The sequence below is a fragment of the Millisia brevis NBRC 105863 genome, from assembly GCF_001552615.1.
Classification (GTDB): Bacteria; Actinomycetota; Actinomycetes; order Mycobacteriales; family Mycobacteriaceae; genus Millisia; species Millisia brevis.
This window is the reverse complement of record NZ_BCRN01000006.1, coordinates 286,831-344,501: the sequence shown is the minus strand read 5'-3', so window position 1 is coordinate 344,501 and position 57,671 is coordinate 286,831. Positions and strand designations below refer to the sequence as shown.

Below are 57,671 nucleotides of genomic sequence, written 5' to 3'. Positions count from 1 at the left end.
CCGATTCGGTGCTGATCCCGATGGAGTGCGAGTACTTCAGCCTGCGCGGGCTGGCGCTGCTCACCGATACCGTGGACAAGGTGCGCAATCGCCTCAACCCGCGGCTGTCGTTGTCCGGGATCCTGGTGACGATGTTCGACGCGCGCACCCTGCATTCGCGCGAGGTGATGGCCCGGGTGGTCGAGGTCTTCGGTGACCTGGTCTTCGACACGGTGATCACCCGGACCGTGCGCTTCCCGGAGACCTCGGTCGCGGGGGAGCCGATCACCACCTGGGCCCCGCGCTCCGGTGGCGCCGACGCCTATCGGGCGCTCGCGCGGGAGGTGCTGTACCGGGATTCGCCCCAGCGGAACTCGACGCTGTGACGGTTCTCGACACCGACCGGGGGGCGCCCGGATTCGACGCCGACGGTCCCGATCCGGGTTCCGACCTGGCCGCCGCCGAGTTGACGGTCGCCCCCGACGATGTCGGGTTCCGGGTGCGACTCGACAACTTCGAGGGGCCCTTCGATCTGCTGCTGACCCTGATCGGCAAGCACCGACTCGACGTCACCGAGGTCGCGCTGCACATCGTCACCGACGAATTCATCGTCTACACACGGGAATTGGGCGACCGTGCCGACCTCGACCACACCACCGAATTCCTGGTGGTCGCCGCGACGCTCCTCGACCTGAAGGCCGCGCGGCTACTGCCGTCCGGCGAGGTGGAGGACGCCGAGGACCTCGCGATGCTCGAGGCGCGGGATCTGCTGTTCGCGCGGCTGCTGCAGTATCGCGCCTACAAGCAGGCCGCCGAGATCTTCTCCGCCCTCGAAGGCGCTGCGCTGCAACGTTATCCACGGGCGGTTTCGCTCGAGGATCGGTACGTCTCGCTGCTGCCGGAGGTCACCCTCGGGGTCGATCCGTTACGGTTCGCCGAGATCGCGGCGGCCGCCTTCCGGCCGAAGCCGATACCGGCCGTCGGGCTGGGGCATCTGCACGTGTCGCCGGTGTCGGTACCGGAGCAGGCGATCGTGATCCTCGACCGGCTGCGCGATGGCGGTGTCGGGACGTGGATGTCGTTCGCCGATCTGGTGGCCGACTGCACCGTGCCGGTGATGATCGTCGCGCGCTTCCTGGCGCTGCTCGAGCTGTTCCGGGAGCAGGTGATCGCCTTCGAGCAGCCCGAGCCGCTCGGCGACCTGCAGGTCAGTTGGACCGGCACGGAGGCCTCCGCCACCCTCGCCCGATCGGACGACTACGGATGACCGACGAGAGCCCGGTCCCCGGGGAGTCTCCGATCCCGGGGCGGGGTGACGGTGCGTCGCCGGCCGCCGACGCGACCGCGAGCGTGGACGGTGAGCCGGTCGACGCGTCCGCCGATCCGGCGGATTTCGACGATGTGGCCGAGTCGGACGATCCGGCCGAGGTCGACGATCCGGCCGAGGTGGACGACGTCGAACTCAAGGCGGCGCTCGAGGCGATCCTGCTGGTGGTCGACACCCCCGCCACGGTGCAGCAGCTGGCCGACGCCGTCGTCGTCGAACCGGCGCGCGTCGAGGCGATGCTGATCGCGATGGCCGCCGACCTGGCCGAACGGGCCTCCGGGATCGACCTGCGCAGCTCCGGCGAGGGGTGGCGGTTCTACACGCGCTCCGCCTACGCGCCCTACGTGGAGCGGGTCCTGCTCGACGGCGCCCGTTCGAAGCTGACCCGCGCGGCGCTCGAGACCCTCGCCGTCATCGCCTATCGCCAACCGGTCACCCGCGCCCGGGTCAGCGCCGTGCGCGGCGTCAACGTCGACGGTGTGATCCGCACCCTATTGGCCCGCGGGCTGATCACCGAGTCCGGCACCGATCCGGACACCACCGCGACGCGGTACGCGACCACCGAGCTGTTCCTCGAACGACTCGGTCTGACCTCGCTGAACGACCTACCGCCGATCGCGCCCCTGCTGCCGGACGTCGACGTCATCGACGACATCAGCGACGACATCCACGCCGACCCCCGTTTCACGGCCCGACCGACGCGCGGGGCCGAGCCGAACACCGGCGTCGGCGACGTCGACGATCAGGACGCGTAGCCTGGACGGAATGCCGGGCGCGATGCCCCGCAGTCACCACAGAAACGAAATAGAGAACATGACACCCTCCGCTCGCCGTGATGGCACACCGGACCGCCAGCCCAACCGACGCACCGACTCGACCCGCTCCTCCCGCGGGCGCTCGGATGCCACCCGCTCCGACCGGGCACGTTCGGATTCCTCCCACTCGGACCGCAACCGCTCGGATCGCGGCCGTTCCGAGCGCACCTACTCCGATGGGCCCCGTTCCGACCGGGGACGTTCCGACGGAACTCGCTCCGACCGGGGACGCTCCGACGCTCCGCGTTCCCACCGCGGCCGCACCGACGGGCCGCACGGGCGCACCGACGGGCCCCGTTCGGATCGCACCCGGTCCGAAGGATCGCGCACGGACCGCGGACGCTACGACGGCCCGCGTTCCGATCGCCCGCGTGCCGACGGCTCGCGCTCGGATCGCGCCCGTACCGATGGGCCGCGTTCGGATCGTGGGCGGTACGACGGCCCGCGCTCGGATCGCGCCCGTACCGATGGGCCGCGTTCGGATCGTGGGCGTTACGACGGCCCGCGCCCGGATCGCAGCCGTACCGACGGCCCGCGGCCGGATCGTGCCCGTTCCGAGGCCGATCGGGCCGACCGGGGACATGCCGACGCGCCTCGCCCGCCTCGTCCCCGCACCGACGGACCTCGTCCGACCACCGGGATCCGGACCTCGGCCACCGCGCGTCCGACCCGCAAGCCGCGCCCCGCGCGCCGCTCGGACGTGCCGACCATCAGCAACGCCAAGCCCGCCCGCCGGCAGCACGTCGAGTCGCAGGACCGCCCGGAACCCGCCGGTGAGGGCGTGCGGCTGCAGAAGGTGCTCGCCGCCGCCGGTGTCGCATCCCGCCGCGCCGCCGAGGAGATGATCTCCGACGGCCGCGTCGAGGTCGACGGCACGATCGTGCGGGAAATGGGTCGCCGGATCGACCCCGATGTCGCTGTCGTCCGCGTCGACGGCGTGCGCGTCGTGGTCGCCAAGGACACCGTCTACCTCGCGATGAACAAGCCGCGCGGATGGCAGTCGACCATGTCGGACGACCTGGGCCGGCCCTGCGTCGGCGACATCGTGCGCGATCGGGTCGCCGCCGGACAGCGCCTCTTCCACGTCGGACGTCTCGACGCCGACACCGAGGGCCTGCTGCTGTTCACCAACGACGGCGAATTGGCACACCGGCTGATGCACCCGTCGTACGAGGTGCGAAAGACGTACCTGGCCACCGTGACCGGCGTCGTCCCGAAGAGCCTCGGCCGAACCCTCAAGGACGGCATCGAACTCGACGACGGCACCGCCAAGGCCGACGAGTTCACCGTGCTGGAGATCTCCGAGGGACGTTCACTGGTACGGGTGGTCCTGCACGAGGGGCGCAAGCACATCGTGCGCCGCCTGCTCGCGGCGGCCGGTTTCCCGGTGGAACAGTTGGTGCGCACCCACATCGGTGTGGTGGCGGTCGGGTCGCAGCGACCGGGCAGCCTGCGCGCCCTCAGCCGCGACGAGGTCGGCGCGCTCTACAAGGCCGTGGGCCTGTGATTCGTGAAATCGGCCGTCGGGGGGCGGCCGCCGTGACGGGGGAAGGGACACAACGATGATCGTGGCGATGGACGGTCCATCCGGGACCGGAAAATCCACCGTGTCGCGACGGCTCGCGATCCGGCTCGGCGCCGGCTACCTCGATACCGGTGCGATGTACCGTGCGGCCACCGTGTGGGTGCTCGACTCGGGTATCGACCCGGAGAACGCTGCCGCGGTCGCGGCGATCGCCGACGCGATCCCGCTCGAGATCGGTACCGATCCGGCGATCGAATCGGTGCGGCTCAACGGACTGGACGTCGGCGAGCGCATCCGCACCCGGGAGGTGACCGCCGCCGTCTCCGCGGTGTCGGCCGTCCCGCGGATCCGGGTGATCCTGGTCGAGCAGCAGCGGCGTGCCGCCGCCGCGCACGACCACATCGTCGTCGAGGGCCGCGATATCGGCACCGTGGTCTTCCCGCGCGCCGAGATCAAGATCTACCTGACCGCGTCGGCCGAGGTACGGGCCCGGCGACGGGTCGGACAGAGCGGTGGCGACTACGCGACCACCCTCGCCGACATCGAACGTCGCGATCTGCGCGACAGCACCCGCCCGAATTCCCCGCTGCGCAAGGCCGACGATGCGATCGAGGTCGACACCAGCGACCTCGGCCGCGACGAAGTGATCGATCGGCTGGTCGGAATCGTCGAGGAGCGCATGGGGGCCACCGAAACTCGAAGGACACACGAATGAGTGAGGACACGCTCCCCGGCGACGGAACCTGGAGCGACGAGTCCGACTGGGACCTGCTCGACGCCGACGACACCACCGAGGAGGCCGGTGCGCCGATGCCGACGCTGGCGATCGTCGGTCGCCCGAACGTCGGCAAATCGACACTGGTCAACCGGATCCTGGGCCGACGGGTCGCCGTCGTCGAGGACATCCCGGGCGTCACCCGCGACCGGGTGTCCTACGAGGCATCGTGGGCCGGCCGCCGATTCCTGGTGCAGGACACCGGCGGATGGGAACCGGACGCCAAGGGTCTGCAGCAGGCGGTCGCCCGTCAGGCGGAGTTCGCGATGAACACCGCCGACGCGATCCTGGTGGTGGTCGACGCCACCGTCGGCGCCACCTCGACCGACGAAGCGGTCGCCCGGGTGCTGCGGCGCTCCAAGACCCCGGTGATCCTGGTGGCCAACAAGGTCGACGACGAGCGCCTCGAATCCGAGGCCGCGTCGCTGTGGTCGCTCGGCCTGGGCGAACCGCATTCGATCAGCGCCACCCACGGCCGCGGCACGGGCGATCTGCTCGACGACGTCCTGAAAGTGCTGCCGGATACCCCGCGCGAGGGCAGCGGCGGGCAGGGGCCGCGCCGTGTCGCGCTGGTCGGCAAGCCGAACGTCGGAAAGTCGTCGCTGCTGAACCGGCTGGCCGGCGACGAGCGATCGGTGGTCCACGATATGGCGGGCACCACGGTCGACCCGGTCGACTCGCTCGTCGAACTCGGCGGCAAGACATGGCAATTCGTCGACACCGCCGGTCTGCGGCGTCGGGTGAACCAGTCCGGCGGCACGGAGTACTACGCCTCGCTGCGCACCCGCGCGGCGATCGAGGCCGCCGAGGTCGTGGTGGTCCTGATCGACGGCTCCCAGCCGATCACCGAGCAGGACCAGCGGGTGATCACCATGGTCGCCGACGCCGGCCGGGCGCTGATCCTGGCGTTCAACAAGTGGGACCTCGTCGACGAGGATCGTCGCTTCGTGCTCGAGAAGGAGATCGACCGGGAGCTCTCGCGCGTGTCGTGGGCGCTGCGGGTCAACGTCTCCGCGCTGACCGGGCGCGCGACCCAGAAGCTCGCCCCCGCGTTGGAGACCGCGCTCGAGTCGTGGGACAAGCGCGTCCCGACCGGACAGCTCAACACCTGGTTGCAGGCCCTGGTGGCGGCCACCCCGCCGCCGATCCGCGGCGGTCGGCTGCCGCGGGTGCTGTTCGCGACGCAGGCCGCGTCGCGGCCGCCGACGTTCGTGCTGTTCACCACCGGCTTCCTCGAGGCCGGCTACCGCCGATTCATCGAACGGCGTCTGCGGGAGGACTTCGGTTTCCCCGGTTCGCCGGTTCGGGTGAACGTGCGCGTGCGGGAGAAGCGCAAGCGCCCCTGACCCGAGCGACACAGCGTTGTGGGGAGTTCTGCAGCCACCCTATGGATGCAGAACTCCCCACACGCATGTTCGAGGTGACCGGCGAAATGTGGATGCGCGGGCCGGCGCGACGTGATGAGGTGTGGACACCATGACATCGCCCTGGAGCGTCCGCGCCGAATCGCCGGACGATATCGCCGCCGTCCACGCCATCCACGCCGCCGCCTTCCCCACCGAGGAGGAGGCGGACCTGGTAGACGCCCTGCGCGCCGACCCGGCGTGGATCCCGGAGCTCTCGCGGGTGGCGGTCGACGCGGACGGGCGGATCGTCGCCCACTGTCTGCTGACCCGCTGTCACATCGACGACGTTCCGGCGCTGTGCCTCGCTCCGGTGGCCACCGCACCGGAGCAGCAACGCACCGGCGCCGGATCGGCGGCCATCGAATCGTGCCTGGCGGAGGCGGCGAAGCTGGGGGAGCGGTACGTGGTCGTTCTCGGCCACCACGACTACTACCCGCGATTCGGCTTCCAGCGGGCCGCCGACCACGGCGTTCGCATCTCGATCGACGTCCCCGCGGAGGCATTGATGGTGCTCGCCCTGCCGGATGCCGGACCGATCCCGGCGGGGTTGATCCACTACGCACCGCCCTTCGGTATCTGACGGCACGGTGTCGGGTCGGTACAACAGGTGGGTGATGCCGGCCACCGCGAGGCGATTTCGTCGCGACCCCCGCCCCGGGGTACCCTCATCGAGCGCGTGAGCGCAGCGGGCTGTGGCGCAGCTTGGTAGCGCACCTGACTGGGGGTCAGGTGGTCGCAGGTTCAAATCCTGTCAGCCCGACAGATAAGCTCCGGCGAGCAATTTCTCGCCGGGGCTTCTTCACGTCCGAGGACCGTTTCGTTGGTCGCCCGCCGGTACCCGCATCCGTCCGATCCGGCTGCAGGTGGATGAGGACCTGGTGCTTTCCTGGCTGCCCCCGGGTAATCTGATGGTCCCCGGCAGAAGGCCGCACCGGGACGGCAGGGTTCTGCGGTGCGCGGTGCGACTGCCCTGCACGCCTTCGAGAAGGCCACCGGCACACTCGGGGTCGAGCAGCTCGACCTGTTGATCCTGCACCAGCCGGCGGTGGGCGTCTTCGATCGCACGATCGCCGCCTACAAGAGTGTGGAGAAGCTCTACGCCGACGGTCTGGTGCGCGCGATCGGAGTGAGCAACTTCACCCCGGTCTCCCTGCGCCAGCTGCTGGACGTGGTGGACGTGATTCCCGCCGTGAACCAGATCGAGCTGCACCCCTATTTCGTGCAGAAGGATTCCCAACAGATGAACGCCGAGCACAGCATTCCGACCCGGGCGTGGTCACCGATCGGGGGGATCACCTTCTATGGCGGACAGTTCGGCGGCTCCGGTCGCGCCACCGTGACCGATCCCGTCCTGGTGGAGATCGCCGCCGCGCACGGCAGGACGACCGCACAGGTCATGTTGCGCTGGCACATTCAGCAGGGACGCCAGGTCATCCCGAAATCGATCAACCCGGCGCGCATCGCGGAGAACTTCGACGTCTTCGACTTCGAGCTGACCGGCGAGGAACTCGGACGGATCGACGCGCTCGACACCGACCTGCGCGGCGGGCCCGACCTCGACCGGCCGCAGCCTCAGTTCCTCGAATTCCGGATCCCGGAAGCCTGACCGATGAGCGCGTGACACCGTTGTGCGCGTCCCCGGATCGACGGTCCCGATGCGGCCGATATTGGCGCTATGATTTCCGACAGTTCCGCAGGCCGGACGGGGACGCCCACCGATGTCGCCAACCTTCCGGTTCCTGATGGACGGACCCGGCTCGTCGATCACCGGCTCCGACTTCCTCACGACGGCGACGTCACCGCGGCCCACCGGGTCGGACTGCTCCCGCAGTTCGGCTGCGGGGCAAGGTATGTCGGCGTTGGAGTCGGCCGGTAGGCGAGCGGGCGAGTTGCGGCTGCCTCATCCCGACGTGTGCGTACCACCGAACCGGGATAAGGTCCGATTCTCTACGTACTCGGGAAGGGGAGCGGTAGTCATCGCGCTTCGGATTTGGCTCAGCAGTGCGGGTGCGGCAACCGTCCAGGTCATGCGGTTGTTGCGGGAAAACCCGGACGGGGTCGACGTCATCATCTACGCCGGCAATGTCGATCCGGACGCGCCGGCGCTCTCGGCGTGCGACGTCCCGGTGGTCGAGCCGCGCTATGTCGGCAACGAGGAGTACGCGCAGTTCGCGCTGGACTTCTGCCGGGTCCACAGGATCGATGTCCTCATCCCGCCCAGGCGCCTCGATGCGCTCGCCGGCCGGGTGGAGGACTTCGCCGCTATCGGGACACACCTGATGTGTTCACCCGCGGCCGCCGTCGCGACGCTGACGAACAAGGCGCTCACCTACAAGATCGCGAGCCGAGAGGGCACCCCGGTGCCGCCGTGGCGTGAAGTGACCGATGCCGACCAATTCGAGGACGCGGTCGACGAACTGTCCCGCACCGGAGAAACCCTGTGCTTCAAGCCGAGTGGGGAATACTCCGCCTTCGGCTTCCGGATCCTCGACGACCGCCCGTTGACGATGGCGAGCCTGAAGGCCGCACCCGAGCCGGTCGTATCGGTCGAGGCGGTCGCCGCGGCGATGCGTCGCGCCGATATGGAGGGCGAGGCGGTACCGCCTCTGCTCGTGATGCCTTTCCTCGACGATCCGGAGATCAGCATCGACTGCCTCTCTGCTCCGGGAGGTGAACTGCTGGTGGGTATTCCGCGCGCCAAGCAGGGACGATTCCGCACGATGCTCGACGATCCGGCGCTGGTGGACATCGCCCGGCAGCTGGTGCGAAACTTCGAACTGTCATACCTCACGAATGTGCAATTGCGTTACCGCAGTGGTCATCCGGTGCTGCTGGAGATCAACCCGCGACCGTCGGCGGGGCTCTTTCACACCGCCTTCGCCGGTGTGAACCTGCCGTGGGCCGCCGTGCGGCTGCTGCTCAAGCGCGACGCCGGCTTGCGGCTGCCGCCGCGCTTGCCGGTCCGCATCGCCGTCGCCGAGGCGGTCATGGAGGTCGCGCCCGCCGGCGAGGGTCAGCTGATCGACGACCTGGGGTTGCGCGAAGCGGGTTAGGCCCGACACCCGGGAATGCCCGATCGCGTACCTCTACGCGAAACGTCCGGCAACGCATATCACCTCACACGCATGTGGCGGCTTCACCCGGATGATCGGGTGAAGCCGCCTGCGGCGTTTCCGAACCCGCAGGCCGCGGATTTCTACAATCCGGACCTTCGGGACACGCCGAAGGGGGTACTGGCGGTACCCGGAAGAAGAGGTACTCCCGCCGCACGCCGGAATGGCGTTTGCTCGATGACATGAAAGCCACCTACATGTACGGCGCGGGCGATGTCCGCGTGGATTCCGCTCCCGATCCGATCATCGAGCAGCCCACCGATGCGATCGTGCGCGTGGTCCGGGCCTGCATCTGTGGTTCCGACCTGCACCCGTACCACTCGCGGTCCGCATCGGACCCCGCCGTGCGGATGGGACACGAACTGATCGGTGTCGTCGAGGAGACCGGCAGCGCGGTGACGTCGGTCGCCCGCGGTGACTTCGTGATCGCACCGTTCGCGTTCCAGGACAACACCTGCGTCTTCTGTCGCGAGGGCTTCCAGACCTCCTGCCTGCACGGCGGGTTCTACGCGACCCCGCAGGTGCCGGGACTGCAAGCCCAGTTCGCCCGCATCCCGCTCGCCGACGGCTCCCTCGTCACCGTTCCCGGGGTCGACCCGGCCACCGCGGACGAGAGCCTGCTGGCATCGCTGCTGACGTTGTCCGACGTGTACCTGACCGGCTACCACGCCGCTCACATGGGCGAGGTGGCGCCGGGGAAGACCGTCACGGTGATCGGTGACGGCGCCGTCGGCCTGTCGGCGGTGCTCGCCGCGAAGTCGCTGGGCGCGGAGCGGATCATTCTGATGGGCCGGCACAAGGACCGCACCGAACTCGGCGTCGAATGGGGTGCGACCGACGTGGTCGCCGAGCGTGGCAGCGAAGGGATCGACAGGGTTCTCGACCTCACCGACGGCGAGGGCTCGCATATCGTGCTCGAGGCCGTCGGCCTGATGCCGGCCTACGAGCAGGCCTACGGGATCGTCCGCCCCGGCGGAATCATCTCCCGCGTCGGCGTCCCGCAGTACGAGCAGGCGCCGATCGGCTTCGGGTCCCTGTTCGGCAAGAACGCCCGTCTGGCCGGTGGACCCGCCCCGGTCCGCGCCTACCTCGAGGGTGCGATCCCGCAGGTGCTCGACGGCGCGATCGACCCCGGCCGCGTCTTCGATTCGACCATCGCCCTCGACGACATCGCCTCCGGCTACGCCGCGATGGACCGCCGCGAGGCCCTCAAGGTGATGGTCACCCCCTGACCGGGTCGATTGGCTCGGGTCGACCGCATCATCCCTCCATCAAAGAGCACACATCATGGAATACACCCGCCTCGGCACGTCCGGACTGACCATCAGCCGCATCGGCCTGGGTTGTATGAGCTTCGCCTCCGGCGGCACGCAGGGCGCCTGGACCCTCGACGCCGACGCCGCCGAACCGATCTTCCGGCAGGCCGTCGAGCTGGGCATCACCTTCTGGGATACCGCCAACGTCTACGGCCACGGCACCAGCGAGGAGATCACCGGCAAGGCGATCAGCACGTACACCAACCGGGACGAGGTCGTGCTGGCCACCAAGCTGTTCGCACCGATGGGCACCGGCCCCGGTGGCCGCGGCCTGTCGCGCCGCGCGGTCTTCGAGCAGGTTGACGCCTCCCTGCGCCGCCTGGGCACCGACTGGATCGACATCTATCAGATCCACCGTTTCGACCCGCACACCCCGGTCGAGGAGACGATGGAAGCACTGCACGACGTCGTGCGGGCCGGCAAGGCGCGCTATATCGGCGCGTCGTCGATGTGGGCCTGGCAGCTGTCGAAGATGCAGTACACCGCCGACCTGCACGGCTGGACGCGCTTCATCTCGATGCAGTCCCAGTACAGCCTGATCGCCCGCGAAGAGGAACGTGAGATGTTCCCGCTGCTCGCCGACCAGGGCGTCGGTGCGATCCCGTGGTCGCCGCTCGCCGGCGGCCTGGTCACCCGGCCGTGGGGGGAGGCCTCGACCACGCGCGGCCGAAGCAACCCGACCGTGGACTCGTCGGGCACCCGCCTGTGGCAGGACACCGACCGCGGCACCGTCGACGCCGTCCAGAAGATCGCCGCCGAGCGGGGCGTGTCGATGGCGCAGGTCGCGCTCGCCTGGGTGCTGCACAACCCGGCCGTCTCCGCCCCGATCGTCGGCGCGACCAAACCGCACCACCTGGCCGACGCCGCCGCGGCGGTCGACCTGCACCTCACCGACGAGGAGATCGTCGCGCTCGAGGAGAACTACACACCCCGCAAGCCCACCTACTACGGCTCGACCAGCGGCTACTGAGCGCTGTCGGGCAGGAGGGAACGACATCATGCACACCAGGAAGCTCGGACCGGATCTCGAGGTCTCGGCGATCGGACTCGGCGCCATGGGCATGTCGATGTCCTACGGCCCCAACCCGGGTGATCGCGACGACATGATCGGCGTGCTGCGATACGCGGTCGACCACGGCATCACCTTCATCGACACCGCCGAGGTCTACGGGCCGTACGTCAACGAGGAGTTGGTCGGCGAGGCGATCGCCCCGATCCGGGATCGGGTGGTGGTGGCCACCAAGTTCGGGTGGAACATCGTCGACGGCCGCATGCAGGGCACCGACTCGCGACCCGAACAGATCCGCCGGGTCGCCGACGCATCGTTGAAGCGCCTCGGGGTGGACGCGATCGACCTGTTCTACCAGCACCGCGTCGACCCGAACGTCCCGATCGAGGACGTCGCGGGCACCGTCGGTGAACTGGTCGCGGAGGGCAAGGTCAAGCATTTCGGCCTGTCCGAGGCCGGCGCCGGGACCATCCGGCGGGCGCACGCGGTCTTTCCGGTGACGGCCGTGCAGAGCGAATACTCGCTGTGGACGCGCGATCCCGAGGCCGAGGTGCTGCCGACCCTCGAGGAACTCGGCATCGGATTCGTGCCGTTCAGCCCGCTCGGCAAGGGGTTCTTCACCGGCACCGTGACACCGGGCCGGCCGTTCGCGCCGGGGGAGGTCCGCGCGACCGTCCCGCGCTTCGAACCCGAGAACCTGGCCGCCAACCAGGCGCTGCTCGACCGGGTGACCGCGGTGGCGACCGAGCGCGGCGCCTCCTCGGCGCAGGTGGCGCTGGCCTGGCTGCTCGGCCGCGCACCGTTCATCGTGCCGATCCCGGGGACCCGGCGTCGGGAACGCATCGACGAGAACACCGCCGCAACCACCGTCGCGCTGTCCGCGGACGACATGGCCGACCTCGACGCCCTGGTCGACACGGTCGGCGTCGCCGGCAACCGCTACGGGGAGGCCGGCATGAAGATGGTGGGTCTCTGATGTCCGCCACCCGGGGGTCTTCCGCACACGAAAGGAACCCGATGATCGGAAACAACCTGGTACTCGCAGGGCCTCCCCGCGCCGCGCAACCGGGCATACGGTGAACAGATGGCTGACGTACGGGCCGAGGTCCGCGAATTCCTGAGCTCGCGCCGTGCACGGTTGACTCCCGAGCAGGTGGGGTTGCCGTCCTTCGGGGGTAACCGGCGGGTGCCGGGCCTGCGTCGGGAGGAGGTGGCAATGCTCTCCGGTGTCTCGGTCGACTACTACGTGCGGCTCGAACGCGGCGATATCGGCGGCGTCTCCGAGAGTGTTCTCGACGCCCTGGCCACCACGCTTCGCCTCGACGAGGCCGAACGTGAATACCTCTTCGACCTGGCCCGGGCGGCCGGTCCGGCGCGCACCAAGCGGCGGGCCCGACCGGCCGGGCCCGTGCGGCCGGCGGTCCAGCAGGTCCTCGACGCGATCAGCGACGCCCCGGCCTGGGTGCGCAACGGCCGGCACGACATCCTCGCCGCCAATACCCTCGGCCGGGCGCTGTATTCGCCGGTGTTCGAGGATCCGCGGCGGCCGGTCAACACCACCCGCTTCACCTTCCTCAACCCGGCCGCCCACCAGTTCTGGCGCGACTACGACCGAATCGCCCACGACGGCGCGTCGATGTTGCGGTTGGAGGCCGGCCGTAACCCGCACGACCCGGATCTGATCAACCTGGTCGGCGAACTGTCCACGCAGAGTGAGCTTTTCCGCCGGCACTGGGCGTCGCAGGACGTGATGTTCCACCGCAGCGGGACCAAGCGTCTGCACCACCCCGTCGTCGGGGACCTCGACCTGCACTTCGAGTCGATGGACCTGCCGAGCGAACCGGGCCTGGTGCTCAATGTCTACACCGCCCCCGCCGGATCGCCGACCGCCGACGCGCTGGCCATGCTGGCCTCGTGGGCGGCGTCGGGTGCGGTCGACGAGACGACCGTCGGTGTCGGTGGGGTGGATCCGGACGGGAGCGGTAGCGAGAAGCCCACGACCCCGTAATCGATCACCGCCGGCCGGGCCGGCGGTCGCGCACGGTTCGGACCGCGCCCGCTGCACGATTCGGGTACCGGGGAGCATCGGCGACCTCGCGGCGCAGCCATGTGACACGATGCGCGGCATGTCGACAATGCTCCGAGTCGTGGCCGCTGCGGTGGCGGCCGCATGCCTGGCCGGATGCTCCGCGTCGACCCCGGCCGACACCGTCGGCGGCAGCGTGCCCGACGCGACATCCGCCGCCTCGACGGCGGCGCCGTCGACACCGCTGGAGGTGTGTTCGGCCATCCTCGACGACCGTGACGCGGCCACCTTCACGGCGGGACGCGACGCCGCTACCGACGTCGTGCTGGCGACGATCGGGTCGGATACCCCGCCCACCTCCGCCGATCGCGCCGAATGGCACGCCCGATTGATCTCGGCTCGCACGGAATTGTCGGTCGAACGCGATCGGCTGGAGCAGGCCGACACCGGGCAACCCGCCTGGGCGGCGATCATCGCCGGGTTCGATGCGACGATCGACGTGCTCGCGGCGCGGGCGGCGGCCGTCGAGGCACCCGGCGACCCCATGCCCGACGCGCTGGGAATCGGCGAACCCTACGGCTTCGACGCCGCCCCCGGCGAGCTGGATCCGAGCTACGCCGGGCGCGACTGCGAGATGCTGCTGTCCTACCCCGGACCGGACGCCGCGGCCCGCGACTTCCAGGTTGCCGCCGCACGGACCTGTACCGCCATCGTCGAACGGCGCGCATCCACCGACTACGCGGCCAACGTCGCGCAGAATCTGGAGATCGTCGCCGGCCTGATCGGCGGCGAAACGCCCGAGCCCACCGCCGCCCACCTCGACGCGGTACGCGGCCTGCACGACGAATGGGAGCAAACGCTCGCGGACCTGGAGTCCGTACCCACCGCACACGTCCCGGACGCCGCGGCCTGGGAAGCCACCCTCGCCCTGCCGCGACAGCGGACGGAGATGTTCGCCGACCGAGCCGCAGCGCTCGAATCGGGAGACGCGGCCGCGATCGAGGCCGCCTACGACCGGGAACGGATGCGTTCGACACCCGGCTGGGAGGGCTGGGAGACCGTCGGACTGGCCGGCCGCGATTGCCGCTCCATCGAGGCCTGAGCACCGCCGCCACCGACAGCGCCACTTCGGAGCCCGCGCCGAGCGGAGATGCGGGACCGCGTTCGGCCTGTCGTTATCGAGATGATCTCCGAAATCGGGGCGGACGAAGCTCCCCTCGGTCGACCGGCGCTCATCGTGATCGATGTCCAGCGCGGCTTCGGCGACGCGGAGTTCCGGGGACCCCGCGACAATCCGGCCTGCGAGTCCAATATTGGATGGCGGACAACACCCACCATCGCATGGCCGCCCTGCTCGCCCGCCGGGCGACGATCATGGCCGACAACCTGCTGCTGCTCGCGGCCCGGTATTCGCGTTCGCGCACAACGCCCACCTGCAGCGGCGACCGAGCAGCATGACCACGAACGCCCGGATCGGTGACGTAGCAGCCGATCGTGCCGCCTCGGGCGGCGGCCTCGCCGACCAATTCGGCATTGGTGGCGTAGAGGAATCCGGAAACCGTCATCGTGGACCGACCCCTCGCCGCTGAGTTCGCCTGCAACCGAAGCGTTTATGCGGCCCAGTCGCCGAGCGCCCCCTCGAGCGCGCCGAGGGCCGCCTCGACCAGCGGCCCGCGATCGTCGTCCGGGCACCCCTTCTCCACCCACCGCAGACAGGCGGTGTCGACGAAGCCCAGGTACCCCCAGAGCGCGTATTCGCGTCGGGCGCCGGCGTTGTCGGAGAGCAGCGTTGTCAGATGGCCGACATAGGCGCTCCGGGCGTCCGCGCGCAGGGCGGCGGCGGCCGGGGGTTCGCCGCCCGGTTGGCGCATCGGCATCGCCCAGGCATCCGGATGGTCGGCGATGTGGTCGAGGTAGACGATCGTCGCCGCGCGGACCCGGTCGCGCACCGGAACCCCCACGTGGAGCTGCGCGAGCGCGGCGGCCTGCCCGGCGAGGAGCTCGGCGATCGCCAGTCGCACCACCGCGGTGTAGAGCTCCTCCTTGTTGGCGAAGTAGCGGTACAGCAACGCATTCGACGCTCCCGCGTCCGCCGCGATCGACGAGATCGACACCTGCCCGTAGGGGCGGGACGCAAACGCGTCGGCGGCCGCCTCGAGGATGTCCGCTCGCCGGGAATCCGGGTCGAGTCTGCGACGGGGTTTGCGGTCGGTGCGCACCATGGTTCCCATCCTAGGCGCTAGTGAACTACGATCACTAGCGTTAGTGAATTGGATTCAGTAGGAGGCTCGCATGGACTGGGTATCCCGGGCGATCTGGTGGCAGGTCTATCCGCTCGGATTCTGCGGCGCGCCGATCCGCGACGCCGATCCCGAGCCGTCAGCCCGGCTGGACAGACTGATCAACTGGCTGGACTACGCCATCGAACTCGGTGTCTCCGGGCTGATCCTCGGCCCGATCTTCGCCTCGCAGACGCACGGCTACGACACCACCGACCAGTTCCGGATCGATCCGCGGCTGGGCGGCGACGACGCCTTCGACGCTCTGGTCGAGGCCTGTCGGCGGCGCGGCCTGCGGCTGGTGCTCGACGGCGTGTTCAGCCACGTCGGAGCCGGTCACCCCGATGTCGCTCGCGCCCTCGCCGAAGGGCCGGGGAGCCCCGCGGCGGCCCTGTTCGACATCGATTGGAACGCACCCGGCGGACCGTCGCCCCGGGTCTTCGAAGGGCACGGCTCACTGGTCCGGCTCGACCACCGCGCCGACGCGGCGGTGGAGTACACCGCTCGGGTCATGCGGCACTGGCTGGCACGCGGGATCGACGGATGGCGGCTCGATGCCGCCTACTCGGTGCGCCCGCAGTTCTGGGCTCGCGTGCTGCCCGACGTGCGCGCCGCGTATCCGGAGGCCTGGTTCCTCGGCGAGGTCATCCATGGCGACTACGCGCGGGTGGTGGCCGACTCGGGAATCGACTCGACGACGCAGTACGAGCTGTGGAAGGCGATCCGGTCGAGCATCCGGGACCGCAACCTGTTCGAACTGGACTGGGCGTTGAAGCGGCACAACGACTTCCTTGCCCACTTCGTCCCGAACACCTTCGTCGGCAATCACGACGTCACCCGGATCGCCAGTGCGGTCGGCGCGGACGGCGCGGTCACCGCCGCGGCGATCCTGCTCACCGTCGGTGGCATCCCGTCGATCTACTACGGCGACGAGCAGGGCTTCACCGGCGTCAAGCAGGAGCGCCACGGGGGGGACGATGCGGTGCGTCCGGCGTTTCCGGACGAGCCGTCCGGGCTCGCGCCCTGGGGGTTGCCGGTCCTGCGCGCGCACCGGGACCTCATCGGGCTGCGGCGCCGACATCCGTGGCTGGTCACGGCGACCACCACGTCGATCCACCTCGACAACACCCGCTATACGTACCGGACCACATCCTCGGACGGCGCCGCACATCTCGATGTGGAGGTAGACCTCGCCGGGAGTCCCGCCGTCACGATCCGCGACGCGGCGGGCGGGGTGCTCTGGGAGCAGCGTCGCTAGCGGGCGGTGTGGGTTTCACGCGGTCGCCTCGGGCGCCGCTCGCCTGGTCGGGCCCAGCTTCGGAACGATCAGTGGGGTATGCGACTCCGGGTCGTCGATGATCGTGCAATCGACACCGAAGACCTCGGCGACCAGAGCGGGGGTCAGCAGGTCCGCCGGCGAGCCGACACCACGGATCGTTCCGTCGGACATCGCCACCAGGTGATCGGCGTATCGTGCCGCCTGGTTGAGGTCGTGCAGGACGGCGACGACGGTGCGCCCGGTCTCCCGATTCAGTCGCAGGAACAATTCCAGTAGGTCGATCTGGTGGGCGATGTCGAGGAAGGTGGTCGGCTCGTCGAGGAGCAGCAGGTCGGTCTCCTGTGCGAGCACCATCGCCACCCAGACCCGCTGACGCTGTCCGCCGGACAGCTCGTCGACGGGACGAATGGCGAGGTCGGTCACTCCGGTTGCCGCCATTGCCGCCCGCACGGCCGACTCGTCGGCGGCCGACCACTGGCGCAGCAGGGTCTGGTGCGGGTAGCGGCCGCGGGCCACCAGATCGGAGACGGTGATCCCGTCCGGGGCGGTCGACGACTGCGCCAGCAACCCGAGCGTCCGCGCCACCTCCTTGGCCGGCCGATGTTGAATATCGTGGCCGTCGAGCAGGACCGTGCCCTCCTGCGGCCGCAATAGTCGTGACAATGCCCGCAGCAGAGTGGATTTCCCGCAGGCATTGGGTCCGACGATCGCGGTGATCCGCCCGTCGGGGATGTCGACCGACAGATCGCGGGAAATGGTGCGCTGGTCGTAGGCGGTGGTGATGCCCTCGGCGCGCAGGCGAACGGATGTCACGATCGAGCCTCCCGGAAGAGCAGCCACACCAGATACACGCCACCGAGCGACACGGTGACCACCCCGACCGGCAGTTGGATCGGAGCGAACAGTCGTCCGGCGATCAGATCGCCGATCACCAGCAGCGCCGCGCCCATGAACGCGGACGTCGCCAGGGGGATGGAAGCCGAACCGACCAGCCGGCGCGCCAATTGCGGGGCAGCGAGGGCGACGAAGGCGATCGGACCCGTCACCGCCGTGACCGCGGCCGTCAGGGCGACGGCGAGCACCAACAGGACCAGCCGGGTGCGCTCGAGCGTCAGACCGACCGCCGCCGCGGCGTCGTCGCCCAGATCGAGAATGCGCAGCCGCGGGGTCAGCAACAGGACGGCGACCAGAACCGGTAGCACGATGGCGATCGCCGGCCCGGCCTGGTCCCAGCGGAGCCCGTTGAGGGTGCCGGCGCCCCAGATCGCGGCGGAGATCGCGACATCGATATCGGCCCGCAGGATCAGCCACTGGTTGATCGCCGTCAGGGTCGCGCTCACACCGATCCCGACGATGATCAACCGCAACCCGCGGCTGCCCGACCGGTACGACAGCAGATAGACCACCAGCCCCGTGGCGACCCCACCGACCAGAGCGCCGAGAGCGACGCCGCCGAATCCCGACCCGAGCACCAGCAGCACGATCAGCGCCCCGGTATAGGCGCCGGTGCTCAGGCCGATCACATCGGGACTGCCCAGCGGATTGCGCGTCAACGTCTGGAAGACCGCACCGCTCACCGCCAGCGCCGCGCCGAAGATCGCCGCCGCCACGACCCGCGGTAGGCGCCAATTCACAACGATCGTGCGGTCGAGACCGCCGGACTCGCCGACGAGGTAGCGCAGCACGTCACCCGCCGGGATGTCGACCTCACCGGACATCAAGGTGCGGACCCCGACCGCGACGATCACCGCGGTCAATCCGACGCAGACGGCGACCGACCGCACCGTCACCCGCCCGCTGACCGCGCCACCGAGGCGCACCACCACCGTCGGGCGGGCGAACAGCCGAGCGCTGCGGTCGACGGACGCGGGCCGGGCGGCGCGGCCGGTCGCCGCATCGCCGGTCCCGGTCACAGGTGGGCCACCCGACGGCGGCGGGCCAGCATGATCAGCACCGGCGCGCCCACCAGGGCGGTGACGACGCCGACCGGCATCTCGCCGGGCACGATCACCCGCCCGAGAACGTCGGCATAGAGCATGAGGATCGGTCCCATCAGCGCGGACAGGGCGATGATCCAGCGTTGGTCGGGACCACAGATCCAGCGGGCCGCGTGCGGGATCATCAGCCCGACGAAGGCGATCGAGCCGGCGGCCGCCGTAGCGGAACCGGCGAGCAGCGTGATCGCGGCGACGCAGGCGATCCGCGTGCGCGTGACGTTCACGCCCAGCGAGGCGGCCTGGTCGTCGCCGAGCGCGATCGCGTTGAGCCGCGGGCCCGCGCCCAGAGCGAGCACCAATCCGACCGCGACGAACGGCAGGATCCACAGGGTCGGATCGAGGCTGCGAATGTCGACACTGCCGATCATCCAGACCCGCATGCGATCGAAGGCCCGGGGGCGCAGCAACGCGAGGCCCTCACCGATACCGGTCAGCACCGCGCCGAGGGCGACGCCGGCGAGTGTCAACCGCACCGGGTCGACGTTGGCGCGGCCGCCGGTACCGACGTAGTAGACCATCAGCGCCACCACCAGGGCGCCGGCGAACGAGAACCAGATGTACTGCGGGGGAGCGGTCCAGCCCAGGAAGCCCACCGCGACCACCACGGCAAATGCGGCGCCCGCGTTGACGCCCAGGACCCCGGGGTCGGCCAGCGGGTTGCGGGTGATCGCCTGCATGAGCGCGCCCGCCACGGCCAGGGCGATACCGGCCACCACCGCAAGGGCGGTGCGCGGGATGCGTCCATCCCACACGGTGGCGTGATCGGCGGACGGCCCCCGCGCGAACACCGCCTCGAGGACCGTTTCGATCGGAATCGACTTCGCCCCGATCGCCAGGCTCAGCACGATCCCGCAGATCACCAGGGCCAACAGTGCCACGATGGCCGCCGGGCGCCGACGGCCGGCATGTGTCGGGCGCCGACGGTCGATATGTGTCGGGCGCCGACGGCCGGCATGTGTTCCGACGGCTACCGAAGCGGGCGAACCGCCGTTGCGGGTGGGATTCGGGCTCACGGTCCGTCCTCGTCGAAGGAACTTGGCGAGAGGTCAGCTTAGGCTATCCTCCCGCCATGAGGACGAATGTTCTGAAGCGATTGAGCATCATCGCGATGGCATCGGTGGTCTCCGCCGCCCTGGTGGCCTGCGGCGACGGGTCCGGTGCCGGCTCGAGCGATGTCGGGAACACCGACGTGGCCACCGGCGGCGAACGGTTCTCCACCGCGGACGAGGAGACCGCGCAACTCGGCAGCGACGCCGAACCGGGGGTCTTTCCCCGGTCGGTCGTCCACGCCCTCGGCACCACCGAGATCCCGGCCAAGCCGGAACGCGTTGTCGTCCTCGACACCGGCGAGATCGACGCCGTTCTGGCCCTCGGGATCACCCCGATCGGCATTCCCAGCACCGAGGGCGCCAATTCGGTGCCGTCGTATCTGGCCGATGAGGTCGCCGAGGCCACGGCGGTCGGCACGATCCAGGAACCGAACCTGGAGGCGATCGCCGCTCTGCAACCGGACTTGATCCTCGGCAGCGAACTGCGTGCCGACAAGCTCTATCCGCAGCTGTCCGAGATCGCTCCGACCGTGTTCTCCATCCGGCCGGGCTATCCGTGGAAGGAGAACTTCCTGCTGGCGGGTGACGCTCTCGGTGAGGAGGAGCAGGCGATCGAGGTGTTGAACTCCTACCAGGATTCGGCGACCGCACTGCGTGAAAAGGTGCAGGGCGATCCGACGATCTCGCTCGTCCGCTTCATGCCGAATCGGCTGCGCCTCTACGGGAACCTGTCGCTGATCGGCGTGATCCTGCAGGATGCCGGCCTGAGCAGGCCCGCCGACCAGGACGTCGAGGACCTCGCCGTGGAGATCTCGCCCGAGGAGATCGACAAGGCCGACGGCGACTACATCTTCTACACCAGCTACGGCACCCCCGACGCCACGGGCGAGACATCGGTCATCGACGGTGCCGGATGGGCGGCGCTGCCGGCCGTCGCGGAGGGGCGGGCGTTCCGGGTGGACGACGACGTGTGGTTCCTCGGACTCGGCCCGATCGGTGCCCAGCACATCGTTGCCGACCTCGACAAGTTCCTGACGGCCTGACTCCTCCGGTCCGCAAACGGGTCCGGCCGGCATCGCGAGGGATCGCGATGCCGGCCGGCTTGTCCCGGGGGTGTTGTCAGGTGCGGGAGAGCTCCGCGACCTTGGTGAAGATCGGTGCCCAGTGATCGCGCAGCACGGATCGTCCCATGAACAGGCCGAGGTGGCCCGCGTCGACGATCTCGGTGGTGACCGCATCGTCGGGGGTGCTGGCGTACGTGGCCAGGGCGAACTGCTGTGGAGCCGGGGTGATGTGGTCCCGCGATCCCGCCAACAGGAACAACGGGCATTCGATCGCGGCGAGGTCCACCACGGTCCCGTCGACGATCAGCTTGCGCTGGACCAGCTCGTTGTTGACGAACAGGTGCTCGACGATCCACAGGTAGAACGCACCCGGGACGTCCTGACCCCACTCGAACCAGTTGGTGAAGTCGATGTGGCGCTGCACATAGTTCGGATCGGCGATGTTCGCCCAGAGCGCGCTGAGCCGCTTGATCTCCTCGGCCGGCTCGAGCAACTTGAACCCGTTGATCTGGCTCAGGCCCAGGTGATTGCCGCCGCCCAGGGAAACCAGGGCGCGGTAGATGAGCATCTCGTCGCCGAGCTTCTTCATCTGCTGCATCGAGTCGAGGATCGCCGAATTGCCGGCGTGGTAGTCGATCGGCGCGCCACCCATCAGCAGGGTGTTGACCTTCTCGGGATGCAGTGCCGCATAGATGGTCGCCAGCCAGCCGCCCTGGCAGTCGCCCATCAGGTTGGCCTTGCCGCCGATGTGATCGATCGACTCATCGATGATGCGGATGTAGGTCTCGATGGTCGAATCCTTGGTCTCGGCGGTGGCGCCGAGCCAATCGAGGACGTAGAAGTTGGTCAGCCCGGCGTCGCGGGCGGTGAGCACCTGGCTCTGATCGGCGTTGTAGTCGGCGATCGTCGACGCGTGCCCGGCCTGCGGCGGTAGCAGCAGGGTCGGCAGCAGGTCGGTGTCGGTGCTGAAGTCGAGCAGGCGCGCCTGCGGCCAGGCGAGCACCTCGGTGTGTTCGGTGACCCAGGTCGGCTTGGCGCGGACGGTGGATGCGCGCCACCACTCGGCGGCGTCCTCGGCGAACTCGAGCGGTCCGGCTCCGCGGGCGATCGCCGACCGTAGGTATCCAGTCCATCCGTTCCACAACGCAAGACCGGCGTCCAACGGGAAGTCAGACCATTGCGCGGCCTGTCCGGAGGAGTGGCCGGGATCCGCGGTTGTAGCGGTCGAACTGCTCATACTGTGCTCACTTTCACTGACGAGGGGCGGGGTGACGTACACCCCGGGCTAACCCCGGAGGCGCCGACAGCGGCCCGGAGGACATCGGTCCCGGGCCGCTGTGGCGGATTGGCCGGCAGAGGCCGGCCGCCTGTCACTTCAGGGCGTCGCGCGCCGCGGTCACGTAAGCGGAGCTGACCTCGGTGACGAAGCTGGTGTGGGCGTTGGCAAGAGCCGAGATCCAGTCGAGCTGGGTGGCGCCCGCCACCTTGGTCTCGAGCTCGACGATGCCGGCCAACGTCTTCTCGTAGGCGTCGAGGGTGAGGTTGCCGCTCTGCTTGGCCGCGGTGATCAGCTTCTCGTTGAGCTCGCGGATCCGCTGAGCGGTCTCCTCGATGTTCGGGGTCAGCACGGCGGTGGCGTCGGCGATCGGGTTGGACGAGGACATGTGGTGCTCCTTGCTGTGGCGACACGTTCGGACGTGGCGAGGATGGGAATCGTCGGCGTCCGATCGAAACGGGCGCCCATGCCATCGACGGTCGATCAGGATGACCGGCGATCTATTAGCTATGTTAGCTGCTAGCCGCTAACAGGGCAAGGGTGCCGTCGATTACGTTGGGGCGGATTACGAATGGACGTAGCTACCGGGCGCCGGATCACCCGCTCGATAGGTATCGCTGCCCATCGGCGGCGGCTCGACGAGTTCCCCGGCCCGTGAGGACGACCAGTTGGTCCAGTCGTCCCACCAGGACCCGGCGTGGCGATCGGTGGCCGACCGCCACTGGTCCGCGCTGTCGGGGTAGCTGACCGGCAACTCGGTAGCCTCGTACCAGGCCTTCGGGGACGGCGGATTGACCACACCGGCGATGTGACCGCCGGAGGACAGCACATACCGCACCTTGCCGCCGAGCAGATGGGTGCTCGCGTACGACGACTTCCAGGGCACGATGTGATCGTTGATCGCACCGACGACGTAGGTGTCGGCGTGCACCTCACCGAGATCCAAACGCTCGCCGCCGAGGCTGAAGTCGCCCTTGGCCAGCTGGTTCTCGCCGTAGATCGACCGCAGATAGGCCGCGTGCATCGCGGCGGGCATGCGGGTCGAGTCGTCGTTCCACGCCAGGATGTCGAACGGCTTGGCCTTCTCGCCCAGCAACCAGCGTTGCGGGATGTACCGGAAGATCAGGTCGCGCGAGCGCAGCAGGTCGAAGGTCAACGCCATCTCGGTCGACTCGAGGAAGCCGGACTGCTCCATGCGCAGCGCGATCCGCTCGAGGGTCGGCGGGTCGACGAAGCCGGCCAACTCGCCCGGGTTCGTGTAGTCGAGCATCGTGTTGAGCAGGGTCAGGGAGCCGACCCGATCCTCGCCGCGGGCAGCCAGATTCGCGACGGCCATCGATGCGATCGCGCCGCCCAGGCAGAGGCCGACCACGTCGACGACGTCCTGACCGGTGATGTCGGTGACCACGTCCAGGGCGCGCAGGATGCCCTTGTCGAGGTACTCGTCGAAGGTGACCGTCCGCATCGTCTCGTCGGGATTGCGGTAGCTGATCATGAACACGGTGCGGTTGTGCTGGACCGCCCACTCCACGAGGCTCCGGTTCGGCGCGAGATCCATCACGTAGTACTTGTTGATCCACGGCGGGCTGCACAGGATGGGCCGCTCGTGGACCGTCTCGGTCTGCGGGGCGTACTGGATGACCTCGATCAGATCGTTGCGGTAGACGACCGATCCGGGGGTCGCCGCCATATTCTTGCCGAGCTCGAAGGCAGCGGGATCGGACTTCTGCGGCAGACCGTTGCGGTGACCGATGTCGTCGAGGGCCAGGGCCGCACCCTTCGCGAGGCTCTTGCCGCCGGTGCGGAACGCCGCCACCAGCGCCTCGGGGTTGGTGGCCAGGAAGTTGGTCGGGCTCAGCGCGTCGACGATCAGTCGGGCGAGCAGGGCGACCTTGGCGTCGTCGATCCCGCCGGAGCGGCCGGCGGCCAGGACGTCGTCGAGCAGTCGCGCCAGCAGCGCGTACGACTGATGAACGGCGAAGAAGTAGGGGTTCTCCTGCCATGCCTGGTCCTTGAACCGGGCGTCCTTGCTGCAGTCGATCGGGGTCGGGCCGGGGAGGTCGACCGCGCGCAGGAGCGTCGCCAGCGGCAGCACGGCGGCCCCCGTGGCGGCGCGCACCCCGGCGGACGCCAGTCCGGCGGGATTGGTCGCCGCCCGGCGCAGGGTGCCGAGCGTCGCGGGCGCCCAGCCCAGCGGATCGACCGACGCCTGAACGCGTTCGACGATCCCCTTTGGACGGTGTGTATCGACACCCTTGGTGCTGCGCATCACGGCAGCGGGCTTCTTGGTGGCCATCGGGTCACGCCCCTCTCAGATAGCGCAGGACAACTTCGGCGACGCAGCTCGGCTTCGATCCGCCGATCACCGCCGTCGCGGTCTCGAATGTGACCTGGAATCCACCCGGAATCGGGTCGACACCGGCCACTCGGACGGTCAGGGAGATCTGGGCGCCGGACGGTACCGGCGCGGGGAAGCGGACCTTGTTCAGTCCGTAGTTGACGATCTGGCCGGCGTCGGGCACCTCGAGGACCTGCCAGAGCTGCGCGGTGGCCAGCGACAGGGTGAGGAAGCCGTGGGCGATGGTCGTACCGAAGGGGCCGTTGGCGGCGCGTTCGGCATCGATATGAATCCACTGCCGATCCTCGGTGGCCTCGGCGAATTCGTTGATCCGTTCGCCGGTGACCGGCATGGCCGGCGAGGCACCGAGAGTGCGACCCACCAACGAGGGCAGGTCGTCGATTCCCACCCGCAGCGGTTCCGCCGACGCTTCCGCGCCCGTGAAAGTAGCGGTCATCGCCCCTCCTGATCGATCCGGCTCACGTGCGGTGTGAGGCGTGGTTGGCAGCCGAAATCGAAAGCGGCACCGCAGTCTTCGGTGGACGCCCGGGAGTGCGGCGGCGCGCTACGGAACCTCCGTACCGGCATCGGACGCAACTCCCTTCGGCGGTGACTCGAGGATCGCACCGGCAACGACACGACTCGAGCGCCTTCGTGGTAATCCCCTCCCTTCGTAGGGTTCTCGACTCTCGGGTGGCCGGCTAGGCGCCGACCACTCCGGCCTGCCGCGCGATAACCACAGCCTGCCAACGGGAATCGGCTTCGAGCTTGGTCATGATGCGCCGCACATGCCACTTGACCGTCGTCTCCGCGAGCACGAGTCGATCGCCGATGGCGCGGTTGGACAAGCCCTCGGCGAGCAACTCGAGCACCTCGCGCTCCCGCGAGGTCAACATCGGTACCGGCCGCTGCTGTTGCAGACCCGCCAGGCGACGCTTGGCCAGCGCATCGGCGACCCGCGGGTCGAGGACCTGCTCGCCGTCGAGCATCCGCCGCAGGGCGGCGACCAGCGACGCGGGGGAGGCCTCCTTCAGCAGGCAGCCGCGGGCGCCCGCCGCCAGGCATTCCTCCACCTCCTCGTCGTCCGGGTAGGCGGTCAGGATCGAGATCGGCGCCTTGATGCCGTGGGCCAGCAGCTGCTTGCAGATCTCGGCGCTGCTGGGCGGGGAGGACATGCGCAAGTCGAGCAGAATCAGATCCGGGCGCAACTTCTCCGCCAGCCGGACGACCTCCGACGGCTGGGCGACACCCCAGACCTGGCAGGAGCGGAAGGCGCCGCGCAGCAGCACCTCGATGCCCTGCCGGGTGACGGGGTGGTCGTCGACGCAGAGCACCCGGATCCCCGCGTACTGCTCGACCGGGCCGCGGACGTGTCGGGTCGCCGGTATCGCCGGGCGTGCCGCCGCCGACCTCATCGGTCACCCGCCGGCAGGGTCAGTCGCTGGACGACGACGCTGTGCGCACCATCCGGGTGGGCTTCGACGGTCAAACGGCCTCCGATCGCTTCGGCTCGCATGCGGAGCAGATACAACCCCGAACCCTCGGGGAATTCGGTCAATGTGGGCGTGGTCTCCGCGTGCATCTGTAGCACGAGCGACAACGGGTCGGGCCCGCGCACGGTCGCGAGGACGAGATTGGTCCGGGCATGCTTGGCCGCATTGCGCAGTCCCTCACGCAACGTGTCCATCACCAGCAGCCGACGCTCGGGGATCACCCGGTTCGGGACATCGCGCATGATCCAGTCGACCGATACCCCGGTCTGCTCGGTCAGCCGGCAGGCGATATCGCGCAGCGACCACTCGAGGCTGCCCTCCTCGATCGCCTGGAGGCGGCCGGTGGCCAGATCGCGCAGGGTATGGCGCAGCTCGCTGCGTCCGGCGCCGGCCAACTCGGCGATGCGGGCCAGTCTTTCGGAGGGGTCTTCGTCCTCGCCGGTCGCGGCGTCGGCGCCGATCGCGATCGCGAAGAGGACCTGAGCGACCGTGTCGTGCAGTTCCGCGGCGATCCGGTGCCGTTCGGCCTGCACCGCGCGGCGGGTGCGCGCGTCCGCGGCCAACTGCTCGTGCGCGGCGATCGCGAGTCCCTCGAGCTGTCCGATCGTTCGGTCACCGACCGAATCGGGCTGCCGATTGCCGGCGTAGAGCAGCAGCGAGCGTCCCTCGTGGATGGAGACCGGGACGCAGACCAGGCCACGCATGCCCTCCGCGCGCACGGTCTCGCGGTAGTCCGCGGTGATCATGGTCGAGGTCGCGTAATCGGTCAGCCGCACCGGCCGGGCCAGCTTGGCGACCAATCCGCCCAGCCCGGCGCCGGGTGTGATCGTCAGTCGGCGGTAGGCGTCGGTGGCGGCGCCGTGATGGGCCGCCATATGAAAGTGGCCATTCGCGTCCGCGGTCGCCACCGAGGCGATATCGACGCCGAGCAGCGTGCGGATCCGGCCGGCGAAGTCGTCCGTCGGCCAGTCCCGGAAGGGGTCGTCCCGGGCCGCGGTCAGCACAGGGGTATCCACAACACTAGTCAACCGCACTCGGCGGTCGATATTCGTGGAATTCGAAAATGCATGCTTCCCTCACAGACCCGGCGGGCTCTCGTTCGGCGTCCGGGCGGCGGCCACCGCATCCCGGGACGTCCAACGGACCCCATCACTAGTATGGACCCGTGAGCAGGGAGTCGACGCGCATCAGTCTGGGGGAGATGATCCGTCGGCAACGGCAGATCGGCGAATTGTCGATGCGCCAGCTCTCCGAAATGGTGGGCATCTCGAATCCCTACCTCTCGCAGATCGAAAATGGTCTGCGCGCGCCGAGCCAACACGTCCTGCGCAATATCGCGTCGTCGTTGGGAATTCCGGTGGAGGATCTGAGCCCCGACGATCGCCACGACGACGAGGGCATGGCCCGCACCCGCGCCGCGATCAAGGACGACCCGGTCCTGTCCGCCGCTCAGCGGCGCGCCCTGCTGGTGGTCTACGAATCGATGATCGCCGCCCGCCGCGGTACGGGGCTTCCGGACGAGGAATCACCCGAGGGCCCGGCTGCGGACTGACGCAGGATCAGGCATCCGGGAGATCGAGACGATATCCCATTCCGGGTTCGGTGATCAGATAGCGCGGTCGACTCGGATTCGGCTCGAGCTTCCGCCGCAGTTGCGAGATGTAGAGACGGAGGTATCCGGTGTCCTCGACGTGCTCGGAGCCCCAGATGCCGGTCAGGAGCGTCCGCCGACTCACCAGCTTGCCGGCGTTTCGGACCAGGACCTCGAGAACCTGCCATTCGGTGGGGGTCAGCCGAATCTGCCGCCTGCTGCCGTCGACGGTGCCGGTGACGCTGCGAGCCGCCAGGTCGACCGTGATATCGCCGAGGTGCACGGTCGGGTCGGCGTCGCCATGTGGAGCCGACCGTCGGGACGCCGCGCGGATCCGCGCCAACAATTCCTCGATCGAGAACGGCTTGGTGACGTAGTCGTCGGCACCGGCGTCGAGGGCCGCGACCTTGTCCGCCGCGTCCGGCCGTCCGGATACGACAAGGATGGGCATCTGCGACCAACCGCGGATCGCGTGTATGACGTCGATCCCGTCCAGTTCGGGCATCCCGAGATCCAGCAACAACAGGTCGGGGCGCCGCTCGATCGCGGCGGCTATCGTCTGTCGCCCGTCGGTGGCGACAACGACCTCGTATCCCTTCGCGGTCAGGGTGATGCGAAGGGCGCGCAGGATCTGGGGATCGTCGTCTGCGATCAGGATCCTCACGATCGGTCGTCCTCACCGGAGGCCTTCGCCGGCGCGCCCGGAGCGACCAGCGAGATCACCATGGTCAGTCCGCCCCCGGGGGGTGTCCTCCGGGTTCAAGGTACCCGCCATGGCCTCGACGAACCCGCGGGACAGCGCGAGCCCGAGGCCGAGCCCGGTCGAGTTGTCGGTATCGCCGAGTCGTTGAAACGGTACGAAGATCTGATCCTGTCGGTCGTGCGAAACGCCGGGCCCGTGGTCGATCACCCGAATCTCCAGTCGACCGGCAAAGGTCGATGTCGACAGCTTGACGGGTTGCTCGGGCGTGGAGAAGCGGACCGCGTTGCTCAGCAGGTTGACCAGGACCCGCTGCAGCAGGACGGGATCGGCCATCGCCGGCACCTCGCCGTGGTTGAGCGCGAGTCGCACCTCGCCCGGGGCGAGTTCGAGTTCATCGAGCGCTGCCGCGATCGATTCGGCCGGATCCGTGCGCGTGGTGACGATCGTCAGGACGCCCGCCTGCAACCGGCTGACGTCGAGGAGATCGGTCACCAGGATGGTCAGCGCGGCCAGGCTCTCCTCGGCCGTTTCGAGCAAGTCCCGGCGGTCGGTGGGACCGAGCGTGTCTCCGAGCGCCCGCAGCCCACCGACCGCGGCGGTCGCCGCGGCGATCGGACGCCGCAGGTCGTGCCCGAGGGCCGAGAGCAACGCGCCGCGCACTCGATCGGAAGCCGCGATCGGTTCGATCTCCTCGGCCGTTTGTTCCAAGCGCCTGTGGTCCAGGGCTGCCGCAAGTTGGGCGGTGACCACCGCGAGGAGCCGTTGTTCGGATGCCGGAAGGTCGGGGCCGACCAGCTCGAGGTGAGCCCGGTCGCTCAGACGAACGGTCGTGCGTCGTTCGTCGGCGGCGGCGTCGCCGGCCGTGGCGACGGGTGATCCGTCGTCGATGACGGTCACCGCCGCCAGGCCGAACGCCTCCCGGGTCCGAGAGCGCACCGCCGATCTTCGGCAGGGCGCGTCGGCTCCCGGCGGCGGAGTGGGTGACGATGTGGACGTCGATGTCGCCCGACTCGCGCAGCACGGTGGAGCCGATTCCCGGACCCGACAGGGCGGTCGCCCACCGGCCCCGGCGGCTGACCCCGAGTACCAGTTGGGTGGCATTGAGCGACCGGGCGAACTGGACCAGTGCGCCCGGAATGTCGCTGCCGACCACCTGGTGATAGCTGCCACCCAGCTTCTCCACCAGAGCTCGCTGTCTGGGCAACGCGCCGGGGCTCGAGCCGCGCAGGCCATCCTCCGCGGTGACGTGGACCGCCACCAGATCGCCGCTTCCGGACCGGGCGGCGATACGCGCGCCGCGGCGCAGGAGAGTCTCGCCCTCCGGTCCGCCGGTCAGCGCCACGACGACCCGTTCGCGCGCCTCCCAGGTGCGATCGATGCCGTGCTGGTTGCGGTAGGTGGTCAAGGCCTGGTCGACCTCGTCGGCCAACCAGAGCAGCGCGAGCTCACGCAGCGCGGTCAGATTGCCCAGGCGGAAGTAGTTCGACAGGGCCGCGTCGATGCGCTCGGCGGGATATACCAACCCGCCGGACAGTCGATCCCGCAGCGCCTGCGGGGCGAGGTCGATCACCTCGATCTGGTCGGCGGACCTGACGAAGCTGTCGGGCACGGTCTCCCGCTGGGGGATACCTGTGATCCGCTCGACGACATCGTTGAGCGATTCGATGTGCTGAATGTTGACAGTGGTGATGACGTCGATGCCCGCTTCCAGGAGGACAGCGACATCCTGCCACCGCTTGGCACGGCCCGAACCGGGGGCATTCGTGTGGGCGAGTTCGTCGACGAGTGCCACTTCCGGATGTCTGTCGAGCAGTGCCGCGAGATCCATCTCCTCGAGGCAGACGTCGCGGTGGGTGACGGTGATCCGGGGTATCGACGGTATGTCGGCCGTCATTTTCGCTGTGGCGGAACGGCCGTGGGTTTCGACGAACCCGATGACCACATCGCGGCCGGCGTCGAGCAGTCGATGACCTTCCCGGAGTATCGCGTAGGTCTTGCCGACACCGGGAGCGGCGCCGAGCAGGACCCGAAGCCGCCCCGGTCCGGTCATGCTCAGCCTCCCGGGTGTTCGGACTGGGATGCGGCCGAAAGCTGCTGATCCAGGGCCAGGTTCAGGCTTACCACATCGACGGTGGGCTCACCGATGAAGCCGAGGTCTCGTCCCCGCGTGTGGTTCTCGACCAGATCACGAATGTCGTCGGGGGAAGCGTTGCGCTCGCGCGCCACCCGTTCGATCTGCAGGTCCGCATAGGCCGGGCTGATATGAGGATCGAGGCCGGAGCCCGAGGCCGTAACCGCGTCGGCAGGGACGGCCTCCGGATCGACGTCGTTGAGCGCGGCGATCAGCGCTCGCCGTTCGGAGATCGCGTCGATCAGATCCTGGTTCTCCGGACCGGCATTCGTTCCGGCGGACGCCGCGCCGTCGTACCCGTCGCCCGCTGCGGACGGCCGCGGCTGAAAGTAGCCCGGCAGCGGTGCGCCCTCGGCATCGGTAAAGCTCTGACCGATGAGGCTGGATCCGACGAGGGACCCGTCGGCCGCGTACAGCCGTGAGCCGTCGGCCCGGTCCGGCGCCAGGATCCGGGCGGCCCCGGTGACGAGCAGCGTGTAGCCGATCCCGAGGATCATGGTGAGGATCAGAAGTGCGCGGACGGAGACGAGGGCGGTGCGCGCCGATCCGCGGACGAGGATGTTCATGGTGCTTCCACTTTCCTTGTGGTCTCAAAAGCCCGGCAGGAGACGCACGGCCAGGTCGATCAGCCAGATGCCGACAAACGGTGTGACGATGCCACCGAGGCCGTAGACCAACAGATTGCGGCCCAGGATCTGCGACGCCCCACCGGGTCGATAGCGGACACCGCGAAGGGCGAGCGGAACCAGGGCGACGATCACCAAGGCGTTGAAGATGATCGCGGAGAGCACCGCGGACGCGGGCGAGGCGAGGCCCATCACGTTGAGCGCGCCGAGACCCGGAAACGCGCCCATGAAGATCGCCGGGACGATCGCGAAGTATTTGGCGATATCGTTGGCGATCGAGAAGGTGGTCAGGGCGCCGCGGGTGATCAGCAGCTGCTTGCCGATCGCGACGATGTCGATCAGCTTGGTCGGATCGCTGTCGAGATCGACCATGTTCCCGGCCTCCTTGGCGGCCGAGGTTCCCGAGTTCATCGCGACGCCGACATCCGCCTGCGCCAGTGCGGGCGCATCGTTCGTGCCGTCGCCGGTCATGGCGACCAGGTTTCCGCCCTCCTGCTCCTTGCGGATATAGGCGAGCTTGTCCTCCGGTGTTGCCTCCGCCAGGAAATCGTCGACGCCGGCCTCCGCGGCGATCGCGGCGGCGGTCAGCCGGTTGTCCCCGGTGACCATCACGGTCCGGATTCCCATCGCGCGCAACTCGACGAACCGGTCCCGCAAACCGTCCTTGACGACGTCCTGGAGACGAATCGTGCCGAGAACCCGGGATTGACCCTCCGCAGTCCTGATCGCGACGATCAACGGGGTTCCGCCGGACCGTGAGATCGTGCGGATGTGGCTGTCGAGTTCGGTCCGGATGGCCGGCGGTACGGCGGCTCCACTCTGTTCGAGCCAAGCGAAGACGGCGGAAGCGGCACCCTTGCGGACCATCGACCCGTCGGGTAGGTCGAGCCCGGACATCCGCGTGTGGGCGGTAAAGGGCACGATCTGCGTCCCCGACGCCTCGAGGTGCACCGCGTCGATGTCGTCGACCCGCTGTTGCCGGGCGAGATCGACGATCGAGGTCCCCTCCGGCGTCGGATCGGCCAGCGAGGAGAGCGCAGCCACCCGTGCCAGTTCGCGGGGGTCGATCGCCCCCACGGCGACGAATTCGCTTGCTCGGCGGTTGCCGTGGGTGATCGTTCCGGTCTTGTCGAGCAGCAGGGTGGTGACATCTCCGGCAGCCTCGACCGCGCGGCCGGACATCGCGAGCACGTTGCGTTGCACCAATCGGTCCATGCCCGCGATGCCGATCGCGGAGAGCAGGGCGCCGATCGTGGTCGGTATGAGGCAGACCAGCAGCGCGATCAGCACGGTGGTGCTCGCGGGCGAGGCGGCGTAGGAGGCGACGGGATTGAGCGTCAGCGCCACGATCACGAAGACGATCGACAGCGATGCGAGCAGGATGTTCAGCGCGATTTCGTTCGGGGTCTTCTGACGTGCGGCCCCCTCGACGAGCGCGATCATCCGATCGACGAAGGTCTCGCCAGGCTTCGAGGTGATCCGTACGACGATTCGATCGGACAGCAGCCGGGTGCCGCCGGTGACCGCGGAGCGATCGCCGCCGGACTCCCGAATCACCGGTGCCGACTCGCCGGTGATCGCGGATTCGTCCACCGAACCGATTCCTGCGACGATGTCGCCGTCTCCGGGAATCGGCTGACCGGCGGACACCACCACGACGTCGTCGACCCGCAGGTCCGCGGACGAGATGTCCTCCTGATCGGTGCGAGTCCCCGTGGGATCGGCCGTGGGATTCCACCCGCGCAGGCGGTGGGCGATCGTGCCGGTTCGGGTCGCGCGAAGCGTATCCGCCTGCGCCCTCCCTCGGCCCTCCGCGACCGACTCGGCGAGATTGGCGAACAGGACGGTCAACCACAGCCAGAGGGCGATGATGCCGGTGAAGGCGGCCGGCACCGGTGAGCCTCCGGAGTCGGCCGGACCGCCGAGGAACGGTTCGGCGATCGCCACCACCGTGGTGAAGGCGGCACCGACCCATACGACGAACATGACCGGATTGCGCCATTGTGCGCGGGGATCCAACTTGGTGATCGCGCCGGGAAGAGCGCTGCGCAGTTGGGTGAGAGGCCGAGTCCTCCGGGTCCGCGGCTCGGCCGTGGCGGAGCCGGGGTCACCGGGTGTTGCGGACAGAATCGTCATGATCAGGACAGTCCTTCGGCCAAGGGGCCAAGTGTGAGAACCGGGAAGAAGGCGAGAGCGGTCACCAGCACCGCGACGCCCACCAGGAGGCCGACGAACAGCGGACGATGGGTCGGAAGGGTTCCCGACGTCGCCGGCACCGTGTCGCGGGCGGCAAGAGAACCGGCCAAAGCGAGAACAAGGACGATCGGAAGGAATCGACCGAGCAGCATCGCGACGCCGAGGGCGCCGGTCAACCAGTCGGTCGAGGCCGTCAGGCCGGCGAAGGCGGACCCGTTGTTGTTGGCGGCCGACGCGAACGCGTAGATCGCCTCGGACAGGCCGTGCGGACCCGAGTTGGCCATCGACGTATCGACGACGCTCTCGCGCACAGCCGGTATCGCGAAGCTCAGCGATACGCCGACCAGCAGCAGCGCAGGCATCACCAGGATGTACAGACCGGCGATCTTCATCTCGCGCGGCCCGATCTTCTTGCCGAGGTACTCGGGCGTGCGGCCGACCAGCAAGCCGGCGACGAAGACCGCGATGACCGCGATCATCAGCATCCCGTAAAGGCCGGCGCCGACCCCGCCGGGAGACAGCTCGCCGAGCATCATGTTGAGCATCGCCATCATGCCGCCGAGGGCGGTGTACGAGTCGTGCATCGAGTTCACCGCGCCGGTGGAGGTCGACGTGGTCGAGGCGGCGAACAGCACCGACTGGGCAAGCCCGAAGCGAACCTCCGTGCCCTCCATGGCCGCGCCGGCCAATTCGGGCGCGGTGCCGCGACCGCCGAACTCGAACGCGGCCATGGCGGCGAGCGATCCGAGATAGAGCGTCGCCATGGCCGCCAACACCGCGTAGCCCTGCCGGTTGTCGCCGACGATCCGGCCGAAGACCCGTGGCATGCAGAACGGGATCAGCAGGAGCAGGAATATCTGCAGGAGGTTCGTCCATCCGGTTGGATTCTCCAAGGGATGCGCGGAGTTCGCGTTGTAGAAGCCGCCTCCGTTGGTGCCGAGCAGCTTGATCGCCTCCTGACCGGCGACCGGACCTCCCGGGAGCGTCGCGGACGATCCGGCGACGCCGGTGTGGTCGGTGAAGCCGGCGAAGTTCTGCACGACGCCGCCGAACAGCAGGACCAGCGCGGCCACCAGGGACAAGGGCAGCAGAATCCGGACGCACGCGCGGACCAGGTCCACCCAGAAGTTCCCGATCTCGCCGCGGCGTCGATACGCCAGTCCGCGTGCCAGGGCCACCGCGACGGCCATGCCGGTGGCCGCCGACAGGAAGTTCTGCACGGTCAGGCCGGCGAACTGCACCGTGTATCCGAGCGCCTCGCCCGAATACGCCTGCCAGTTGGTATTGGTGACAAAGGAAATCGCCGTGTTGAATGCGATTCCCGGTTCGACCGCCGGCAGGTCGAGGGCGTACGGCAGGTGGTTCTGAACCCGCTGCATCAGGTAGAGCAGCAGAACGCCGACCAACGAAAACGCCAGGATCGCGCGAAGATACGCCCGCCAAGACTGGCCGTGTGCGGAGTCGACGCCCAGTACGCGGTAGATCCCACGTTCGAGCGCCCAGTCGGTTTCGGAGGTGAAGGCGCGGGCCATGTAGTCGCCGAGCGGCCGGTACAGCAGGCCGAGGCCGACGGCGATCGTCAGCACGGACCCGCCGAGCAGGAGCCACTCCATCAGAACGCCTCCGGTTTCACCAGGGCAACAACGAGGTAGACGAGGGCAGCCAGGCCGAGCGCCACGGCGACCAGGTCGAGGACGATCACAGCTTCGCCACCATCCGGCCGACCGCTCCCACCACGGCAAATAGGCCGATCACGCCCACGAGGTACGCGATGTCGAGCACGTTTCAACTCCCATCCGACTCCCGCACCGCAGGAACGGCGCCGGACGCCCCGGTGGGCGCAAGGGACGATCAAACGCCGGAAATCGCCGGGTGGAACCGGTCCTAACGGAACCCATACGGCAAAAGGCTCGAATCCGACGGTGCGCTGACACCGGCGTCACCAGCGCCGAGTGGATTCGGTGGTGTGAGTCACACCGGCCTTGACCTCAAGTGAACTCGAGGTCTTAGTGTTCAAACCGATCGAATACGCGCCCGGGCAGGTGATCTGCGGGCGCAGAAAGGATTTGGCGATGACCGTCTACACGCTTCCCGACCTTCCCTACGACTACGCGGCCCTCGAGCCGCATATCTCCGGCAAGATCATGGAGCTGCACCACTCCAAGCATCATCAGGCCTATGTGACCGGCGCGAATGCGGCTCTCGACAAGTTGGCCGAGGCGCGGGATTCCGGCGACTTCGCCAACGTCAACAAGCTGGAGAAGGATCTGGCATTCAACCTCGGCGGCCACCTCAACCACAGCGTCTTCTGGCAGAACCTCTCGCCGGAGGGCGGCGGCAACCCCGAGGGCGACCTGGCGGTCACCCTCGACGAGAACTTCGGATCGTTCGCGACCTTCCGTGACCATTTCACCGCCACCGCGCTCGGTGTGCAGGGCTCCGGCTGGGCGATCCTCGGGTGGGACGCGCTGAGCCGTCGCCCGCTGGTCTTCCAGCTGTATGACCAGCAGTCCAACGTTCCGGTGGGCATCACCCCGCTGCTGCAGCTGGATGTCTGGGAGCACGCCTACTACCTCGACTACCTCAACGTGCGCGCCGACTACATCAAGGCGTTCTGGGAGATCGTCAACTGGGACGACGTGAGCCGTCGTTACAAGGAAGCCGTCGGCGGCAACTGACGCCGACCGACCGCGCGACCGCCGGGGTATCGCAGGCCCGGCGGTCGCGTTGTGTCGTCCGGGCACGGACCGTTCGGCACGCTTTCAAAAGCGTTGAGCGTTCCGGGCGACGGTGTGATGATGCGGGTGTCGAAGGGGGAGTGGCATGACGACGATTCCCGGGATTGACCCGCACATACCGCCGAGTGGTCCGGGTTGTGTGGAATGTACGGCCGGCGGCGGGTGGTGGGTCCATCTGCGCCGCTGCGCGCAATGTGGGCACATCGGCTGTTGTGACAGCTCCCCGGCGAAGCACGCCGGTGCCCACGCCGCGAGCACCGGCCATCCGATCGTCCGCAGCTACGAGCCGGGCGAGGACTGGTTCTGGGACTACACGGCGCATCGGTACGCGCGCGATGTCGTCGAGTTGGCGCCTCCGCAGCACCATCCGATCGACCAACCGGTACCCGGTCCCGCCGGGGCGGTACCCGACGATTGGCGCGACCTGATCGTCTGACCGACGGCAGTATCGGCGCGCTCGGTCGGGCGGCTCGGTGCCCCGGGGTGGCCCGGGTCACCGGCGCTGCCGGGGCGATGCCGTGTGCGCCCTCCCGAGCCGATATTCCCATTCCCGCAAGTGATTTGATTCACCGCGGCGAGGCTCCGGATGGTTCAAACTTTACCGTACGTATGGTACAGTTTGGCCGATTGTGAAACAAGGAGGTAACAGTGATGTCGGCGCGCCGCCGCTGGGGCTTGTTGGTGACGGTGGGAATCGGCCTGCTGTTGGTCGCCCTGGACAACTCGGTTCTCTATACCGCTCTTCCCACGCTCACCGAGCAGTTGGGAGCATCCACGACGCAGGGGTTGTGGATCATCAATGCCTACCCGTTGGTGGTGGCCGGTCTGCTGCTCGGCTCGGGCACGCTGGGTGACCGCGTCGGCCATCGACGCATGTTCGTCTGGGGTCTGGTCATCTTCGGCAGCGCCTCGCTGGCCGCGGCCTTCGCCCCGACCGCCGAGGCGTTGATCGCCGGTCGCGCGGTCCTCGGTATCGGTGCGGCCGCGATGATGCCCGCCACCCTGGCCCTGATCCGGATCACCTTCGAAGACCCGCGCGAGCGCAATATCGCGATCGCCGTATGGGGCAGCCTCGCCGTTGTCGGCGCAGCGCTCGGCCCGATCCTCGGGGGCGGCCTGCTCGAGTACTTCTGGTGGGGTTCGATCTTCCTGATCAACGTGCCGGTGGTCATCGGCGCGCTGATCGCGGTGTCGATCATCGCGCCGCCGAACGTGCGCAATCCCGACAAGTCCTGGGACGCGGTGTCGTCCGCGCAGATCATGGTCGGTCTGGTCGGCACGGTGCTGACGATCAAGGAGCTCGCGCACAGCCCGCAGAACTGGCCGATGATCGGCGGCGCGGTCCTCGCGGCGGTGCTGGGCTTCACGCTCTTCGCCCGTCGCCAGCGTCGACTGCCCGAGCCGCTGCTCGACTTCGGTCTGTTCCGCAACCCGGCCTTCACCGCCGGTGTGATTGCGGCGGCGGGCGCGATGTTCGCCATCGCCGGCGTCGAATTGCTGACCACGCAGCGTTTCCAGCTGGTCGACGGGATGACGCCGCTGCACGCGGGTGTGCTGGTCGCGCTGGTCGCGGTCGGCTCGCTGCCGACCTCGCTGATCGGCGGCGCGGTGGTCCACCGCACCGGGATGTTCCCGCTGATCGCCGGTGGGCTCGGCTTCGCCGCTCTCGGCGTGGTCGCGGTGATCGGCGCGGTCCACACCGACAGTGTGGCCGCGGTGGTCGGCGGCCTGCTGATGACCGGTGCCGGGCTCGGCGCGACGATGTCGGTCGCCTCGATCGCGATCGTCGGCAACGCGCCTGCGCCGCGGGCGGGTATGGCCTCGTCGATGGAGGAGGTCTCCTACGAGTTCGGTTCGCTGACGGCGGTGGCGCTGCTCGGCAGCCTGCTGACCGTCGTCTACTCGGCGACCCTGCGGGTGCCGGCCGGCTCGCCGTTGGGCGTCGAGGGGCAGTCGTTGACCACGATCCTCGCCGAGGGTGGCCAGTCGCCGATCGTCGTCGCGGCCCGGGAGGCCTTCGACAACGGTTACAGCCTGGCGATGGCGGTCGCCGCCGCCGTCCTGGTGGCCGCATCGGTCGCCACCGGTGTGCTGCTGCGTCGTCGCCCGGCGACTTCCGAGGTAACCCGGGAGTATGCGAGCGTTCACTGATCGCTCACCGAACCGACGGGACAGTGCGGGATGCGCAAGAGCAGACGGACCGAGATCCTGGACGCCGCCCTCCGGGTGATCGACCAGAACGGGGTCACCTCGGTGACCTTCGAGGCGGTCGCCGAGGAGGCGGGTCTGACCAAGGGAGGTCTGCTCTACCACTTCCCGAGTCGTGACGAGTTGCTCTACGCGCTCAACGACTACCTCTCCCAGCAGTGGGAGGGGACCATCCAGCAGCACGCGCCGCGCGCGATCGACGAGACGACGCCGCGCGAACGGCTGGCGGCCTATGTGGAGGTTGCTCCGCTGGCCGCCAGCCGGGCCGAGCTGTTGCTCTTTCTCGAGACGGTCAACCAGCCGACCATGCATCAGCCCTGGCGGGGCGTGATGGAACGGTGGACTCCGGCGGCGGATACCTCGGCGGAGATGTCCGAGGACGACCTGGAGATGTTCGTGGCCCGGCTGGCGGCCGACGGTCTGTGGCTCTACGAGTCGCTGGCCGACGAGGAGCTCTCCGCGCCGGTGCGCCGGCAGATCGCCGAACGCCTCGCCCGCATGGTGCGCAACGAGGAAACGGCCGCCGCGCCGACCTCCGGGGACTGACACGGCCACGACGATGTCGGGCTTTACCGTTTCATTACCGAATCGTCAGGAACGCCCCAATGATCTTCATCACATAGGTAACGTGAGCTGTAACACACGTATGTGAGGAGCAGTCATGTCCGGGATCCCGCGGATCACCTTCCCCCACGAGACCGGAGCGCAGGTCGCCACCCTGCCCGAAGCGTTCCAACAGACCATCACCGTGCGGCCCGATGCCGTGGCCCTGCGAACGGTCGGTGGCATTCGGGAGATCACCTGGGCCGAGTACGGCCGACGCGTTCGGGCGATCGCGAACGGACTGGCAGCTCTCGGGGTCGGTCGGGGCGACACCGTCGGCATCATGCTGACCAACCGGCCGGAGTTCCACCTGATCGACACCGCCGCCCTGCATCTGGGCGCGGTTCCCTTCTCGGTGTACAACACCAGCTCGCCCGACCAGATCGAGTATCTGTTCGGCAACGCGGAGAACACCGTCGTCATCACCGAACAGGTCTTCCTGCCGGTCATCCAGGCGGCGCAGACCGCGGTGACCACCACGATCGTCGTCGACGGCACCGCGACCGGGGCGCTGACCCTCGCGCAGCTCGAGGACACCCCCGCCCCCGAGGGTTTCGACTTCGACGCCTCGTGGCGGGCGGTGGAGCCCGACGACCTGGCGACGCTGATCTACACCTCGGGCACCACCGGGCCGCCGAAGGGTGTCGAGATCACCCACCGGAACATGATCGCCGAGCTCGCGGCGCTGCGGGAGCACGTCACCGTCGGCTTCGACGACCGGATCATCTCCTATCTGCCGGCCGCCCATATCGCCGACCGAGTCTCGGCACACGGCGCGAGCATCGTGCGGGGCATCCAGATCACCTCGGTATCCGATCCGCGCGAGGTCGCAACCGCTCTGCCCGACGTTCATCCGACCTTCTTCTTCGGGGTGCCGCGAGTCTGGCAGAAGATCCGTGCCGGCATCGAAGCCAAGCTGGCCGAGGAAACCAGCCCGGTCAAGAAGAACCTCGGCGCCTGGGCGCTGGGGGTCGGGGCGTCCGCAGCCAAGGCGCATCTCGACCACCGATCGCCGGGGCCGCTCGGTGGCCTGCAACACCGACTCGCCGACACCTTGGTCCTGCACAAGGTGCGGGCCGCTATCGGCATGGACGAGATCAAGTTTGCCGCCTCCGGCGCCGCCGCGATTCCGCCGGAGGTGCTGCAGTTCTTCCTGGGCCTCGGGGTCCCGGTCCTCGAGGTGTGGGGCATGTCCGAGACCACCGGTGTGTCGACGATGACCACCGCCGACAACCTGAAGATCGGGACGGTCGGTCGGCCGATCCACGGCGTTGAGGCCAAGATCGGCCAGGACGGCGAACTGCTCATCCGCGGTGATGTGGTGATGCGGGGCTATCGCAAGCAGCCGGAGAAGACCGCCGAGACCTTCGATGCCGACGGGTGGTTGTTGACCGGGGACATCGCGACGATCGATGACGACGGCAATGTCACGATCATCGATCGGAAGAAGGAACTCATCATCAATGAGTCCGGAAAGAACATGTCGCCCACCAACATCGAGAACGCGATCAAGGCGGCGTCCTCGTTGATCGGGCAGGCGGTCGCGATCGGCGATGCCAGGCCGTACGTCGGTGCCCTGATCGTTCTCGACCCGGACGCGGCGGCCGCGCGGGCGAAGGCACTGAACATCCCGAACGCCGACATCGTCGAGCTCGCTGCCCGGCCGGAGGTCATCGAGGAGGTCGCGACGGCGGTTCGCCAGGGCAACGGCAAGCTGTCGCGGGTCGAGCAGATCAAGCGATTCACGATCGTGCCGACCGCCTGGGATCCGGGTGGCGAGGAGCTGACGCCAACGATGAAGCTGCGACGGCGGCCGATCGCCAAGAAGTACACCGAGCAGATCGGCGAGCTCTACGCCGAAGCGCCGGGTGCCGCGGTCGTGGAGGTGCACTGAGGGACCGCAGCGCGCTAGGACGACATCCGGCGGGCTGCGGCCGAGCTGGAGCCGGGCCGCGAGATCACAGAGCGTCGATTGGCGGGGATCCCCCATCTGAGCCACAATTCATCTCGGTGAGCCGGGAAGTCTGGTTGGCACGTATGCACGAATGGGTGCATACGTACGTCTATCGCTATGCGACCAGGAGGACCAGTGCTCATTTCGGTCGCCTTGGCGTTGTCGGCCGTAATCGGTGTCGCACCGGCCGTCCGCTTCCTTGGGCGTAACGCGGGTTGGCTGCTCGCCGTTCCTCTTTTTGCCGCGGCGGCAGTCCTGGTGGCCATCACCGCGCGCTCGGCAGGCGAGCCGATCGAACAGTCGTTGCCGTGGATACCGACCGTCGACATCAGCTTCGCGCTGCGGCTCGACGGTCTGGCATTCGTCTTCGCCATGCTCGTGTTGGTGATCGGTGGCCTGGTTCTGGCCTATTCGGCGCGGTATCTCGGCCGCGACGACCGATCCGGTTCGTTCTACCCGGGGATGACGGCATTCGCGGCCGCGATGCTCCTGCTGGTCCTGGCCGATGATCTCGTACTGCTGTTTGTCGCCTGGGAAGCGACGACGCTGTGTTCGTTCTTCCTCATCGCACAACCCGGCTCCCGGGCGCGCAAACCGGCCGTTCGCACGCTACTGGTGACGGCCGCCGGCGGCCTGGTTCTGCTGGGTGCGGTGGCCACCATCGTCGTCGGTACCGGTACGACCCGCCTCAGTACGGCGTTGGCCGACCCCGTCTGGCAGGACAATCCGGGCTTCACGACGGCGGTGGCCGTCATGATCGCCATCGCCGCGTTCACCAAATCCGCGCAGTTCCCGTTCCAGTTCTGGTTGCCGGATTCGATGGTTGCGATCAGCCCGGTGTCCGCCTACCTGCACGCCGCCGCGATGGTCAAGGCCGGAATCTATCTGATGCTGCGGTTCTCACCCGTGCTCGCCGGGGAACCGGTGTGGACCGCCCTGCTGGTGACCTGCGGTTTGGTGACCGCGCTGCTGGGCGCGGCGTCGGCGCTACGGCGCTTCGATCTCAAGGGGCTGCTCGCCTACTCAACGATGAGTCAGCTCGGGCTGTTGACGGTCATGATCGGCGTGGGCACGCCCGCGGCGCTGACTGCTGCCCTCGTGCACACGATCGCCCACGCCCTGTTCAAGGCGGCGCTGTTCATGCTGGTCGGGATCATCGACCACCGCGCCCACACGCGCGACATCCGTCAGTTGTCGGCGATGAGCGTGCGGATGCCGATCACCGCCGGCGCCACCATCGTCGCCGGCGCGTCGATGGCGGGATTGCCGCCGCTGCTCGGGTTCGTCAGCAAGGAGTCGATGTTCGAGGCGTTTCTGCACGCCCCCGGGGCGTGGGTCCCGATCGTGGTCGTCGGAGCGGCGCTGACGTCGATTCTGACCTTCGCGTACACCGGTCGTCTCCTCTTCGGCGCGTTCGGCGGGCGGGGCACGATTGTCCCCGAGGTCGGGATCGCCACCCGGGTGGTGCCGATGATCGCGGCCTTCCTCGGCCTCGCGCTCGGCCTCGCCCCCTTCCTTCTCGACGCTTCGGTGTCGGCGGCCTCGACCGTCGTGGCCGGACAGGAGCAACACTCCCATCTGGCGCTCTGGCACGGATTCAACCCGGCGCTCGGAATCTCTGCGTTCGTGATCGCGGCGGGTGCGGTTCTGGTGTGGCAGCGTTCGTGGGTCGATCGGCTGGTTCTACCGCTGCGATCGCCGGTATCGGGTATCGGAATCGTCGAGCGCCTGCGCGGCGGCATCATCCGATTCGGTGTGCTGGTCGGCGCGCCCACCGCTAGTGACGCACCCCGCAGGCACCTGGCGATCCCCATGGCGCTGCTTGCCGCGATTGCGGTCATCGGAGTACTGCGGGTCGACGCGGGTATACCGCCGGTTGCCGGTGAACTGGACCGGCCCACCGATGTCATTCCGGCGATCCTGGTGGTGGTCGGTGTGCTCGCCGCCGTCTTGGCACGCACGCGAGTCGCCGCGATCCTGGTGGTCGGAGTCGCCGGCTTCGCCATGACGTTGTGGTTCATCTCACTCGGCGCCGTCGACGTCGCCCTGACCCAGTTGTTGGTCGAAATCCTCACCCTGTGCGTGATGGTTCTGTTGCTGCCCCGTCTACCGCGCACCTTCGGACGTTCCGAGATCGACGGCGCTGCCGGTGCGAGGGCGCGCCGGCGGAAGCGGGTTTCGATCGGCGTCGCAGTAGCCTCCGGGATTGCGGCATCGATGGGAGTCTGGGCATTGACGGGACGTCGGGAGGCGTCGAACGCCGCGCAGTTCTACCTCGGCGAAGCCGAAACGACCACCGGTGGTGCCAACATCGTCAACACGATCCTGGTGGACTTCCGGGCCCTGGATACCCTCGGCGAGTTGACAGTGCTGGGCATAGCCGGTGTGGCGGCGGCGGCCCTGCTGGACTCCCGGCGCCTGGCGCCCCGCCGCACGTCGCCCGTCGATCCCGGATCGCCGCTGGCCGATCCGCGGGCCAACAGCGTATTTGTCAGGACCGTCGGCCGTCTGCTCGGGCCGATCATCGTGGCGGTCTCGGTCGTATTGTTGTGGCGCGGTCATCAGGAACCGGGTGGTGGCTTCATCGCCGCCCTCGTCGGTGGATCGGGCGTAGCCCTGCTGTATCTGGCCGCTCCGTCGGATGACGAGGCGAGAATCCGGTGGCCCCATATGGCGCTGATCGGTGCGGGCATCCTGATCGGAACGGGCACCGGACTCCTCGGCTACCTGGAGGGATCCTTCCTGACGCCGCTGCATGCCGATATTCTCGGATACTCGTTCTCGACCGCCTTGGTCTTCGATATCGGCGTCTATCTGGCGGTGATCGGGGTGGTACTGGCGTCGTTCAATCTGCTGGGGCGCGAACGTGTTCCGAGTGATAAAGGCGCACAAAGCAATTCGGAGTCGGTGATCATCGGAGTCGAGGATCGGGGTGTCCGTTGATACTTATCCTGACAATCGGTGTGCTGGTGGCCGGTGCGGTCTACCTATTCCTGCAGCGCGAAATGCTGCGTGTCGTATTGGGATTCGTCCTGATCAGCCACGCCGCGAATCTGGTGCTGATCGCCGCCGGCGGAACGTTCAGGCGCGCCGAGCCGTTCGGCACACCCGAGGACCCGTCGGTGGTGGCCGATCCACTGCCGCAGGCGTTTGTCCTGACCGCCATCGTGATCGCCTTCTCCATCACCATTTTCATGCTGGTGCTCGCGGTGACCGGCCACGATGACGACGACACCGACGATCACACCGGGGACAGCGTCTCCTCGTCCGCCACCGATACCGATGCCGACCTGCGGCAGGCGAGCCGATGACGGACTCGCTGGTGGCGTTGATGGTCGCCGTTCCCCTGCTGACCGCCGGGTTCCTGGTGGTTTTCCCGGCGCGTCCGGGTGTACAGGCGGTAGTGCTGTGTTCCGTGCTCGGCGCGTCCACGGCGGCCGCGGCGGCTCTGGTGTACGGGTTTGCCATCGACGGGGGCGGGGCGATAGGTCACGGGATCGGGCTCTGGGCGATCGGGGTGGCGATCCCATTGGTTGCCGACATGTTCTCCGCGCTGATGCTCACGGTGACCGGCCTGCTGACGCTGGTTTGCGCGATCTTCGCCTACGCGGCACGTCGGCGCGCGAACTCGCCGTACTTCGCGCCGCTTGTCCTCGTGTTGACCACCGGCGTCAATGGGGCGCTGCTGACCGCGGACCTGTTCAACCTGTTCGTTTTCATCGAGGTGATGCTCCTGCCCTCGTACGGCCTGTTCGTGCTCGGCCTGCCGGGCGCTGCTCCGATGAGTCGGGTCCGCGGCGCCCGCCTCTACGTCACGGTGAATCTGCTGACTTCGACGATCTTCCTGGTCGGCGTCGGTTTCGTGTACGGGACCGCCGGTACGGTCAACATCCCCGAACTGGCCGGCGCGGCACGCGAGGACCCGGCCGTGGCGATGTCCGTGGCGATCTGCTTGTTCGCTCTGAGTATCAAGGCAGCGGTCGTACCAGTTCACGGCTGGTTGCCGCGGGCCTACCCGTCGACCTCGCCGGCGGTCACCGCCATGTTCTCCGGCTTGCACACCAAGGTCGCCATCTACGCGATCTACCGGATCTACGCGGTCATCTTCGCGGGTGACGCCCGCTGGCTGTGGATCGGCATCGTGGCGTTCTGCGCGACGATGCTGATCGGGGTACTCGGGGCGGTCGGCGAGACCACCATGAGATCGATCCTCGCCTTTCACATGGTCAGCCAGATCGGATACATCCTGTTGGGTGTGGCGTTGTTCACCGAGCTCGGCCTGGCCGCGGGGATCTTCTATCTGTTGCACCACATGATCGTCAAGGCATCACTGTTTCTGTCCGCCGGCGCGGTCGAGGATGCCTATGGGACCGGGGCGATCGGGGCGATCGGCGGGATCGCCGCGCGGGAGCCGCTGATCGCGATCGCCTTCTTCGCCGCGGCGTTGTCGTTGGCGGGAATTCCGCCCTTCTCCGGATTCGTTGCGAAGCTGACGCTGATCGTCGCCGCGCTGGATGCCGGCTCGATCGCCGCGGTGGTGATCATGCTGGCGGTCAGCCTGATCACGCTGTTGTCGATGCTGAAGATCTGGTCCGGGGTGTTCTGGGGTCGGAGTGAAAGCGCCGCAGAGGCCATCGACGCCACCGCCGGATCGGCCGACGCCACTGCCGGATCGGCCGACGCCACTGCCGGATCGGCCGACGCCACTGCCGGATCGGCCGACACCACCGCCGCGAGCTCCGCGGTGACGGGTTCGATCGCAACCACTGTCGGTGAGCAGCGGCGTATCCGCGTCGTGGCGGCGTTGCCCGCGGTCGCCCTGGCGGCGGTGACCCTCGGGCTCGGGCTCGGGGCCGAGTTGCTCATGGGGCTGTCCACGACCGCCGCGACGGGGCTGCTCGATCCGACGGCCTATGTGGAGGCGGTGATCGGTTCATGACGTGGGTGACTTGGCCGATGCGACTGGCGGCCTTCGGATTCTGGTACATAGGGGCGGTCGTGGTCGCCAATGTCGCCATCCTGCACGACAATTTGACCCCGGGGCAGGACTCGATTCCGGGTATCGCTCGGGTGCCAACCCGATGTCGTACCGACGCGGAGGTCACGCTGTTGGCCGCCTTGATCACGTTGACGCCGGGCACCTTGACTCTGGGCGTGCGCACGGTCGGCGAGACACGGGTGTTGTACGTCCACGGCATGTACAGCGACGGACCGGACGGCCTTAGGGGCGAGGTCGACGACATGGAGGGGCGCATGTTGCGCGCCATCCGGCGGACGGGGGTCGGCGAATGATCGTCGTGGCCATGGGCATCGTCGCCGTCGCCTGCCTGGTGGCGGGCTACCGCATGCTGGTCGGGCCCACCGATGCCGACCGGGCGGTGGCCGCCGACCTGTTCATGTTCGGGATTGTCGGGCTGCTTGCTCTTTTCGGCGTGTGGCTCGGCAATCGGTATACCTTCGACATCGTTCTGGTCGCCGCGCTGCTCGGATTTCTCGGGGCCCTGTCGTTGGCGCGGGCGTTGACCAGGGGGACACGATGAGCGTTGTCGGCAATATTCTTGTGGTCGCGGGCGCGCTTATCTTTGCGACGGCGGCCCTCGGCCTGGTCAGGTTTCCCGATGCGTATACCCGGGTCTCCGCCGTCGGAACCGCGGGCGGCGTCGGGATCGTCCTTCTGGTCTCGGGTGCGTTGGTGATTCAGCCGAGCGTGCCGAATGTCGCCAAGGTGGTCGTCATCGTCCTGCTGCAGCTGGCCACCTCCGCGGTGGGCAGCATGGCGATCGCGCGGTCGGCGTACCTCACGGGCGTGCGGATGACGCGGTGGTCGTACGACGAACTCGCGGACGACACCGTGCCTCCGGCGCGCGACGGCACCGTGCCTCCGGCGCGCGAGGGCACGGTGCCGCCGGGTGCCGCGGGAAGCTGACCGACACCCGACCGTCAGGCGCCGACGTACGCCGCCAGGTGCTCGCCGGTCAGTCCGGCGCGGGCGGAGATCAGGTCCGCCGGGGTGCCCTCGAAGACCACCGATCCGCCGTCGTGTCCGGCGCCGGGTCCCAGGTCGATGATCCAGTCCGCGTGCGCCATCACCGCCTGGTGATGCTCGATGACGATCACCGATTTGCCGGCGTCGACCAGTCGGTCGAGCATGCCCAGCAGTTGGTCGACGTCGGCCAGATGCAGACCGGTGGTTGGTTCGTCGAGGATGTACACCCCGCCGTTCTCCGCCATCGAGGTGGCGAGCTTCAGGCGTTGCCGCTCGCCGCCGGACAGGGTGGTCAGCGGCTGGCCCAGGGTCAGGTAGCCGAGGCCGACGTCGACCAGGCGCTGCAGGATCTTGTGCGCCGCCGGGGTGCGGGCCTCGCCGGCGGCGAAGAACTGCTCCGCCTCGGTGACCGGCATCGCGAGCACCTCGGAGATATCGCGCCCGCCCAGGTGGTACTCGAGCACCGACGCCTGGAACCGCTTGCCCTCGCACTCCTCGCAGACGGTGGCGACACCGGCCATCATCGCCAGGTCGGTATAGGTGACCCCGGCGCCCTTGCAGGTGGGGCAGGCGCCTTCGGAGTTGGCGCTGAACAGGGCCGGCTTGACGCTGTTGACCTTGGCGAAGGCCTTGCGGATCGGCTCGAGCAGGCCGGTATAGGTCGCCGGGTTGCTGCGCCGCGAGCCGCGGATCGCGGTCTGGTCGATCGCGACGACGCCCTCGCGTCCGGCGACCGAACCGTGGATCAGCGAGCTCTTGCCCGATCCGGCGACGCCGGTGACCACCACGAGCACGCCCAGCGGGATGTCGACGTCGACGTTGCGCAGGTTGTGGGTATCGGCGCCGCGCACCTCGATCGCCCCGGACGGGCTGCGCACGGTGTCCTTGACCGACACCCGGTCGTCGAGGTGTTGGCCGGTCAGGGTGTCGCTCGCGCGCAGACCCTCGACCGTGCCCTCGTACATCACCTCGCCGCCCGCGCTGCCGGCGCGCGGGCCGAGGTCGACGACGTGGTCGGCGATCGCGATCGCCTCCGGCTTGTGCTCGACGACCAGGACGGTGTTGCCCTTGTCGCGCAGCTGCAGCAGCAGGGTGTTCATCCGGGCGATGTCGTGCGGGTGCAGGCCGATCGTCGGCTCGTCGAAGACGTAGGTGACGTCGGTCAACGAGGACCCGAGGTGGCGGATCATCTTGGTGCGCTGCGCTTCACCGCCCGACAGCGAGCCGGAGGGGCGCTCGAGCGAGAGGTAGCCCAGGCCGATGTCGACAAACGAGTCGAGGGTCTCGCTCAGCGAGGTCAGCAGCGGCGCGACGGTCGGGTCCTTCAGCTTGCGCACCCACTCGGCGAGCTCGTTGATCTGCATCGAGCAGGCGTCGGCGATGTTGATGCCCTTGATCTTCGACGACCGGGCGCCCTCGTTCAGGCGGGTGCCGTCGCAGTCGGGGCAGGTGGTGAAGGTGATCGCCCGGTCGACGAAGGCGCGGATATGCGGCTGCATCGCCTCGCGGTCCTTCGACAGGAACGATTTCTGGATGCGCGGGATCAGGCCCTCGTAGGTGACGTTGATGCCGTCGACCTTGATGCGGGTCGGCTCCTTGTGGAGCAGCGCGTCGAGTTCCTTCTTGGTGTACTTGCTGATCGGCTTGTCCGGGTCGAGGAAGCCCGAACCCATGAAGATGCGCCCGTACCAGCCGTCCATGCTGTAGCCGGGGATGGTCAGCGCGCCCTCGGCCAACGACTTGGAGGCGTCGTAGAGGGCGGTCAGGTCGAAGTCGGAGACGCGGCCCATACCCTCGCATCGCGGACACATACCGCCGGTGATCGAGAACTCCGCCTTCTCGGCGCGCTTCTTGCCGTCCCCGCGCTGCACGGTGATCGCGCCGGAGCCGCTGGCGGAGGCGACGTTGAAGGAGAATGCCTGCGACGAGCCGATATGCGGCCGGCCCAGGCGGCTGAACAGGATGCGCAGCATCGCGTTCGCGTCGGTGATCGTGCCGACCGTCGAGCGGGGGTTGGCCCCGATCCGCTCCTGATCGACGATGATCGCCGTGGTCAGGCCCTCGAGGACGTCGACATCGGGGCGCGAGAGCGACGGCATGAAGCCCTGGACGAAGGCGCTGTAGGTCTCGTTGATCATCCGCTGCGATTCGGCGGCGATCGTGCCGAAGACCAGCGAACTCTTCCCCGATCCGGAGACACCGGTGAAGACGGTCAGCCGCCGTTTCGGCAGGACGACGCTGATGTCCTTGAGGTTGTTCTCCCGCGCTCCCTGGACCCGGATGACGTCGTGGCTGTCGGCCACATGGTCCTCGGCGGAAGCGGCGGTCTGCGGTGCGGTGGCGCTGGCTCTGTTCATCGGTGTCCCATGCTAGGCGGCGGTCGGAGTACCGGAAGGACGATCGAACGACAGGCGCCACCGTACACTGTACGGAGGAGTGGATCGGTGGGGGAGGGCGTCGGCGGGTCCACTCCCGTTCGGGCGAGGCCGTACCGTCTCCGACGTGGTGATCAGCAGCGTTGACGGGGGCGGGGCGTGGTGACGGGCGACGCCGATCGGCCGATCGATCCGGACCCCGACGAACCGGACATCGAGCGACCTTTGCACCTGCGGCCGTCGTCGATCCTGCTGGTCGCGGCCGGCGGCACCGTCGGCACCGGAATCCGCGAGGCCCTGTCGCTGCGCTTTCCCGCCGTCGACGCGATCCCGTACACGATCGGGATGATCAACATCGTCGGGGCGTTCCTGCTCGGACTGCTGCTCGAGTCGCTCGCCCGCAGCGGTCCGGACGAGGGGATCCGCCGTCGGATGCGTCTGCTGCTCGGGACCGGCGTGATGGGCGGCTTCACCACGTACAGCACCTTCGCCCTCGATACCGCGCACCTCTTCGGTGCCGCACGGCCCGGCGCGGCGATCGCCTACGCCCTGGTGACGGTGATCGTCGGCGCGGCGGCGACCGTCTGCGGAATCGCGACGGCGGTGCTGGTGGGCCGCCGCGGTCACGGGGGAGCGCGATGAGCGCGCTCGCCTTCGTCTGCGTGGCCCTCGCGGGAGGGGTCGGAGCCGCCTGTCGGTTGATGCTCGACGGCGTTCTGCGGTCCCGCTTTCCGGGTCGGATACCGCGGGGCACGATCGTCATCAATATCAGCGGATCGTTCCTGCTGGGGCTCGCCGCCGGCGTCGCCGCGTCGGGATTCCTCCCGCCGGTGCTGTATTCGGTTGTGGGAGCGGGCTTCATGGGTGGATACACCACCTTTTCGACCGCGAGTTTCGAGACGGTGCGACTGTTTCAGCAGGGGCGCTGGCGACTCGGTGTGGTCAACGGCTTCGGCGTGCTGATCGCGGCGGTGGCCGCCGCCGGACTCGGGCTGTTGCTCGGCGGATTGGTGTAACCGGCGGACTCGAGATTCGCGCCGGCCGATGGCTGTTCGGCCAACCGCAGTCGGCTATATCGAAGTTTGGGTTAAACCTTGGTTGCCCGGCGCGCATCCGACACCGGGTGCGCCTTGAATGGAGGGTATGACCGCGACCGCGAAGCCCGTGTCCTGGCAGCCGGTGGAGCCCGAGGTGTTGTCGAGCGAGACGCTCGCCCGAATCGACGGGTGGTGGCGCGCCGCGAACTACCTGTCGGTGGGCCAGATCTACCTGCTGGACAACCCCCTGATGCGTACCGCGTTGACCCGCGACGATGTCAAGCCGCGGCTGCTCGGCCACTGGGGGACCACCCCGGGGCTGAACTTCCTCTACGCGCACCTCAATCGCATGATCAAGGAGCGCGGCCAGTCGACGATCTACATCACCGGGCCCGGCCACGGCGGACCCGGTCTCGTCGCCGGCGCCTACCTCGACGGCACCTATACCGAGGTCTATCCGGATATCTCGCAGGACACCGAGGGATTGCGCCGGCTGTTCCGGCAGTTCTCCTTCCCGGGTGGCATCCCCTCGCACGTCGCGCCGGAGACCCCCGGCTCGATCCACGAGGGCGGCGAGCTCGGCTACGCGTTGTCGCATGCCTACGGCGCCGCCTTCGACAACCCGGATCTGTTGGTGGCCGCGGTGGTCGGCGACGGCGAAGCGGAAACCGGAGCGCTGGCCACCAGCTGGCATTCCAATAAGCTGGTGCATCCACTCAAGGACGGCGTCGTGCTGCCGATCCTGCACCTCAACGGCTACAAGATCGCGAATCCGACCATCCTGGCCCGCATTCCGGAGGACGAACTGCGGGCGCTGATGATCGGATACGGCCACGAGCCGTACTTCTTCACCGCGACCGAGGACGACGACCACCTCGACGCGCATCGACGCTTCGCCGCGCTGCTCGACGAGGTGATGACCGAAATCGCCGTTATCAAGCAGCGTGCCGCGGACGGAGACGAGAGCCGGCCGCGCTGGCCGATGATCGTCTTCCGTACGCCCAAGGGCTGGACCGGCCCCGCGGAGATCGACGGCAAGAAGACCACGGGATCGTGGCGGGCGCACCAGGTTCCGCTCGCGAGTGCCCGCGACACCCCCGAACACCTCGAGGTCCTCGCCCAGTGGCTGGGTTCCTACCGGGCCGACGAATTGTTCGACGCCGATGGCATCCTCGACCCGCGGATCGCCGAATTGGCGCCCGCCGGTCACCTGCGGATGAGCGACAACCCGCACACCAACGGCGGCCTGCTGCTGAAGGATCTGCGGCTGCCGGACTTCCGGGAATTCGCGGTCGACGTGCCGGTGCCCGGGGCGACGATCGCCGAGGCGACCAAGGTGCTCGGCCAGTGGCTCACCGAGGTCGTCCGGCGCAATCCGGACAACTTCCTGATCTTCGGCCCCGACGAGACCGCGTCGAATCGGCTGCAGCCGGTCTTCGAGGTCACCGACAAGCAATGGAACGCCGACTTCTACGGCCCGGAGGTCGACGAACACCTCGCCCGCATCGGTCGCGTGGTCGAGATGCTCTCCGAGCATCAGTGCCAGGGTTGGCTCGAGGGGTATCTGCTGACCGGCCGGCACGGGCTGTTCAACTGCTACGAGGCCTTCGTCCACATCATCGACTCGATGTTCAACCAGCACGCCAAGTGGCTGAAGATCACCAACGACATCCCCTGGCGGCGGCCGATCGCGAGCCTGAACTACCTGCTGTCGAGCCATGTATGGCGCCAGGACCACAACGGTTTCTCGCACCAGGACCCGGGCTTCATCGACCACGTGGTCAACAAGAGCGCCGAGGTGGTCCGGGTCTATCTGCCGCCGGACGCCAATACGCTGCTGTCGACCTACGACCACTGCCTGCGGTCGCGGCAGTACGTGAACGTCGTCGTCGCCGGAAAGCAGCCGGCGCCGAACTTCCTGACGATGTCCGAGGCGATCGCGCACTGCACGCGGGGCCTGGGTATCTGGGAGTGGGCTGGTTCGGAGGTGCTCGGCACCGATCCCGACGTGGTGCTCGCGTCGGCCGGTGACGTCCCGACCCTCGAGGCGCTGGCGGCCGCGGACCTGCTGCGCACCCACCTGCCCGATCTGAAGGTGCGGTTCGTCAACGTCGTCGATCTGATGCGCCTGCAGGACGAGTCGGAGCATCCGCACGGCCTGTCCGACCGGGACTTCGACATGATCTTCACCCGCGACAAGCCGGTGATCTTCGCCTTCCACGGCTACCCGTGGCTGATCCATCGGTTGACCTACCGGCGCACCGGTCACAACAACCTGCACGTGCGCGGGTACAAGGAGGAGGGCACGACCACCACGCCCTTCGACATGGTGATGCTCAACGACCTCGACCGCTTCCACCTGGTGATCGACGTGATCGACCGGGTGGAGCACCTGGGATCGACCTGCGCGACGCTGCGTCAGCAGATGGTGGACAAGCGCATCGCCGCCCGCGAGTACACCCGCACCCACGGTGACGATCTGCCGGAGGTGCGCGACTGGATGTGGCCCGCCGCACGGGAACTCGGCGGCGCGGCGACCCTGGACGGGACGCTCGCCACCGGCGGCGACAACGAATAATCCCCGACTCGAAGGCAGCGAATAATCCCCGACCCGGCGGCGACGGATGGCTCCCCGCCGCCGGGGTCGGGTGTCGGCCGTCAGGACCGGACGAGCCGGGCGATGGCCGCCGACGCCTCCTTGAGCTTCACCTCGGCCTCCGGGCCGCCTTCCTTCGCCGCGTTGACGACGCAATGGGCGAGGTGATCGTCGAGCAGTCCCAGCGCGACATTCTCGAGCGCGCTGGTGAGCGCCGAGATCTGCGTGAGGATGTCGATGCAGTACTGCTCCTCGTCGACCATCCGGTGGACCCCGCGCACCTGTCCCTCGATGCGCTTGAGCCGGGACAGATAGCGCTGCTTGTCGCCGATGTATCCGTGGTGCGCGTGATGGCCGGACGCCGCGTCGTGCGTATCCGTCGCTTCGGTGGTCTCGTCCGGCGGGCTCGTCGGATCGCTCATCGAGGTCCTTTCGGAAGGTGACCGTGCGGTCGCAGTGTGCGGCCGGTACCGATCCGGGCTGTGAGCGGTGCCGACACCTGATGCCTTTATACCCCCGCCGGGTATTCCGTGCAGACGAAACCGCGCGCGGTCCACCGGACCTCCACGTGTCCGGATTCGAGGAACCCTTGGACAGGCAGACCTACGTGAGGTTAGCCTGGCCCGAGCAAAACAGACATTTGCGAAAATCCAGACGAAAGAGCGTGATGTTCACACTCCGACAAGCCGCTGCGCGTACCGCCGCTGCCACTGCCGCCGCCGCCCTGCTCCTGGCCGGCTGCTCCAGTTCCACCGACACCACCGCCGACTCGACGGACACCACGACCGCCGAGGCAAGCACCGAGACGCTGGTCGTCTACTCCGGCCGCGACGCCGAGCTGATCGATCCGCTGATCGAGCAGTTCGAGCAGAGCAGCGGTATCTCGGTGGACGTGCGCTACGCCGGCACCACCGAGTTGGCCGCCCAGCTGCTGGAGGAGGGGGAGGACACCCCCGCTCACGTCTTCCTCTCGCAGGATGCGGGCGCGCTCGGTGCGGTCAGCGCCGCGGGTCTGTTCGCCACGCTGCCCACCGAGATCTCCGACGCGGTCGCCACCGAGTACACCTCGCGGGACGGCTCCTGGGTCGGCCTGACCGGTCGCGCCCGCGTGGTCGCCTACGACAGCGAGCGGCTCTCGGCCGACCAGGTGCCGGGCGACATCTTCGCGTTCACCGAGCCGGAGTGGAACGGCCGCGTCGCGATCGTTCCGACCAACGCCTCCTTCCAGGCCCACGTCACCGCGATCCGGGTGCTCGAGGGTGAGGATCGGGCCCGCGAATGGCTCGAAGGTCTGATCGCGAACGACGCGCAGATCTTCGCCCGCAACGGTGAGGTCCTCGAAGCGGTCAACACCGGCGCGGTCGAGATCGGCCTGATCAACCACTACTACTGGGCCCGCTCCGAGCAGGATCCCACCACGCTGCGCGCGCAGCTGAAGTTCGGCGATCCGGGTTCGGTCTCGGCTCTGGTGAACGTGACCGGCGCCGGCATCATCAACACCGCCGCCGAGTCGGAGGACGCCCGCGCGTTCGTCGAGTACCTGGTGTCCTCGGACGCGCAGACCTACTTCGTCGAGGAGACCTACGAGTACCCGCTGGCTCCGGGTCTGGACGGTCCTCGGGACGTGCCGCCGCTCGACCAGCTCGGTGAGCCGGATATCGATCTCTCGCAGCTCGATTCGCTCGAGCAGACGGTGCAGTTGCTGACCTCCGTGGGTCTGCTCTGACCGCAGTAGCCATCCGCGCCGACCGGGGGACGACACGTCGTCCCCCGGTCGTTGCGTTGGTATGCGCGGCCGCGGTTGCCGCTCTGACGCTGCTGCCGTTGATCTTTCTGGTCCCGCGGGCGATGTCCTCGGGCTTCGATCAGGCCTGGGCGATCGTGGTGCGACCGCGAACGTTGACGCTGATGATCAACACGATGTCCCTGGCGGCGGTCGTCGCCTGCGGATCGTTCGTGTTGGGGGTGGCGTCCGCCTGGATGGTCGCCCGACACCGCTTGCCGGGACGGCGGGTGTGGTGGATCGCGGTCTGCCTGCCGCTGGCGGTGCCGTCCTATGTGGCGGCCTTCGCCTGGGTGGCCGCATTTCCGGGGACCCGCGGCTTCTGGCCGCTCGCGGCGATCCTGGTACTGTCGTGCAGCCCGCTGGTCGCGGTGCCGACGATGAGTGCCCTCGCGATCGCCGACCACGCACCGGCCGACGTCGCCCGAACGCTGGGCCGCTCGGCCATCCGGGTCTTCGTCACCGTCACCCTGCCGCAAATTCTCCCGGCCGCGTTGGCGGGCACCCTGCTGGCCGCGCTCTACGCCCTCTCGGACTTCGGGGCGCCGGCGATCCTGCGCTACGAGACCCTGACCACCGGGATCTACGGTCTGTTCACCGGCGGTATCAACCGGTCGGCCGCAGCGGCCACCTCGCTGGTCCTGGCGGTATTGGCCCTGGTGTGCATCGTCGGGGAGCGCCTGCTGCGCCGCCGAACGGCGGATCGGCAGCGGTCGGCGCGGGGGCTGTTTCTGCCCGCGGCGCCGGTCGGCCGGGCGACCGCAGCGCTCTACTGCACCTTCCTCGCGGCGTTGGTGACGGTCTCGGTCGCGTTCCCGCTCGCGGCGATGATCCTGCGGGCGACGCGCGGCGACCGCTATCGGACGACCACCAACCGGCTGCTGGAGGCGACGATCTCGACGATGACCATCGGCGCGATCGCCGCGACCCTGGCCGTCCTCGCGGCGTTGCCGATCAGCTACCTCGCGGCGCGATATCGGGACCGGGTGGTCGCGACGCTCGAGTCGGTGTCCTTCCTCGGCGACGGCCTGCCGGGGGTGGTGATCGCGCTCGGTCTGGTGGCCGCCTTCCTGGCGCTGCTGCCGTTCGCCTACCAGACGTTGCCGATGTTGTTGGCGGCGTACGTGATTCTGTTCATCTCCAAATCGATCGGCTCCTCGCGCAGCGCCTTCGGGGCGATCGCGCCCGGTATCGAGGAGGCGTCGCGCACGCTCGGCACCGGTCCGACCCGCACCTTCCTGCGCGTGACCCTGCCGGTCGCATTGCCGGGCGTCGTGGCCGGCTGGATGCTGGTACTGGTGTCGGTGATGAAGGAACTGCCCGCGACGCTGATGTTGCGGCCGATCGGGGTGGAGACGCTGACCACCGAGCTGTGGTCGAAGACGACGCTCGGCGCCTACGGCGCGGCCGCGCCGATCGGGCTGCTGCTGGTGGTGATCGGCATCCTGCCCGCCTGGCTGCTGGCCCGCTCGGCGGTACGCCTGTGATGGTGCTGGGCGGCCCGCCTGTGATGGTGCTGGGCGGCCCGCCTGTGATGGTGCTGGGCGGCCCGCCTGTGACCGGACGAGGCGGCCCGCCTGTGACGGTGCGACCCGGCGTGATCCCGACGGTGAGGAACCGCCCATGAGGCTCGAGATCGACAATCTGACCGCCGGACACGGCCGCGGCGACGTCCTGCGCGAGGTCTCCCTGACCGTCGGCGACGGGGACGTGATGGTCGTGGTCGGCCCCTCCGGGAGCGGCAAGACCACCCTGCTGCGGGTGATCGCCGGGCTGCACCCGCACGGCTCCGGGCGGCTGCGCCTGGGCGACCGCGACCTGGTCGGCGTCCGCCCGGAGAAGCGGCGGATCGGGCTGGTCCCGCAGGACGGCGCCCTCTTCCCGCATCTGACCGTCGCCGGCAACGTCGCCTATGGCCTCCCCGGCCTGCGGCGCCGACGAGCGGCCGCCCGCGACGATCGGGTGCGCGAGCTGTTGGCGGCGATGCAACTCGACGGACTGGCCGACCGGATGCCGCACCAGCTCTCCGGCGGCCAACAACAACGCGTCGCCCTCGCCCGGGCGATGGCCCCGCATCCGGACCTGATCCTGCTCGACGAACCGTTCGCCTCGTTGGACGCATCGCTGCGCGAACATGTGCGGCAGGAGGTGATCGCCGACCTGCGGCGGTCCGGGATCACCGCCATGTTGATCACCCACGATCGGTCCGAAGCGCTCGCCCTGGGCGACCGGGTGGCCGTCCTGCGCGACGGGCGCCTGGTACAGGTCGACCGCCCGGCGGACGTCTACGGGCGGCCGGTGAATCGGTGGGTGGCGGAATTCGTCGGCGAGGCCAATGTGCTGACCGGCACGCGCTCGGGGTCGACGGTGACCACCGCGGTGGGGGAGTTGCCCGTCGACGGGGATTCGTCGGTCCCCGACGGGCCGGTCGACGTGTTGATCCGGCCCGAACAACTCGTGGTCACGTCGAACTCCGGGGCGCTGGCTCGGGTCCGGGATGTGCGGTACTTCGGGCACGACGTGGTCGCCCGGGTCGATCCGGGGTCGGGTGCGCTCCTGACCGTGCGCGCCCCCTCGATCGAGGCGCCGGCACCCGGGGACGCGGTGACCGTCGAGGTGCGCGGAGAGGTGCACGTCTGGTCGGCGTCGGACCGCGAGCCGGACGCCGACTCCGCGACCGCCGCGCGGTCCGGAGACGTCGAGTCCGCCTCGGCGGCGGGGCCGGCGGCCGGTCACGTGGTGCTCGGCGGGTAGGCGCGCCGGGCGCGCCCGCCGCGTCGTCGATCGGTCGGCGGCGCCGGCGCGGGTGGTCTACTGGAGGGGTGACGCGAGATCTGGTGATCCTGCCGGTGGGCGACGCGCATTCCGTTGATGCGGCGCGCGAGCTCTATCGACAGATGAGTGACAGTGTGGTGCAACCGGATTCGGCGGACATCATCGAGGTGGCGGAGCGGCTGAATGCCGACGTGGGCACCGGCGACGACGGCTTCCTCGCGGTCGCCGTCGAACCGGACGGCCGCGGCGCGGTCGTCTGCGTGCGGGAACCGTTGCTCGACGAGGCGCTGCTGGCGGTGCTGG

53 protein-coding genes, 1 tRNA gene and 2 pseudogenes (2 of these 56 only partly in view) are annotated in these 57,671 nt (G+C 68.6%); 37 read left to right on the top strand and 19 right to left on the bottom strand.

Annotated features, from left to right (window positions below; translation table 11 throughout):
- From MB1_RS11430 to MB1_RS25630, 16 genes and pseudogenes are all read left to right on the top strand, one after another.
- Positions 1-365, top strand: the 3' end of a protein-coding gene (locus MB1_RS11430; RefSeq protein WP_245650138.1) for a ParA family protein. Its footprint begins 619 nt before the window's first position; 365 of the gene's 984 nt are visible here — the last part of the coding sequence; its start codon lies off the left edge, out of view; the stop codon is at positions 363-365.
- 65 nt (positions 366-430) lie between these two features.
- Positions 431-1,246 carry a segregation and condensation protein A gene (locus MB1_RS11425; protein ID WP_066906932.1) on the top strand — a complete coding sequence of 272 codons (816 nt, stop codon included), beginning with the start codon at positions 431-433 and terminating at the stop codon, positions 1,244-1,246.
- A complete protein-coding gene (scpB, locus tag MB1_RS11420) occupies positions 1,243-2,061 on the top strand; it encodes an SMC-Scp complex subunit ScpB (RefSeq protein ID WP_084351506.1) in 819 nt (272 codons plus the stop codon). Before MB1_RS11425 ends, scpB begins: the two co-directional genes overlap by 4 nt.
- A gap of 760 nt (positions 2,062-2,821) precedes the next feature.
- Positions 2,822-3,628 carry a pseudouridine synthase gene (locus tag MB1_RS26950; RefSeq protein ID WP_369406860.1) on the top strand — a complete coding sequence of 269 codons (807 nt, stop codon included), beginning with the start codon at positions 2,822-2,824 and terminating at the stop codon, positions 3,626-3,628.
- A gap of 55 nt (positions 3,629-3,683) precedes the next feature.
- Positions 3,684-4,361: a (d)CMP kinase gene (gene cmk / locus MB1_RS11410; protein ID WP_066906792.1), complete on the top strand. Its 678-nt coding sequence runs from the start codon at positions 3,684-3,686 to the stop codon at positions 4,359-4,361.
- The gene (gene der / locus MB1_RS11405) at positions 4,358-5,767 is read left to right on the top strand and encodes a ribosome biogenesis GTPase Der (protein ID WP_066906790.1); all 1,410 of its coding nucleotides are present in this window, start codon (positions 4,358-4,360) and stop codon (positions 5,765-5,767) included. Before cmk ends, der begins: the two co-directional genes overlap by 4 nt.
- Positions 5,768-5,897: 130 nt before the next feature.
- Positions 5,898-6,407: a GNAT family N-acetyltransferase gene (locus MB1_RS11400; protein WP_066906923.1), complete on the top strand. Its 510-nt coding sequence runs from the start codon at positions 5,898-5,900 to the stop codon at positions 6,405-6,407.
- A gap of 106 nt (positions 6,408-6,513) precedes the next feature.
- Positions 6,514-6,587: transfer RNA gene (locus MB1_RS11395), tRNA-Pro, on the top strand.
- Between the two features lie 189 nt (positions 6,588-6,776).
- A pseudogene (locus MB1_RS11390) lies at positions 6,777-7,433 on the top strand (aldo/keto reductase); the annotation flags it as partial.
- 421 nt (positions 7,434-7,854) lie between these two features.
- Positions 7,855-8,880, top strand: coding sequence for an ATP-grasp domain-containing protein (locus tag MB1_RS11385; RefSeq protein WP_218000230.1), 1,026 nt, complete (start codon positions 7,855-7,857; stop codon positions 8,878-8,880).
- Between the two features lie 242 nt (positions 8,881-9,122).
- Complete coding sequence (locus MB1_RS11380; protein WP_174531952.1) at positions 9,123-10,172, top strand: zinc-binding dehydrogenase; 1,050 nt, start codon at positions 9,123-9,125, stop codon at positions 10,170-10,172.
- 55 nt (positions 10,173-10,227) lie between these two features.
- A complete protein-coding gene (locus MB1_RS11375) occupies positions 10,228-11,226 on the top strand; it encodes an aldo/keto reductase (RefSeq protein ID WP_066906785.1) in 999 nt (332 codons plus the stop codon).
- A gap of 28 nt (positions 11,227-11,254) precedes the next feature.
- Positions 11,255-12,241 carry an aldo/keto reductase gene (locus MB1_RS11370; protein WP_066906782.1) on the top strand — a complete coding sequence of 329 codons (987 nt, stop codon included), beginning with the start codon at positions 11,255-11,257 and terminating at the stop codon, positions 12,239-12,241.
- A gap of 108 nt (positions 12,242-12,349) precedes the next feature.
- Complete coding sequence (locus MB1_RS11365) at positions 12,350-13,273, top strand: helix-turn-helix transcriptional regulator (RefSeq protein WP_084351501.1); 924 nt, start codon at positions 12,350-12,352, stop codon at positions 13,271-13,273.
- A 139-nt stretch (positions 13,274-13,412) separates the two neighbouring features.
- The gene (locus tag MB1_RS11360; protein ID WP_157084015.1) at positions 13,413-14,393 is read left to right on the top strand and encodes a hypothetical protein; all 981 of its coding nucleotides are present in this window, start codon (positions 13,413-13,415) and stop codon (positions 14,391-14,393) included.
- A gap of 215 nt (positions 14,394-14,608) precedes the next feature.
- Positions 14,609-14,749 carry a hypothetical protein gene (locus MB1_RS25630; protein WP_157084014.1) on the top strand — a complete coding sequence of 47 codons (141 nt, stop codon included), beginning with the start codon at positions 14,609-14,611 and terminating at the stop codon, positions 14,747-14,749.
- A 152-nt stretch (positions 14,750-14,901) separates the two neighbouring features.
- Here the strand turns inward: MB1_RS25630 and MB1_RS11355 are convergent, their stop codons facing one another.
- On the bottom strand, positions 14,902-15,513 hold the full coding sequence (locus MB1_RS11355) for a TetR/AcrR family transcriptional regulator (RefSeq protein ID WP_066906917.1): 612 nt from the start codon (positions 15,511-15,513) through the stop codon (positions 14,902-14,904).
- Between the two features lie 70 nt (positions 15,514-15,583).
- Here MB1_RS11355 and MB1_RS11350 point away from each other — a divergent pair, with 70 nt between their 5' ends.
- Positions 15,584-16,828: an alpha-amylase family protein gene (locus MB1_RS11350; protein WP_066906778.1), complete on the top strand. Its 1,245-nt coding sequence runs from the start codon at positions 15,584-15,586 to the stop codon at positions 16,826-16,828.
- A 15-nt stretch (positions 16,829-16,843) separates the two neighbouring features.
- Here the strand turns inward: MB1_RS11350 and MB1_RS11345 are convergent, their stop codons facing one another.
- The 3 genes from MB1_RS11345 to MB1_RS11335 are packed head-to-tail and all read right to left on the bottom strand — an operon-like array spanning position 16,844 to position 19,724.
- Complete coding sequence (locus tag MB1_RS11345) at positions 16,844-17,665, bottom strand: ABC transporter ATP-binding protein (protein ID WP_439646936.1); 822 nt, start codon at positions 17,663-17,665, stop codon at positions 16,844-16,846.
- Complete coding sequence (locus tag MB1_RS11340) at positions 17,659-18,762, bottom strand: FecCD family ABC transporter permease (protein ID WP_084351494.1); 1,104 nt, start codon at positions 18,760-18,762, stop codon at positions 17,659-17,661. Before MB1_RS11340 ends, MB1_RS11345 begins: the two co-directional genes overlap by 7 nt.
- Complete coding sequence (locus tag MB1_RS11335; RefSeq protein ID WP_218000228.1) at positions 18,759-19,724, bottom strand: iron chelate uptake ABC transporter family permease subunit; 966 nt, start codon at positions 19,722-19,724, stop codon at positions 18,759-18,761. The genes MB1_RS11340 and MB1_RS11335 overlap by 4 nt, the downstream gene beginning before the upstream one ends.
- Before the next feature lie 191 nt (positions 19,725-19,915).
- Between MB1_RS11335 and MB1_RS11330 the strand changes: the two genes are divergently transcribed.
- Complete coding sequence (locus tag MB1_RS11330) at positions 19,916-20,938, top strand: ABC transporter substrate-binding protein (RefSeq protein WP_066906773.1); 1,023 nt, start codon at positions 19,916-19,918, stop codon at positions 20,936-20,938.
- 76 nt (positions 20,939-21,014) lie between these two features.
- On the opposite strand, the gene MB1_RS11325 is transcribed toward MB1_RS11330, so the two are convergent.
- The 6 genes from MB1_RS11325 to MB1_RS11300 all read right to left on the bottom strand — a co-directional run bounded on the left by MB1_RS11325 (position 21,015) and on the right by MB1_RS11300 (position 27,082).
- Positions 21,015-22,196 (bottom strand): alpha/beta fold hydrolase, encoded by a 1,182-nt coding sequence (locus MB1_RS11325; protein WP_084351488.1) that lies wholly within the window; start codon positions 22,194-22,196, stop codon positions 21,015-21,017.
- 133 nt (positions 22,197-22,329) lie between these two features.
- Positions 22,330-22,623: a hypothetical protein gene (locus tag MB1_RS11320; protein WP_066906770.1), complete on the bottom strand. Its 294-nt coding sequence runs from the start codon at positions 22,621-22,623 to the stop codon at positions 22,330-22,332.
- A 177-nt stretch (positions 22,624-22,800) separates the two neighbouring features.
- Entirely contained in the window at positions 22,801-24,531 is a 1,731-nt protein-coding gene (locus MB1_RS11315; protein WP_245650137.1) for a PHA/PHB synthase family protein, read from the bottom strand.
- A gap of 4 nt (positions 24,532-24,535) precedes the next feature.
- Entirely contained in the window at positions 24,536-25,030 is a 495-nt protein-coding gene (locus tag MB1_RS11310) for a MaoC family dehydratase (RefSeq protein WP_084351485.1), read from the bottom strand.
- 244 nt (positions 25,031-25,274) lie between these two features.
- Positions 25,275-25,988 (bottom strand): LuxR C-terminal-related transcriptional regulator, encoded by a 714-nt coding sequence (locus MB1_RS11305; RefSeq protein WP_066906768.1) that lies wholly within the window; start codon positions 25,986-25,988, stop codon positions 25,275-25,277.
- Positions 25,985-27,082 (bottom strand): GAF domain-containing sensor histidine kinase, encoded by a 1,098-nt coding sequence (locus tag MB1_RS11300; RefSeq protein ID WP_066906766.1) that lies wholly within the window; start codon positions 27,080-27,082, stop codon positions 25,985-25,987. The genes MB1_RS11305 and MB1_RS11300 overlap by 4 nt, the downstream gene beginning before the upstream one ends.
- A 149-nt stretch (positions 27,083-27,231) precedes the next feature.
- Here MB1_RS11300 and MB1_RS11295 point away from each other — a divergent pair, with 149 nt between their 5' ends.
- Positions 27,232-27,618 carry a helix-turn-helix domain-containing protein gene (locus tag MB1_RS11295; RefSeq protein ID WP_245650136.1) on the top strand — a complete coding sequence of 129 codons (387 nt, stop codon included), beginning with the start codon at positions 27,232-27,234 and terminating at the stop codon, positions 27,616-27,618.
- Between the two features lie 7 nt (positions 27,619-27,625).
- Here the strand turns inward: MB1_RS11295 and MB1_RS11290 are convergent, their stop codons facing one another.
- The 7 genes and pseudogenes from MB1_RS11290 to MB1_RS11265 form a co-directional block, all read right to left on the bottom strand.
- Positions 27,626-28,324, bottom strand: a complete 699-nt coding sequence (locus MB1_RS11290; protein ID WP_174531954.1) for a response regulator — start codon at positions 28,322-28,324, stop codon at positions 27,626-27,628.
- A 9-nt stretch (positions 28,325-28,333) separates the two neighbouring features.
- A complete protein-coding gene (locus tag MB1_RS26945) occupies positions 28,334-29,296 on the bottom strand; it encodes a sensor histidine kinase (protein ID WP_369406858.1) in 963 nt (320 codons plus the stop codon).
- A 31-nt stretch (positions 29,297-29,327) separates the two neighbouring features.
- A pseudogene (locus tag MB1_RS26940) lies at positions 29,328-30,410 on the bottom strand (sensor protein KdpD); the annotation flags it as partial.
- A gap of 2 nt (positions 30,411-30,412) precedes the next feature.
- Positions 30,413-31,057, bottom strand: a complete 645-nt coding sequence (kdpC, locus tag MB1_RS11280) for a potassium-transporting ATPase subunit KdpC (RefSeq protein ID WP_066906760.1) — start codon at positions 31,055-31,057, stop codon at positions 30,413-30,415.
- 24 nt (positions 31,058-31,081) lie between these two features.
- Positions 31,082-33,253 (bottom strand): potassium-transporting ATPase subunit KdpB, encoded by a 2,172-nt coding sequence (kdpB, locus tag MB1_RS11275; RefSeq protein WP_066906758.1) that lies wholly within the window; start codon positions 33,251-33,253, stop codon positions 31,082-31,084.
- 2 nt (positions 33,254-33,255) lie between these two features.
- On the bottom strand, positions 33,256-34,926 hold the full coding sequence (gene kdpA / locus MB1_RS11270) for a potassium-transporting ATPase subunit KdpA (RefSeq protein WP_066906756.1): 1,671 nt from the start codon (positions 34,924-34,926) through the stop codon (positions 33,256-33,258).
- Entirely contained in the window at positions 34,926-35,015 is a 90-nt protein-coding gene (locus MB1_RS11265; protein ID WP_066906754.1) for a potassium-transporting ATPase subunit F, read from the bottom strand. The genes kdpA and MB1_RS11265 overlap by 1 nt, the downstream gene beginning before the upstream one ends.
- Before the next feature lie 370 nt (positions 35,016-35,385).
- Between MB1_RS11265 and MB1_RS11260 the strand changes: the two genes are divergently transcribed.
- The 11 genes from MB1_RS11260 to MB1_RS11210 all read left to right on the top strand — a co-directional run bounded on the left by MB1_RS11260 (position 35,386) and on the right by MB1_RS11210 (position 46,742).
- Positions 35,386-35,991 carry a superoxide dismutase gene (locus tag MB1_RS11260; protein WP_066906907.1) on the top strand — a complete coding sequence of 202 codons (606 nt, stop codon included), beginning with the start codon at positions 35,386-35,388 and terminating at the stop codon, positions 35,989-35,991.
- Positions 35,992-36,136: 145 nt separating this feature from the next.
- Positions 36,137-36,487, top strand: coding sequence for a UBP-type zinc finger domain-containing protein (locus MB1_RS11255; protein WP_066906752.1), 351 nt, complete (start codon positions 36,137-36,139; stop codon positions 36,485-36,487).
- Between the two features lie 215 nt (positions 36,488-36,702).
- The gene (locus MB1_RS11250) at positions 36,703-38,202 is read left to right on the top strand and encodes an MFS transporter (protein WP_066906750.1); all 1,500 of its coding nucleotides are present in this window, start codon (positions 36,703-36,705) and stop codon (positions 38,200-38,202) included.
- A gap of 30 nt (positions 38,203-38,232) precedes the next feature.
- Complete coding sequence (locus MB1_RS11245; protein ID WP_066906747.1) at positions 38,233-38,805, top strand: TetR/AcrR family transcriptional regulator; 573 nt, start codon at positions 38,233-38,235, stop codon at positions 38,803-38,805.
- A 115-nt stretch (positions 38,806-38,920) separates the two neighbouring features.
- Entirely contained in the window at positions 38,921-40,756 is a 1,836-nt protein-coding gene (locus MB1_RS11240; protein ID WP_066906745.1) for an AMP-dependent synthetase/ligase, read from the top strand.
- Positions 40,757-40,951: 195 nt separating this feature from the next.
- Positions 40,952-43,759: a DUF4040 family protein gene (locus MB1_RS11235; RefSeq protein ID WP_245650135.1), complete on the top strand. Its 2,808-nt coding sequence runs from the start codon at positions 40,952-40,954 to the stop codon at positions 43,757-43,759.
- Positions 43,756-44,127 (top strand): sodium:proton antiporter, encoded by a 372-nt coding sequence (locus MB1_RS11230; protein ID WP_084351480.1) that lies wholly within the window; start codon positions 43,756-43,758, stop codon positions 44,125-44,127. Before MB1_RS11235 ends, MB1_RS11230 begins: the two co-directional genes overlap by 4 nt.
- On the top strand, positions 44,124-45,755 hold the full coding sequence (locus MB1_RS11225; RefSeq protein WP_066906741.1) for a monovalent cation/H+ antiporter subunit D family protein: 1,632 nt from the start codon (positions 44,124-44,126) through the stop codon (positions 45,753-45,755). Before MB1_RS11230 ends, MB1_RS11225 begins: the two co-directional genes overlap by 4 nt.
- Positions 45,752-46,108 carry a Na+/H+ antiporter subunit E gene (locus MB1_RS11220; protein WP_066906739.1) on the top strand — a complete coding sequence of 119 codons (357 nt, stop codon included), beginning with the start codon at positions 45,752-45,754 and terminating at the stop codon, positions 46,106-46,108. The genes MB1_RS11225 and MB1_RS11220 overlap by 4 nt, the downstream gene beginning before the upstream one ends.
- Entirely contained in the window at positions 46,105-46,356 is a 252-nt protein-coding gene (locus tag MB1_RS11215) for an MrpF/PhaF family protein (protein ID WP_066906737.1), read from the top strand. The genes MB1_RS11220 and MB1_RS11215 overlap by 4 nt, the downstream gene beginning before the upstream one ends.
- Positions 46,353-46,742 (top strand): cation:proton antiporter, encoded by a 390-nt coding sequence (locus tag MB1_RS11210; RefSeq protein ID WP_066906735.1) that lies wholly within the window; start codon positions 46,353-46,355, stop codon positions 46,740-46,742. Before MB1_RS11215 ends, MB1_RS11210 begins: the two co-directional genes overlap by 4 nt.
- Before the next feature lie 14 nt (positions 46,743-46,756).
- Here MB1_RS11210 and MB1_RS11205 read toward each other — a convergent pair whose 3' ends face one another.
- The gene (locus MB1_RS11205) at positions 46,757-49,159 is read right to left on the bottom strand and encodes an ATP-binding cassette domain-containing protein (RefSeq protein WP_066906733.1); all 2,403 of its coding nucleotides are present in this window, start codon (positions 49,157-49,159) and stop codon (positions 46,757-46,759) included.
- A 177-nt stretch (positions 49,160-49,336) separates the two neighbouring features.
- Between MB1_RS11205 and MB1_RS11200 the strand changes: the two genes are divergently transcribed.
- From MB1_RS11200 to MB1_RS11190, 3 genes are all read left to right on the top strand, one after another.
- A complete protein-coding gene (locus MB1_RS11200; protein WP_245650134.1) occupies positions 49,337-49,819 on the top strand; it encodes a fluoride efflux transporter FluC in 483 nt (160 codons plus the stop codon).
- Positions 49,816-50,193 carry a fluoride efflux transporter FluC gene (locus MB1_RS11195; protein ID WP_066906731.1) on the top strand — a complete coding sequence of 126 codons (378 nt, stop codon included), beginning with the start codon at positions 49,816-49,818 and terminating at the stop codon, positions 50,191-50,193. The genes MB1_RS11200 and MB1_RS11195 overlap by 4 nt, the downstream gene beginning before the upstream one ends.
- A gap of 118 nt (positions 50,194-50,311) precedes the next feature.
- Complete coding sequence (locus MB1_RS11190; RefSeq protein ID WP_439646934.1) at positions 50,312-52,792, top strand: phosphoketolase family protein; 2,481 nt, start codon at positions 50,312-50,314, stop codon at positions 52,790-52,792.
- Between the two features lie 80 nt (positions 52,793-52,872).
- Here MB1_RS11190 and MB1_RS11185 read toward each other — a convergent pair whose 3' ends face one another.
- Positions 52,873-53,232, bottom strand: a complete 360-nt coding sequence (locus tag MB1_RS11185; RefSeq protein ID WP_066906730.1) for a metal-sensitive transcriptional regulator — start codon at positions 53,230-53,232, stop codon at positions 52,873-52,875.
- A gap of 245 nt (positions 53,233-53,477) precedes the next feature.
- Here MB1_RS11185 and MB1_RS11180 point away from each other — a divergent pair, with 245 nt between their 5' ends.
- From MB1_RS11180 to MB1_RS11165, 4 genes are all read left to right on the top strand, one after another.
- Positions 53,478-54,536, top strand: a complete 1,059-nt coding sequence (locus MB1_RS11180) for an iron ABC transporter substrate-binding protein (protein WP_066906728.1) — start codon at positions 53,478-53,480, stop codon at positions 54,534-54,536.
- A 98-nt stretch (positions 54,537-54,634) separates the two neighbouring features.
- Complete coding sequence (locus tag MB1_RS11175; protein WP_218000227.1) at positions 54,635-56,080, top strand: ABC transporter permease; 1,446 nt, start codon at positions 54,635-54,637, stop codon at positions 56,078-56,080.
- Between the two features lie 136 nt (positions 56,081-56,216).
- The gene (locus MB1_RS11170; RefSeq protein WP_084351478.1) at positions 56,217-57,347 is read left to right on the top strand and encodes an ABC transporter ATP-binding protein; all 1,131 of its coding nucleotides are present in this window, start codon (positions 56,217-56,219) and stop codon (positions 57,345-57,347) included.
- Between the two features lie 68 nt (positions 57,348-57,415).
- A protein-coding gene (locus tag MB1_RS11165; RefSeq protein WP_066906724.1) for a hypothetical protein crosses the window boundary here: on the top strand, positions 57,416-57,671 show its 5' end (the start). 419 nt of this gene lie beyond the right edge of the window; the window shows 256 of its 675 coding nt (coding positions 1-256); its start codon is at positions 57,416-57,418; the stop codon falls past the right edge of the window.

Excerpts from the sequence above, each read along its gene's own strand:
- MB1_RS11320 (WP_066906770.1), bottom strand. The coding sequence starts at position 22,623 with ATGTCCTCGTCCAACCCGATCGCCGACGCCACCGCCGTGCTGACCCCG.
- scpB (WP_084351506.1), top strand. The coding sequence starts at position 1,243 with ATGACCGACGAGAGCCCGGTCCCCGGGGAGTCTCCGATCCCGGGGCGG.
- MB1_RS11170 (WP_084351478.1), top strand. The coding sequence starts at position 56,217 with ATGAGGCTCGAGATCGACAATCTGACCGCCGGACACGGCCGCGGCGAC.
- MB1_RS11220 (WP_066906739.1), top strand. The coding sequence starts at position 45,752 with ATGACGTGGGTGACTTGGCCGATGCGACTGGCGGCCTTCGGATTCTGG.
- MB1_RS11310 (WP_084351485.1), bottom strand. The coding sequence starts at position 25,030 with ATGACCGCTACTTTCACGGGCGCGGAAGCGTCGGCGGAACCGCTGCGG.
- MB1_RS11325 (WP_084351488.1), bottom strand. The coding sequence starts at position 22,196 with ATGAGCAGTTCGACCGCTACAACCGCGGATCCCGGCCACTCCTCCGGA.
- MB1_RS11370 (WP_066906782.1), top strand. The coding sequence starts at position 11,255 with ATGCACACCAGGAAGCTCGGACCGGATCTCGAGGTCTCGGCGATCGGA.
- MB1_RS11180 (WP_066906728.1), top strand. The coding sequence starts at position 53,478 with ATGTTCACACTCCGACAAGCCGCTGCGCGTACCGCCGCTGCCACTGCC.
- MB1_RS11330 (WP_066906773.1), top strand. The coding sequence starts at position 19,916 with ATGAGGACGAATGTTCTGAAGCGATTGAGCATCATCGCGATGGCATCG.
- MB1_RS11215 (WP_066906737.1), top strand. The coding sequence starts at position 46,105 with ATGATCGTCGTGGCCATGGGCATCGTCGCCGTCGCCTGCCTGGTGGCG.
- MB1_RS11250 (WP_066906750.1), top strand. The coding sequence starts at position 36,703 with ATGTCGGCGCGCCGCCGCTGGGGCTTGTTGGTGACGGTGGGAATCGGC.
- MB1_RS11380 (WP_174531952.1), top strand. The coding sequence starts at position 9,123 with ATGAAAGCCACCTACATGTACGGCGCGGGCGATGTCCGCGTGGATTCC.
- MB1_RS11225 (WP_066906741.1), top strand. The coding sequence starts at position 44,124 with ATGACGGACTCGCTGGTGGCGTTGATGGTCGCCGTTCCCCTGCTGACC.
- MB1_RS11350 (WP_066906778.1), top strand. The coding sequence starts at position 15,584 with ATGGACTGGGTATCCCGGGCGATCTGGTGGCAGGTCTATCCGCTCGGA.
- MB1_RS11240 (WP_066906745.1), top strand. The coding sequence starts at position 38,921 with ATGTCCGGGATCCCGCGGATCACCTTCCCCCACGAGACCGGAGCGCAG.
- MB1_RS11195 (WP_066906731.1), top strand. The coding sequence starts at position 49,816 with ATGAGCGCGCTCGCCTTCGTCTGCGTGGCCCTCGCGGGAGGGGTCGGA.
- kdpB (WP_066906758.1), bottom strand. The coding sequence starts at position 33,253 with ATGACGATTCTGTCCGCAACACCCGGTGACCCCGGCTCCGCCACGGCC.
- MB1_RS11400 (WP_066906923.1), top strand. The coding sequence starts at position 5,898 with ATGACATCGCCCTGGAGCGTCCGCGCCGAATCGCCGGACGATATCGCC.
- MB1_RS11315 (WP_245650137.1), bottom strand. The coding sequence starts at position 24,531 with ATGGCCACCAAGAAGCCCGCTGCCGTGATGCGCAGCACCAAGGGTGTC.
- der (WP_066906790.1), top strand. The coding sequence starts at position 4,358 with ATGAGTGAGGACACGCTCCCCGGCGACGGAACCTGGAGCGACGAGTCC.
- MB1_RS11375 (WP_066906785.1), top strand. The coding sequence starts at position 10,228 with ATGGAATACACCCGCCTCGGCACGTCCGGACTGACCATCAGCCGCATC.
- MB1_RS11245 (WP_066906747.1), top strand. The coding sequence starts at position 38,233 with ATGCGCAAGAGCAGACGGACCGAGATCCTGGACGCCGCCCTCCGGGTG.
- MB1_RS11210 (WP_066906735.1), top strand. The coding sequence starts at position 46,353 with ATGAGCGTTGTCGGCAATATTCTTGTGGTCGCGGGCGCGCTTATCTTT.
- kdpA (WP_066906756.1), bottom strand. The coding sequence starts at position 34,926 with ATGGAGTGGCTCCTGCTCGGCGGGTCCGTGCTGACGATCGCCGTCGGC.
- MB1_RS11205 (WP_066906733.1), bottom strand. The coding sequence starts at position 49,159 with ATGAACAGAGCCAGCGCCACCGCACCGCAGACCGCCGCTTCCGCCGAG.
- MB1_RS11355 (WP_066906917.1), bottom strand. The coding sequence starts at position 15,513 with ATGGTGCGCACCGACCGCAAACCCCGTCGCAGACTCGACCCGGATTCC.
- cmk (WP_066906792.1), top strand. The coding sequence starts at position 3,684 with ATGATCGTGGCGATGGACGGTCCATCCGGGACCGGAAAATCCACCGTG.
- MB1_RS11365 (WP_084351501.1), top strand. The coding sequence starts at position 12,350 with ATGGCTGACGTACGGGCCGAGGTCCGCGAATTCCTGAGCTCGCGCCGT.
- MB1_RS11255 (WP_066906752.1), top strand. The coding sequence starts at position 36,137 with ATGACGACGATTCCCGGGATTGACCCGCACATACCGCCGAGTGGTCCG.
- MB1_RS11190 (WP_439646934.1), top strand. The coding sequence starts at position 50,312 with ATGGAGGGTATGACCGCGACCGCGAAGCCCGTGTCCTGGCAGCCGGTG.
- MB1_RS11260 (WP_066906907.1), top strand. The coding sequence starts at position 35,386 with ATGACCGTCTACACGCTTCCCGACCTTCCCTACGACTACGCGGCCCTC.
- MB1_RS25630 (WP_157084014.1), top strand. The coding sequence starts at position 14,609 with ATGGCGGACAACACCCACCATCGCATGGCCGCCCTGCTCGCCCGCCGG.
- MB1_RS11385 (WP_218000230.1), top strand. The coding sequence starts at position 7,855 with ATGCGGTTGTTGCGGGAAAACCCGGACGGGGTCGACGTCATCATCTAC.
- MB1_RS11305 (WP_066906768.1), bottom strand. The coding sequence starts at position 25,988 with ATGAGGTCGGCGGCGGCACGCCCGGCGATACCGGCGACCCGACACGTC.
- MB1_RS11185 (WP_066906730.1), bottom strand. The coding sequence starts at position 53,232 with ATGAGCGATCCGACGAGCCCGCCGGACGAGACCACCGAAGCGACGGAT.
- kdpC (WP_066906760.1), bottom strand. The coding sequence starts at position 31,057 with ATGAACATCCTCGTCCGCGGATCGGCGCGCACCGCCCTCGTCTCCGTC.